This is a genomic window from Alteromonas sp. R7 (assembly GCF_055755235.1).
Genome location: NZ_JBVTQX010000014.1, coordinates 57,672 through 101,105, shown reverse-complemented (window position 1 = coordinate 101,105; position 43,434 = coordinate 57,672). Strand labels below are relative to the sequence as shown.

The following is a 43,434-nucleotide window of genomic DNA, read 5'->3' as shown; positions in this document are numbered from 1 at the left end:
GGTGGAATTGGTAGACACGCTGGATTTAGGTTCCAGTGCTTCACGGCGTGAGAGTTCAAGTCTCTCCTTCCGCACCAATATTGGGGTATAGCCAAGTTGGTAAGGCAGCGGGTTTTGATCCCGCCATTCATAGGTTCGAGTCCTGTTACCCCAGCCATATTCTTGAAAAAGCCGCTCTTTTGAGCGGTTTTTTTGTTTGTACTCTCGTTTTGTTCAGCAAATGTGTTCTTCTCCCCCATGAATGAATAAATTTGCTATATGCGAGCATAAAACGTCATAGTTTCAGTACGTTTTCATTGTCCAATCATTTAATTGTCGTGCTAGTATTGGTTTTTTATCGATATAGCTCGGCTCATTCCAAGGTTTAGCAAATATAAGTTTGCTTAAGCCGAAGCGTTTGTTCTGACAACGCACCTGTCATGTTCAGTTCATTTCTACACGCCGAGCAATAATTAAAACAATAACGAAGGAAAGTGCGTGATAAACGAATTCGTTTCATTAGTTAACAATATTCTTTGGGGAGACGGTCAGGTACTTATCATTATGCTGCTTGCATGTGGTATCTGGTTTACCGTTAAACTTGGTGGTGTGCAGCTTAGGCACTTCGGCCATATGTTCAGCCTACTAAAGGGCAGTAACACTTCTACTAAGGATGGGATAAGTTCATTCCAAGCTTTGTGTACCAGCTTATCGGCTCGTGTAGGCACGGGTAACTTAGCTGGCGTCGCGGTTGCTATATCTCTAGGCGGTGCTGGCGCTATTTTTTGGATGTGGATGATTGCCCTTTTGGGTATGGCCACTGGCTTTGCCGAAAGTGTACTAGGTCAGCTATACAAGGTCCGTGACGAAAACGGCGAGTTCCGTGGCGGCCCCGCTTATTATATCAAGCAGGGTTTGAACAAAACCTGGCTTGCAGTCGCATTTTCTCTATGTTTGTTCTTTGGCTACGGCTTTGTCTTTAGCGCCGTTCAAGCCAATACTATTACCGATGCATTAAACAATGCGTACTCTTTCCCCACAGAATATGTAGGCCTAGCCATTATTGCACTGGCAGCCTTAATCGTCGTGGGAGGCCTTAAAAGCATTGCGCGCTTTGCCGAGTTTGTGGTGCCATTTATGGGAATAGGCTACGTGCTTGTGGCTTTGGCTATAACCTTCATTAATATTTCCGAACTGCCAGCCATGCTGCTCGATATCATTAAATCAGCATTTGGCTTGCAGGAAGCTGGCGCTGGTGCACTCGGTGCGGCCATTAAAAATGGTATTCAGCGCGGACTGTATTCAAACGAAGCGGGCAGCGGCTCTGTACCGCACGCTGCGGCGAGTGCTGTGCCAAACCCTAATCACCCCGTATCACAGGGTTACATTCAGATGCTTGGCGTTTTCTTAGATACACTCGTGCTATGTACGTCTACTGCCTTCATCATTTTACTTGCTGGCGGTTCAAGCTCTGATCAAATGGAAGGCATACGCCTAACCCAAGATGCGATGAGCAGTCACCTAGGCGAAGGCGGTACTGATTTTGTGGCTGCCGCCATCAGCTTATTTGCATTCACGTCTGTAGTGGCAAACTATGCCTATGGCGAGAGTAATCTGCACATGTTCAAGCTAGATAATAAAATAGGCCGTGCAGTTTACACTATTGGTTATTTAGGCATGATTTACTGGGGCGCACAGGCAGCCCTACCTCAGGTATGGGCCATGGCCGACATGGCGTTGGGCCTAATGACGGTGATTAACATCATTGCTATTGTATGGATGACCCCTACCATTGTGTCTATCAGCAAAGACTACTTTAAGAAAAAAGACAGTAGCGCAAACATGGAATACAAAGCGGGCGACTGTGAAATACAGGGTAAGTCAGAAGATGGTATTTGGGATTAAGTCCGGCTTTTACTAAGTTAGTGTTTTAGAGTTAGATGTTACCAGGCTAACTTTGACCAAGTAAGTTCTGGCGTAAGTTTTAGAAAAAGAAAGGCTAACCTCGGGTTAGCCTTTTTCGTTTGTAGCAATTGACCGCAAGTAAAACACTGGTTTTGATTTACCTGCAACAAATGAAATGGCGGCCTACAACGCTACTGGCAAATGCCCTGTCTTCACCCATATTATTGTTTCCTCATCCACGTAAGGATGATGCTGACTCATATGAGGATTGCGCAACCATGTGCCTTTTGGGTATGCACCATGTTCGTCTTTAAATGTACCCGATAGCACAAAAATTTCTTCACCTCCGAAATGCTTGTGAGGCTTGAATATCTCACCCACGGGCCACTTAACTAGCGCCACATGTTCGTGCTCAAAGTTGTGGAGCGGCATCACTTGTAAACCGCCCTGCCCTTGCAGCCATTGTGCTTTATTTGTATTTACCCGTACTTCACTCAAATCGCGCTTATCAAACTGATTCAGCTTAACCAGAATCACACAGCCTTCTTTACTGAAAGGGCTATGTTTACTGCCTGGCGGGTTACGCAAGTAAGTACCTGCAGGGTAATCACCGTGTTCATCGGAAAACACACCTTCAAGCACCAAAATTTCTTCACCATAAGGATGACTATGCTGCTTAAAGCTCGCGCCAGCTTCGTACTTCACGACGCTAGTTGTATGACCAGACTCTTTTGCTTCACGCTCTAAAGGCTTCCGCCATACCGTAGAAGACGGTGACGCCTGCCACTCTTGCATTTGCGTATTAATCGCTAGACGTTCATCAAAGTTCATATTTAGCATTTAGGTCACCGTTTAATATTGACGCGTTGTCACTGTTTTATTAAAGACCGTTACTCTGGTCTTAGCATTTCGAAAAAGTTATCTCGGGAAATAGTGTAATAATCGCCTCGTCCGCCACCACGACTCACTGGCGCACTTTTCAGCGTGCTGTAAACGCCGTTCTCTATGAGTGACTTATCAATGTGTACACCCACTACTTCACCCATGATAAACCAGCTATTCACCTCCTCACCTGAGGCGGTCTTAAGCTGTACCACATCAGTTAGCTTACATTCCATGCTCACCTTACTCGCTTTTACGCGGGGAACGCTTACCACTTCACTTTCTACAGTTTGAAGCCCTGCATGGTCAAATTCACTTTCTTCAGGTGCCAGAGGTTTACTTGTCGTGTTCATTGCATCAATCAAATCTTCTGATACAAGATTCCAGCAAAACTCACCCGTTTCCTGCACGTTTACCAGTGAATCTTTCTTACTGCCTACTACTGAAAAGCCGATAATTGGCGGCGTGTAGTTCAACGCATTGAAAAAACTGTAAGGAGCAAGGTTTAACACTCCCGTTTTTGATTTTGTAGAGATCCATCCGATTGGGCGCGGTGCGATGATCGCGTTAAACGGATCGTGAGCCAAGCCATGACCTTCTTTTGGTTGATAAAAATGCGTTTGTGACAAAACCATTCCTTAAAATTTGTGGTAGGGTAAATCTAATACTGATATGAACGCTTATTCGGCGCTTTTCAAGGGCTTAAGATCAAAGGTTGTTTATGACTGCACGTAATGTCGCTTTTTCAAGAACAAGACTGACTGAATTAATGGTGCCATCTTTTGCTAATTTTGGTGGTAAGGTGCATGGCGGTGTCATTTTATCGTTAATGGATAAAGTCGCCTATGCCTGCGCAAGTAAACACGCAGGGGCCTATTGTGTAACCGTTACCGTTGATGGCGTCGAGTTTTTACAGCCTGTTGAAGTGGGTGACTTACTTCACCTCGACGCTACCGTTCATTATGTCGGAAACACATCCTTGGTAGTAGGGATAAAAGTCACTACGGAAAATATCAAAACCAACGAGGTCAAACATACCAACAACAGCTTTTTTACCATGGTTGCCAAAGATGACAGCGGCACACCTGTTTCAGTCCCTGAGCTAGAGTTATCTACTCACCATGAAATGCGCAATTTCGTAACGGCTATACGCCGCAGTAAAATTCGAAAAGAGGCACAAGTTAAGCTGCAACGTGATTACGACGCCTTTATTCCCAAAGAAGACTTTGCGCTTTTAAATGAACATCGCTGTGCAGTTACCTTTGAGAAAAATGACTAAGTAACAGGTACAAAAAAAGCCAGTTGCGTATTAATCAACTGGCTTTCAGCACTCAAGAACCGGTGCTATTTAGAAGCTATACGAAACTTTTCCGTAAACAAAACGGCCTGTAAAACCGTAAGGCGAAAAGCCTGAATACGGGAATAAACGCGAGAACGTAGTTACATCATCCACAAGTTCACGGGTTGTTTCTGGATACACATCAAATAAATTGTTAGCACCAACAGAAACGGTAAGTCCTTCTGTTAACGCAATGCGAACGTCTAGGTCTGTGATCCACTCTGATGGAATGATTTCATTGCGTGCTTCAACTGACGATGGGTCTTCCACTTCACCATAACGAGTAGTGCGTAAGGTTGTTGTGTAGCGGTCATAATTCCACGTAACACCTAAGTTAAGTTTGCTGTCAGGCGAAGCCGTTTCGAAGCGACGTAGTTCAACATCATCGAACAAGTTAGCCTGGTCGAAGCCTGCATTTTGCAACACATCAGGTGCATCGATAACATTTGTTACCTCGTTATCGTTAAAGTTAGCACCTGCGTTAAAGTTAAACGCACCATAATCTGACGTATTAAGCGTATAGGTAGAAACGATATCAACACCTTCCGTACGCGAATCTATCGCATTTAAGAAGAATCGAGCCTGATTAGCTCCCGTACCCGCAAGTAGTGCTTCTATACCCTCACCTGATAGGTTGTTAGACAGCACGATACGATCGTCGATATCAATGCGATAAAAGTCTACTGTCAGGTTGAAATCAGCAGTTGGCGAGTAGGTAAAACCTGCACTGTAGTTATTCGATTCTTCTGCATCAAGACCTGGGCTGCCCAGCGCTTGCGCAACATCACTTGACGGCGCAAATGTGCCTGTCTCTGTTGGCTCGCCATCAACAAATACCGTCGCGATTGAAGTGAAGAATTGCTGTTGTAGCGATGGTGCTCTAAAGCCGGTTGATACTGACGCTCGAAGTGCAAATGCATCACTCAGGGTTACACGGTGAGACATTTTCCAATTAAACGTGCTGCCGAAGTCAGAATAATCTTCATAGCGCCCTGCCACCGCTACGTTCCAGTTTTCTACAACGTCAGCTTCTACATCCACATAAAAGCTATAGTTATGACGGCTGTTTTCACCTGCAGATTCTGGTGTAAAGCCAGGGAATACTTGCGAACCAGCAGCACCAAACGGGCCGTCTACCGGGTCAGTCACCACGCCGCCAGGTCCAAACGAACCTTGTATGTAAGACCCTTCTTCACCTGCGGTTATTTCATAGCTCTCATGACGATATTCTGCGCCCATGGCGAAGTTCATTTCGCTGTAGAAATACCCGGTATCTACCAAACGTGACGCGTCAGCATTCACAATTGTGGTGTTGTATTCTAGCGTACCCGCGTCAAACTCAGTTTGACTCGTTGGACCTAAAGACGTGTTTAGGGTGTTGATAACACCATACTCAAGCTCATTACCACCATGTGTTACGGACAAGTCGTAATTCCACACATCGCCATAGCCCTTAATACCAGCAAGCAGCGACATATCGGTTATGTCAGTTTGAATAGAAGGTAGGAATCCGTCTGGATAAATTTCAACTACGTTTCGTGAATCTTGAGCACGACGGTAAAAGCCTCCGCCTACCGAATCACGAGTGCTGTAGCCTGCGGTAGTATAAAACTCAACGCTATCAGTAAGGGCTTTGCCCGCGTTTATGAACAAGGCGTAATCTTCCACCTCACCATTTCCGTAAACGTGATTGTAGCGGTTGACCGTAAGCTCACGAGGGTCTAAGTTGCCGTCCGCGTCTCGCGCATAGTTTTCTCGCTGGTCGTAGTCCGAACGGTTCGCCTGTCCACGGTCGCGGTATTCACCTGATACGTTAACAAAGCCGTCATCTCCCCATTCGAAGCCTACGTTTCCGCGAAGGGTAAAGGTTTGTCCATCGGTTACGTCTCTGTCGCTTCCTTCAGCGAATGCTAAATTACCGTCAGCGCCAACACTCACACCTTCAAGGTTAGGCACACCGTCCATTGTTGTAACGTTAGCACCATACGTTGCCGACACTTCACCGCCTTCGGCAGCATCTTTCAAAACAATATTTATAACACCGGCAATGGCGTCTGAGCCGTACTGAGCCGCAGCACCGTCACGCAACACCTCAATACGCTTAATAGCATTAGCCGGGATAGCGTTTAAATCTACCGCTGAAGAGCCACGCCCCACCGAACCATTTAAATTAAGAAGCGCAGAGGTATGACGACGCTTACCATTAACTAATACCAGCGTGTGGTCTGGTGCTAAACCACGCAGCTGCGCTGGTCGTACGTGGTCGGTGCCATCGGTAATAGATGGCTGAGGGAAGTTAAAGCTAGGCAGTAACTGGTTTAAGATCATGTTGGTTTCAGTGAGCCCCGTTGCTTCTATAGATGAAGCATCGATAATGTCGATAGGTACAGGGGAGTCATTGATGGTGCGACCAACGCGACGTGAACCTACAATTTGGATTTGCTCAACATCTTGCTCATCAACAGAAGCTTGCTCCTGTGCAAGCACTGACGAAGAAGAAAAAGCCATTCCTGCAATTGCAGAAGCAATGAGGGAAAGCTTGAAAGCAGAAGCGTTAAATTTTGCCTGTTGCATTGTGTTGTTCCTGAATTCTTTTAAATTTTACTTTTCGAAGTGTGTAGTTTTGTATTTCGTGAATCAAAAACGCGTTGAAATACAATATCTTCTTTCTGTTGTTGGGGTACTGCTAAACGCCAGGTTGTCTGATCAGACTTATTATTATTAGAGATGAAAAGCACGCGGTGCTTGAAGGCTGAGTAAATCACAAAAAGATTCGCTCGCACAATACTAAAGTTGTAATAAATCCTTAATATCGACGACAGGCGGAATTTTGAAGATGAAGCGACGGAATCATCTATTGCACTGGTGGTAAGAGGCGGTAGGAAGGTGCCACCTTCACAAAAGGTAATTTGGACTAGAGTACGTGAAACCGAAAAAGCGCCCCGTTCAGAGCGCTTTTCATACTAAATTTGCACTAATGAGTGCCAAATAGGCGCTTATGCTTTTTTAAGCTTCTTCTTAAGCTTTTTCAGCTTTCCTTCTTGCTTAGAAATTTTCGCCTTAGTTGCTTTAATCGCTTTTTTTAACTCTTTTTTCTTAGCCATGATGTAAATCCTTATCTTTATTTGTAGTGTTCGCTTCACTCACATAACGTTTAGCAAAGCCGCTATTGATCGCCGTGTTTGGCAATAAATTCTCGAATAAAGTGTCTAACTTCACGAGCAGCAGAAGTGTCTAGGTCTTCGCATAACGCGATAAACTGGGCACGCTCTTCGTCATTGATTCGAATAATCATCTGACTATTCTTTTTCTTCTTTTTATTGTTTTTTTCAGACACCTTAAATCCTTGCAAATATCAATACGTGCAGTATGTCGTTCAATGAGAATCTGCAAGTACTACCACATTATTCGAATACAAAATGTATAGCCTATGTATATACATTTCAAGGTATTTTGAACTTTTCACCCTTATTTTTCATAAAAGCGTAATGCTAGCGTCACATTAGTGACTTCAGGCTAAGCCAAAGTAATTCCAATAAAAATGGAAATAACGAACTTACGTAAAATCAAAAGTGAAGTAGACCATGACACAAGCACAATCTATAACTCACCTATCATGTTTCATCGAAGCAGTGGCTATCGCTAAACAAAATAAATGCAGTAATTGCGACGATTTGAAAACACTGTTGCAGCAAAAGGGATACGAAGAGTTAGTTGCAATGGAAACCGTAGAAGAATTAAGCCCGCAGCTGCCCTTAGCGTCTTAATAGTCGTATTTTGAATAGGAAAAGAAAAATGCTGTTTGCGCTTTTTATCTACACACTGTGTAGCCTACTGCTATTCAGTTTTTGCGAGATTGCTCGCAAGCGTTTAAGCCAGAAACAAAAAACGGAAGCCTTGCTTCCGTTTTAAAAGCGCTATCAAATGATTATTTAGGCGACCAATCAAATTTTTTGAAAGGTTCGTCTACAGGCGTATCGGCCAAATGATTGGTATAATTACTCATCACTTTTTGCGCCAATATAAGTATGATTTCTAACAATTGCTGATGCTTGTATCCAGCGCTGTAAAATGCGTCAAGCTGCGCATTATCAACATTACCTCGCCCGCGAGTTACAGCCAGCACAGTTTCTTTAAGCGTATTCAATTTGCTGTCAGACAGTGTTTCATCGTTTCGCAACTCTTCAATTAGGTCATCGCGCACTTTCATACTCTTAGCAATACCCGTATGCGCTGGAACGCAGTAATGACACGCGTGCTCTACATTCACTGCCTGCCAAACCACCGTTAACTCTTCTGCATTGAACGATGTTTCTTGCGCTAGTTTATGCAGCACTTGATAGCCTTCAAGCAAAGTCGGCGCTTCTGCCATTACTGCATGTAGATTTGGAATCATTCCAAATGCTGCTTGCGAATTATCAAGTAAAGGCTTCGCTGCTTCTGGCGCACTCTCTTTCGTGTGTAAAGTAAAATCGCTCATGTCACTCTCCTATTGATGTGATCAAAAACTGCAAGCAACGCTTTGCGCTACTCACAACTCGTATGCCAATAATAATAGGTTTACTTGAACGATCGTTCAAGCGATAATTGAACATATGTTCAAAATATTCACGTATAAGGTATGCAGCGATGAAATATGACCACGATGAGATTATAGAAAAAGCCACTACGCTTTTTTGGCAACGAGGCTTTCAGGCGGCTGGCATGCGTGATATTCAGCAGGCATTGGATATGCGTCCGGGTAGTATTTATGCGCGCTTTCAAAGCAAAGAAGGCTTATTCAAACTTGTTGTTGAGCATTATGCTGACAACAGTGCAAAGCGTTTAAAGCAAGTCACAGAAGCTCGATCGCCTTTAGATGCTCTTTACCATTTTTTTGAAACAGCATTAACTGGCCCCGACGAGCAACGCTACATGCGCCAGTGCTTGCTGGTTAAGTCTATTGCAGAATTAGAACTCATTGGCGATATTGCCAAAAAAGCTGTACTTGAGAGCATGCAAACCCTCAAGGCTGGTTTTAGAAATATTATTGAAGCCTGTATCGAAAAAGGTGAGCTGCCTGAACATACGCCAACGTCAACAGCCGCAGAGTGGCTTCAAAATCAGTTCGTTGGCTTACGAGCGTTTGCCTTACTGCAAGACGATAATCAAACAACTATTAAGATGATAGACAAAGTCATTATCGATTTGAAAGGACAATGGCCACAACAAACACATTAATGTAGATGAAGGCTTACAAAAACTGACGCAGTGCATTTCATGAAAATTGCCGTGAAACCAGTTGGATGAGCCCTGATTTACTTAAACAAGCGGTCCGGAATGAACCGTTTAAACCAAGTGGAAAAACCATTTTTGTCCGTTTTCACATTAACGTAGGCTCGCTTTACCTCAACCCACTGTTCCTGGTCAACAGTCACTCTACCATCAGCAAACGGTACATATAGCTGATCGCCTTCAAAGTGGGTTCTAAATTCTAAGTAAAAGTCGCCGTGTAACTCCTCAAGTAAGGCATCGGACTCCCCTAACCCGTTGGGGAGGAAGTAATGAAACCGAGTGAGAATAAGGCTTCCTTCAGCACTTAACTGGTAACTGCCTGCATAGCCATCCCAGCAGGCAGACATCACCTCAACCTTTTCAGGGTCAGGTTTACTCTTCAACTGATAAAAGTGTTTTTCGCCTACGTCTGCTGGATGCCCTTACCAAATATAATAAAGGCTATAGCCTTTTAGATTAACCCACGGACATTGATTGGAGAACCCTTGCGAAAATTGTACGGTCATTCCTTTGAACCTTTGAAAAAGTGAATTGATTTGAGTTCGGCAAGTGGCTAGATTTTGTGACTTTTTAAACCTAAGCAGCAGCTAAGAGAACAGTAACCGCAACAACTGGGCGATAAGCAAAATCCCCATTAAGGGCCAAATCCACTTTGCCCATTTCGCAGCATCCTCATTACTGATTCGCATTTTAGAGCGTTCTATTAGCGGTATAATCAATGCTAGCGCACCAAATAACACCGCCAGTAAAATTAACACTTCCATTATCGTAACCCTATCGCATATTTGAGCACTTCTTGTTTAGCAGGCTCTATGCGCTGCGCCACAGAAAGAAGCTGGTTTCTTATCCATTTTATGGGGGCAACGTCATTGCTAAACAAGGTATAAAACCCATCCATTGCCGTCATCATCACCAAATTATCTCGCTTTCGTGGCTTTTCATAATTGCTGATAAGCCTTTGAGAAAATACTTTATCGGTTAGCGACAATGCGTTGTCGCTACCGAATGGCTTGAATTCAGCACACACAGAAAGAAAGGTTTCTACATCTTTAAAACCTAAATTAACACCCTGTCCGGCAAGCGGATTAATAGTGTGTGCTGCATCACCAACTAACGCACAACAGCCTTTCACATAGTGATTGGCATGAGCACGCGTGAGTGGAAAAATCGCTTTATCAATAACTGAAAAGCTATTGCCATTTCTGGTCAATTCATCTGGAAACGTTTTCAGAATTTCACTTTCAAGTTGGTTCGCTTTTAAACTTTTAATCCGTTTGAGTTCGTCAGGCGAGTCGTACCAAACTAGCGAAGCGAAGTTATCAAACATAGGTAAAAAGGCTTTAGGGCCGCTCGATGTAAACTGCTGCCAGGTTACATGTTCAACGGCGTTCTCCATCTTTATAGTGATCCCCATCGCCTGCTGCGCATATTGCCAACCTGTAGTGCCAATGCCCGCCGCCTTTCTCACCTGAGAGTTTGCGCCATCTGCGCCAACAAGCCAGCTCGCTTCAATGGTTCTGCCATTCGAAAGGCTGACCTTAGCCGTATTCGTTAATTGAATATCTTGCACCGTTTGTCCGGTAATGAGCTCAACATTGTCAAACTTCTTTAATACGTGGTGGCATCCTAGCTGCAACAATCGGTTTTCCACAAAAAAGCCTAGTTGGGGCATGTCAATACTATGTGCGGTAAAGTCTGTTCGATGGGCAGGGTCGTCCCACACGCTAAGGCCAGTGTAAGGTTTTACGCGCATAGCGGCTATGTGGTCCCAAGCGCCAAGGGCTTTTAAAAGCGTAACCGATGCTTCGCTGATAGCGGAAACCCTTAAGTCAGGCCCATCCTCGGGGTTAAAAGGTACCGGTAGATACGGCTCTATCACTGCTACTTTAAACTGCTGTTGAGCAAGCCCCAACGCTAGCGCAGCGCCGACCATACCGCCGCCATTTATACAAAAATCGACCATTAATTCTCCTTAAAACACGCAGTTGCATTATGTCTTAAAACACAAAGCGCTGTGAAGTAAAACGTAGAACCGGCTTGCCCCAGATCAATTCTTAACGAATCGTCTCAAGATACTGGGAATATGCTTGCATAACAGGTAAAATATGCGGCTATTTTGAACATCTTCCTGTAACTGACTCTATCACTGTTTTTTGCGTGGCGATTTAAGCGCTGCTCGTAAAACAACATTCTGGCAGACACCTTTGCTAGAAAAGGGTGAAACTGCTTTCACTTACAGGAACACTAACAGGTTATCGAATAGTTGTTATGACTAAAAAGCTGTATATCAAAACCTGGGGCTGCCAAATGAACGAGTATGACTCGGAGAAAATGGCAGACTTACTAGACTCAACACATGGCTACAGCGCTGCTGAAAGTGCTGAAGAAGCCGATGTTATCTTGCTTAACACGTGCTCTATTCGTGAAAAAGCACAGGAAAAAGTGTTTCACCAGTTGGGCCGTTGGAAAACACTTAAGCAAGATAAACCTGAACTTATTATCGGTGTGGGCGGCTGTGTAGCCTCTCAAGAAGGCGATACCATTCGTCAGCGTGCGCCGTTCGTAGACTTAGTATTCGGTCCACAAACACTGCATCGTTTGCCTGAAATGATCAACGAACTTCAGGGCGGCGCAAAGTCAGTCATTGACGTTAGCTTCCCGGAAATTGAAAAATTTGACCGTTTACCTGAACCACGTGCTGAAGGTCCAACGGCGTTCGTTTCAATCATGGAAGGCTGTTCAAAATACTGCACATTCTGTGTTGTGCCTTACACCCGCGGTGAAGAAGTAAGCCGTCCTGTTGACGACGTGTTGCTTGAAATTGCTCAGCTTGCAGGTCAAGGCGTGCGTGAAGTAAATCTTCTAGGTCAAAACGTTAACGCGTATCGCGGTGAAAATTACGACGGTACAATTTGTCGTTTCTCTGAGCTGCTTGAATTGGTAGCGGCCATAGACGGTATCGACAGAATTCGTTACACCACCTCACACCCGGTTGAATTTACTGATGACATTATAGAAGCATACGCGTCTATTCCGGAGTTAGTAGACCACCTACACTTGCCTGTTCAAAGCGGCTCTGACCGTATATTGAACTTGATGAAGCGTGGCCATACAGCAATCGAATACAAGTCTAAAATGCGTAAGCTGAAGAAAATTCGCCCGAACATTAGCTTGTCGAGTGACTTCATTATTGGTTTCCCAGGTGAAACAGATGCCGACTTTGAAGCCACCATGGATTTGATTCAGGCAGTCGATTATGACCTTAGCTTCAGCTTTATTTACAGTGCTCGCCCGGGTACGCCTGCTGCCGACGCAGTAGATGACGTAAGTGAAGAAACTAAGAAGCAACGTCTTCACCTACTACAGCAGCGTATTACGCAACAGGCTCTTCGTATTGCTCGTCACATGGTTGGTACAGAGCAGCGAATATTGGTTGAAGGTCCGTCAAAGAAAAACCCAATGGAGCTTTCGGGACGTACTGAAAATAACCGTGTAGTGAACTTCGAAGGCACACCAGACATGATTGGCGAATTCGTTGATGTAAACATCACTGACGTATTCACTAACTCATTACGTGGTGAAGTTGTGCGCAGAGAGAGCGAAATGGGCTTGCGTGTTGCCGTTTCGCCCCAATCTATCATGGCAAAGCATCAGGCAGATTTGCCCGATGAGCTTGGCGTGGGTCAATTTAACCCAGCCTAAATACATTTTATAGCGAGGAAAAAAGTAGCTTGAGTACATTGGTTAGTAACGAATTTGAATTAGAACCGGCAGATAGCAAACGTTTGTCGAGTTTATGTGGCCCCTTTGATGACAACATTAAACAAATTGAGCGCAGGTTAGGGGTAGAAATTACCTACCGAAATAACGCATTCAAGGTGTTGGGTGAACCGCAGCAAATAAAAAGTGCCAGCGAATTACTTAAGCTTCTTTATATAGAAACTCAGCCTATTAAGGGCCGTATTCCCGAGCTAGAAGCAGAACAAGTTCATCTTGCCATTCAAGAAGCCCGCGTTATTGAAAAAGACGCAACAGGCGGCTATGGAAAAGAAGTCAATATTAAGACCAAGCGCGGTGTGATTAAGCCGCGTAACCCTAACCAAGCGCAATATGTGGCGAACATTGTAAACCACGATATTACTTTTGGTATTGGACCTGCCGGTACGGGTAAAACCTACCTAGCGGTCGCTGCTGCTGTGGACGCGCTTGAGCGACAAGAAATTCGCCGTATCTTGCTTACCCGCCCGGCGGTAGAAGCGGGTGAAAAACTCGGCTTCTTGCCCGGCGACCTTTCACAAAAAGTTGACCCGTACCTTCGTCCTCTTTACGACGCCCTATTTGAAATGTTGGGCTTCGAGAAAGTAGAAAAGCTTATGGAGCGCAACGTGATTGAGGTTGCACCGCTGGCCTATATGCGTGGTCGAACACTGAACGATGCCTTTATTATTTTGGATGAAAGTCAAAACACCACGGTAGAGCAAATGAAAATGTTCTTAACCCGTATTGGCTTCAATTCAAAAGCGGTGATCACCGGTGACATCACGCAGGTAGACTTACCTCGCGGTGCAAAATCAGGTCTTCGTCATGCTATTGAAGTGTTAAGTGAAGTGGATGACATTTCATTTAACTTCTTTAACGCTGAAGACGTGGTTCGTCACCCTGTGGTTGCGCGTATCGTTAGAGCCTATGAAGTGCACGATGCTGAACAAGAGCGTCTTCGCAAAGCACGTAAAGAAGAAGCGTTGCGACTTCAACGTGAACAGGCTTCTCAAGACGATAATGCCACGCAAACGAAAGACGACAACGCATCGTGAGTGCCATTATTGATGTACAGCAAGCGTTTGAAGGTGACGAGGCCATTTTGTCGGCCATTCCCTCACCTTCGGAACTTGAGCTTTGGGCTAACGCCGTGCTCAATTACGAAGGGTTAGCTGAGCAAGAAGTGACCATTCGCTTTACTGACGAAGCCGAAAGTCAAAGCCTTAACCATGAATACCGAGGAAAAGATAAACCCACAAATGTTTTATCTTTTCCGTTTGAAGCGCCTCCAGGTATAGAAATAAACCTTTTAGGCGACTTGGTTATTTGTGCCCCCGTTATTAGTCGAGAAGCCGAAGAACAGCGTAAAGACGTAAGCAACCACTACGCGCACATGACTGTTCACGGGCTATTGCATTTAATGGGTTACGACCATATTGATGATGCGGAAGCTGAGGAAATGGAAAGCAAGGAAATTGATATTCTTGCGCACCTTGGCATTGCTAATCCTTACGAATCTATTGATTAACAATTCAATATAAACCATTGTTAGTTAAGTACTTTAACACTTAATAACAATAAAACATTGACGACCAGCGAGAACCATTTTAACGTTGGCGTTGAACTAACAATTAAACGGACATTATGAGCGACGATAATCCTCACTCTACCAACGGCTCATCAGGCAAGAGTTGGTTAGATAAACTAAAAAATTCAATTTCTGGCGAGCCGAGAAGTAAAGAAGAGTTAGTATCGGTTATTACTGATGCTGAACAGAACGAAATCATAGACCCACAAACCCGCGAAATGATTGAAGGGGTTATTGGGGTAAATGAAATGCGAGTAAGGGATATCATGATCCCTCGCGCTCAAATGACCACCATCGATGTAGAGCAAAAGGTAGAAGAGTTTTTACCTGTAATGCTTGAATCTGCTCACTCCCGTTTCCCTGTTATCAGCGAAGATAAAGACCACATCGAAGGTATCCTGTTAGCAAAAGATCTTTTGGCTTTTGCATTTAACGCGGAAAAAGAATTTAACCTTCGCGATATTCTTCGCCCAGCGGTTATTGTTCCAGAAAGCAAACGCGTGGACGTTCTGCTTAAAGAGTTCCGTCAGCAACGCTACCACATGGCCATTGTTGTAGACGAATATGGCGGTGTGTCTGGTCTAGTCACGATTGAAGATATCCTTGAAATTATCGTGGGTGAAATTGAAGACGAATACGATACGGAAGAAGATGGTACCGATGATATTCGCCCGTTAAATAAATCAACATACTCTGTTAAAGCCTTAACGCCGGTTGACGATTTTAACGAGTTTTTTGAAACCAAGTTTAGCGAAGAAGAAGCCGACACTATTGGCGGTATTGTGCTGAAAGCGTTTGGTCATATGCCTGAAACCAATGACGAAATCACCATTGGCGACATTCAATTTAAAGTGACTAACTCTGATAAGCGCCGACTTATCCAACTTAAGGTTTCAGTGCCTTCGCTCGAATAGTGAAGTAACGCAAACTACGCCTGTTTCAGCATAGGGCAGCATGATTTTATGCGTGCTCACCCTATGTTGACGTAACAACTCTATTAACCACGATCAGATGACTCCTATGCTGAAACGGTTTACTCCCCACCTTCTTCTTTTACTAAGTGGTGCAAGCTTAACCCTTGCTTTCGCTCCCTTTAACATGTGGCTTTTAACTATTCCTGCGCTTGCACTTGCTATACGTCAGGTGATAAAGCTCAAACATCGTCCATTTTTAGCCGGATGGCTGTTCGGTGCGGGATGGTTTGGAGCGGGTATAAGCTGGGTTCATGTGAGTATTGCCGACTTTGGCGGGCTTCCCATTGCGGCATCTATTGGCATTATGGCGTTGCTATGTGGTTACTTATCGCTTTATCCTGCGCTTGCCACCAAGTTAACCGCCAAGTACTTCTCTCCCCACTTGTGGCCAATGGCGTTACCTCTTTTCTGGGTTGCGGCTGAGTGGTTACGAAGCTGGATGCTAACCGGCTTTCCATGGTTATCTTTAGGGTATAGTCAATTAGAGAGCCCTCTTGCAGGCTTTGCGCCAATCATCGGAGAAACGGGAATAAGCGCGCTTATCGTTATCAGCGCTACGCTATTTGCGTTGATACACAATAAGCGAACTTTCGCCAACGCAGTGCTAGTGGCGCTGTGCTTTTTTACCAGTGGCTACCTTCTTAAACAACATACTTGGGTTGCCCCCCAAAAAACCTACTCAGTAGGCATGGCTCAAGGCAACATCGCGCAAAGTCTGCGATGGGTGCCAGAGCAAGATGGTCCAACCATGGACACCTACTGGAAATTAACTGAAAGCTTATGGGATAACGACCTCATCATTTGGCCTGAAGCCGCGGTCCCTAAGTTAGAACCATTAGCCCAACCTTATCTTGCTAAAGTTAACGAAAGAGCCTTTCAAGAGAACACGGCACTTATTACGGGTATTGTTAATTACAACTGGGAAACTGATGAAGCGTGGAACAACCTAATTGTGCTAGGTAAACGTACGCCAGATGCCGCTTATCCCGACTATCAATATTTCCACAACAACCGATTTTCGAAACATCATCTATTGCCCGTAGGCGAATTCGTACCTTTTGAAGACTGGCTTCGCCCGCTCGCTCCCCTATTCGATTTACCTATGTCATCATTCTCTCGAGGTGACTATCAACAGGCAAACCTTGAAGCTAACGGCATTCACCTAGCCCCCGCTATCTGTTTTGAAATTGCGTTTCCTCATCAAGTGATGGCAAATGTATTTGAAAATACCGACATGATCATAACCGTGAGTAATGATGCGTGGTTTGGTCACTCACATGGGCCTGCTCAGCATTTGCAGATAGCGCAAATGCGCGCCCTTGAGTTAGGCCGCCCTGTCGTTAGAGCGACAAATAATGGCATTACGGCTTTTATAGACCACAGAGGCGAAATAACTGCTCGGCTACCTCAATTCATGGCAGGTAATATTTCGGCGCCAGTTGTCGCAACCAGAGGGTTTACACCGTATTACCATCTTCAAGAGCTAGGTGTTTGGTTTATAGTTATTTTGCTATTTGTTAGTGCGTTACTTCTTAGACGAAGACAGAGATGATCTGTACAAGTTAAAGGTACCGACACAATAGTCATTCAATAATAATACTAACTCGATGTAGGACATGTTGAGCTTGTTTTTTTGCAAAGTTCAATGTGTGCTAATTAAGGAAATACTTGTGAACTGGGTTTCTCTTTTTTCAAAAAAACTACTCACCTTTTCTATCACTGCCATTGTTTGCTCTACTGCTGTTTTCGCAGAGACAACGGTAATTACTGCAGATCGCATGATTGACGTTGCTAACGGGAAAGTCGTCAAACAGGCGGCTGTTATTGTAACGGACAATATAATTACTGCATCTGGTCGTCTTAAAGACCTGACAGTTCCAAACGAAGCAACACGTATTGATTTAGGCAATGCCACGCTAATGCCTGGGTTAATGGATATGCACGTACACTTAACCAGTGATGCAACTCGACACGGGTACAAGCGTTTAGAAGTATCACTGCCCCGCGCGGCTATTACTGGCGTTAAACACGCTAAAGCAACGTTAGATGCAGGTTTTACCACTGTGCGTAATGTAGGTGCACCTGGTTTTGCTGATGTTGCGTTAAGAGATGCCATCAACGCGGGCGACGTAGTGGGACCGCGCATGTTTGTAGCTGGGCCAAGCCTAGGCGTAACTGGCGGCCATTGTGACAGCAATCTTTTGCCCTATGAGTATGACAATTATAGCGAAGGTGTAGCCGATGGCCCGTGGGAAGTACGCAAAAAAGTACGTCGAAATATTAAGTACGGCGCTACCGTGATCAAATTCTGCGCTACAGGTGGCGTTTTGTCTAAAGGCACAAAAGTAGGTGCACAGCAATACACATTCGAAGAAATGAAAGCCCTCATTGATGAGGCCCATTTGCGTGGTTTGACAGTAGCGACTCATGCTCATGGCACTAATGGCATTAAAGCAGCCATTAAAGCGGGTGTAGATTCAGTAGAACACGTAAGTTTGCTTGATGACGAAGCGATAGATTTAGCGAAAAAGAACGGTACTTACTTCTCTATGGATATTTACGTAACTGAATATATTCTGGGTGAAGGAGAGAAAGCCGGTATTCTAGAAGAAAGCCTGAATAAAGAGCGTATTGTTGGTAAAACTCAGCGCGAAAACTTTGAGAAGGCAGTTAAAGCTGGTGTAAATATGGTATTTGGTTCCGATGCCGGGGTTTACCCTCACGGTGATAATCCTAAGCAGTTTGCCCGGATGGTGAAGTTCGGTATGACCCCCATTCAGGCTATTCAAGCTGCTACTATTAACCCTGCCCGCTTACTGAAACAAGAAGCTACCCTTGGAAGTTTGGAAAAAGGTAAGCTGGCAGATATCGTCGCAGTGCCCGGCAACCCACTAGATGATATGAGCCTTATGGAAAAAGTGGGCTTTGTTATGAAAGATGGACAAATTGTGAAGCAGTACGCGATGTGATGAATGGCCGCTAAAGGAAAATCTTTAGCTTGTAGTTCATAGATTGCAGCTTGCTGCAAGGAGCATAGCAGAGGATAGTCGCTACGCAAGGTTAATAGCTTAGCAATACATCACACTGCATCAGACTAAGAAATAAAAAACGGCGCTAACTTCATTTGAAGTAGCGCCGTTTTTGTTAGCAGCAACTACCTTACAACAGATAGGTAGTCTACCCTGTTAAACGTTACCTGCCGCCTGAATAGCAGTAAGTGCTATGGTAAATACAATATCGTCAACCAATGCACCGCGACTTAAATCGTTAACGGGCTTTCGCATGCCTTGCAGCATTGGGCCAATACACACTAGATCGAAGCTACGCTGTACCGCTTTGTAAGTGGTATTTCCGGTATTGAGGTCAGGAAAAACAAACACGTTTGCCTTACCAGCAACAGGGCTATTTGGTGCCTTGCTCTTGCCCACACTTTCGATAGCCGCTGCATCGTATTGAAGTGGACCATCAATAAGTAAATCAGGGCGAAGGCTTTGCGCAATTTTGGTCGCTTCTCTCACCTTTTCTACATCGCTTCCTGCACCTGACGAACCAGTGCTGTAGCTAATCATCGCAACCCGCGGCTCAATGCCAAACATTTGTGCAGATTCCGCAGATTGAATAGCAATATCAGCGAGCTGTTGAGCGTTGGGATCTGGGTTAATTGCACAGTCGCCGTAAACCAAAACTTGGTCAGGCAACAGCATAAAAAATACTGACGACACCAAAGACGCGTTTTCAGCGGTCTTTATTAACTGGAGCGCTGGGCGAATAGTGTTCGCAGTTGTATTTACTGCACCTGACACTAATCCATCCACGTCATCTTGCTGAAGCATCATCGTGCCCAGAGTTACGTTATCTTCTAACAACTCTTGGGCAACCACTTCCGTCACACCTTTATGGCCGCGTAGCGCCACTAAGCTCTCAACATAGTCTTTTTTAATGGCCGACGGCGAGAGAATCTCAACGCCTTCGCTCAGTACAACACCTTGCTGTTCTGCTACCCGTCTAATCTCAGTTTCATCGCCTAGCAATACAGGACGAGCAAGACCCCGTTTGGCACAAATAGAGGCCGCCACCACGGTTCTTGGCTCGTTTCCTTCAGGAAGCACAATGCGTTTATTTACCTGCCTTGCACGGTTTGTTAGGTAAAAACGAAACGCTGATGGAGAGAGTTTTTTCTGGCGCGACACTTTTTGGGTAAGTGAATTTACCCAACTTGCGTCTAAACTTTCCGCAGTGTGAACCATCACCTTTTCAATGCGTTTACTGTCATCTACAGGTACTTCCTGATTAAAAGCGTGAAGTGCTTGTGCTGTTTGCCACGTATTGGAATTTACCAGCATAACCGGTAAACCCGTTTCCATGGCCTGGCTACACAACGCCATAATGTTTTCATCCGGCTGATAGCCGCCGGTAAGCAAGAGCGCGCCTAGCTTTGTGCCGTTTAATGCAGCTAAACAGCACGACACAAAAACATCGCCGCGATCACCCGACATTACAAGTAGCGCCCCCGGCTTTAAGGTGTGCGTCATATTGTGAATTTCTCGCGCGCAAAACGTGACACTACTTAAACGCCGCTCAGCCAACTCGCCTTCGTTTAACAAGCTAGCGTTAAGATGCTTCGCTACGTCGGTGGCGCGAGGAGATACTAAATCAGCGCTCCAGTCAATTGTGCCAAGTAGACTCAAGCCCTTTTTGAAAATAGGCAAATCACGTAAGGCTTGGGTTCGCTCTTCGTCGTGCTCAGGGGCTTCTATTGCGCCAATATCAGCGCGTAAGCGACCATGTTCATCAAAAGGCGCGTTAACCTTGTTGAAGATACAGCCCACTACTTTTTGACTTTTGTGACCGCCATAGGTGTCTACAACGATTTCGAGGCGATGATTGATATCCGTGGTCGACTCATTTCCCGGCACAGCCACGAAAACGATGTCGGCATCAAGTGCCCGACTAATTTCTAAATTCAGGCGCTCTGCATAAGGATGATGGCGAGTTGTCACCAGTCCTTCAATAACAGTAACAGCCTCTTGAACACTGCTTTCTTCAAACCGCTCGATGATCTCCTCTAAGAGCTCATCGGTGCTGTCGTTACTGATCATTCGCTCTACGTATTCAAGCTCGAAAGGCGTGATGGGCGACACACTGGCATGGTGCGCAATAATTGCTGTAGAGCGCTCTTCGCCGTTATCGCCTTTACGTGGCTGTGCAACGGGCTTAAAGAAATTGAGCTTTATGCCTTGTTCCTCGATAGCACGAACAAGGCCCATGCTGACCGTAGTTAGGCCAACACTTGTGCCTACGGGGATCAACATAATTCTGCGAGACATAGTTACTCCTGCTTTTGCTAACGCGTTGGCGTTGCTTATATAATTTACGCGAAGGTTGCAGCTTCTGCGGCTATCACCCATTCTTCATTTGTAGGCACAACATAAACTGCCGTTGATGCGGTATCAGCGGTAATCTTTCCACCTTGACCAAATCGCGCGTCGGCATTTCTTTGCTCATCTAAGCTAATTCCAAAGTGGGCGAAATACCCCATAGTTGTCTCACGAATAAGCGATGAGTTCTCCCCTATTCCGCCTGTAAATACAATAGCGTCTAACGTGGGCACGGCTACCATATAACCCGCGATGTATTTAGCTAAGCGATAGCAAAAAATTTCAATGGCCAATAATGCACCTTCGTGACCTTCAAGCGCCGCATCTTCAAGGGTTCGACAGTCGTTACTCAGCTCTGAGATACCAAGTAATCCAGACTGTTTGTTCAGTAAATCACTTATCTCATCTGCGGTTTTGCCAAGCTTCTTCTGCAGCGTTCCCGGTAGACTCGGATCTAAGTCGCCACAGCGAGTGCCCATAACTAAGCCTTCAAGAGGAATAAAGCCCAGGCTTGTGTCTACCGCCACACCTTTTTCTATAGCCGACACACTGCAGCCATTGCCTAGGTGGGCACTGATAATGCTGGTATCTGAAACCGGCTTCTCAAGAATTTTTGCCATGCTATCAAGTATGAACTTGTGACTGGTTCCATGGAATCCGTAGCGTCTTATGCCGTGCTCGCGATAAAGCGACATGGGTAAAGCATAAATAAAGGCTTTTTGGGGTAAGGTTTGAAAGAAAGAAGTATCAAATACGACTACGTGAGGCAGGTCAGGGTAAGCCTCTTGCGCCGTGACGATCCCCTTTAGGTTCGCCATATTATGAAGCGGAGCCATGCTTGCATAATCTTCAATTGCTTTTAGTACGCTATCATCGACAAGTGCAGCCTGCTTAAACTTTTCACCACCATGAACAACACGATGCCCTATTGCGATAGGCTTAACGCCCGTACTAGCGATAACTTCTGAAATTGCGCTTAACGCTTCGGTATGGCCAGCTTTTTCAGGTAGTGCGCGTTTTTCTTTTTTGCCGTTTAACTTGTAAGACAAACTAGCATCACTATTACCTAGTGCTTCAGCAATACCAGACAGTCCAGCCTCTCCAGTGTCAGCGTCAATTATCGCGAACTTTACGGACGAACTGCCGCAATTTAAAACTATAACTTCTTTCTTCATTTTTTAAATTTACAAATAAAAGTGGTAAGACATTTTGCTTAACCAAATTGTAGCATTTATAAACAACCGGATTGGTTAAACAATTGCTAAATGTTTTATAAAAAACATCGCATACACTTATTGTATGTGAGGTTTTTTCTCAATATTTATTGAAAAGCACGCGATTCATTTCATGCCGTAAAAAAAGAAAAAAATAAAACCAATAAATACATACACTTAAAATTAAATCCAAGTTTTTTTGGAAAAAATATGCATTTTCTTTCTTGAAAAGTATTTGGGCCATTCCTATATATGTTTTGTCGGCGCTGAAAGGTCAGGTCGACAAAACCGCCGCCGCAGAGTCGGGGCATTTAAACTTTTAACATATTGCTTAATTTTGAGGATATGACTATGCGTACTATCGATCTATCTCCACTTTACCGTTCATTCATTGGTTCTGATCACCTAGCTTCTTTAATTGATGCAGCATCTCGTGCTGAGAAGCAAAGTACCTACCCGCCGTATAACATAGAGTTACTTGGCGATGACAAGTATCGTGTAACCATGGCTATCGCCGGCTTTAGTAAAGACGACGTTTCTATTCAGGTTGAAGAAAACACGTTGACGATTACGGGCACGAAGAAAACGGAAGCGGACGATAAAGAAAGCAAAGAGCGTAAGTTCTTACACAAGGGCATTTCAGAGCGTAACTTTGAGCGTAAATTCCAACTTGGCGACCATGTAAAAGTGCTTGCTGCAGATATGGAAAACGGTCTGTTACACATCGATATGGAGCGAGTCATTCCTGAAGCCAAGAAGCCTCGTCAAATAGAGATTGGTTCTCGTTTAATTGAAAATTAATAGTTAGTTTCTTGGTTTGTTTCCCAACTTTTAGCGGCGCCTTTCGGCGCCGTTTTTTTTGGGCTTAAAAAATCGCTTTTCGTTGCCACTTACCCATTACTCAAGCGTTGTCGATTTCAATGGCGTAATCAGCTTTACCCGATTCACCAGACTTAAAGTTACCTCGAAGGTTTTTTCCCGTCAGTTCACCTGTAGCAGACCCTTCAATTGATATAAATTCGCTGCTTGCAACTCCATTCTCAAACTTACCGGCATGCTGAAAAGTAACCGTGCCGCGCATACCGTTTACTACGCCAACGAAGGTTTCAAACCCGGTAAATTTGGCAGACATCTGAGATTGATAAGACATCAAAAACTCGACATTAGATTCGCCACTCATTTCACCAGAATACACCTGCTTAATACTAGCGTGAGATACCTTAATTCCCTCTGATCTTTCACTAAGTGTGTCTTCGTCCCATTGAGTAATGGAAAAGCTTCCTTTGAACGCCATAAATATCTCTTTATAAATGGTTTTTAGTTATAAACTGTAAACCCTAGCTTCTCAGAAAGAAAAAAACAGTCAGCAAATTGTAACAGGGTGTTTAGATAATCCCCTTAAGCATGGCTAACCCCACTGCGTTACAGGTGCTTGCATCCTTGATTTCTCCACGTTTTATTTTCTCCTTTAACTCATTTAAGGAGAGTGAAACAACGCGCAAGTCTTCTTCCTCAACATCGAGTTTTTGTGCGCCTTGGGTGAGGCCTTTAGCTACATAAATGTGATAACCCTGATTACAAAAACCGTATGCTAAATATTGAAAACCCACATATTCCATTGAATCTGCAGTTAAGCCAGTCTCTTCTTTAAGTTCACCTTTCGCCAATTCAACAGGGTCGACATCAGGGTTACTTTCCCATGCACCTTGAGGCAACTCAAGCTGGCGCTCTTTTATGGTATAGCGATATTGCTCAACCATGTAAACCGTATCGCCTTCTATCGGCAAAATAATAGCGAAGTCAGGCTTTTCCACCACGCCGTAAATGCCTTCGTTTCCACTGCTGCGTTGTATTTTGTCTTCTCTTACGCGAAGCCATTTGTTTTCGTACACAACTTTTGTATCTAGTGTTTTAATATCAGCCATGCCTCACTCCTCACTCACTGTCTTTTTCGTTTCGAAGAAAACCTGCACTTTCTTCCGTCTCTTTAAGTGTTAGGCGATCGTCAGGGTTTTTATTAAACGCTCGGGTTTGTTGATTAACTTGATGAATGGTACTTGCATTGGCTAAGTCTGATTCATTAGTGATTGAAGCGATGGTCTCTCTACCGCGTAAGAATGCTTTAATTTCGTCGACGATTTCCTTCAATTCTCCGTCGTTTTTGTTCATTCCCATTACAAAGCGCGGGGCTTCCAGATTGTTCATACCGCTAGTGGCGAATATAGAAGTGTTAATTCGGCTAGTAATGATCCACGGTGTGATACTGCTTCTAACTACGACATTTTCAGACCGTGTAGAATCGTGAATTGCCATACCTGTTGAAACTCTAGACTCGGTATACGTGCCTTCGGTTTTCATGTACATCAGCAAAGAGTTAAAGTTCAGCTCGCCCCAAAACATGTGAGACGCGTTATTTAAAATACTTCCTGCCGCTCTGAAAGTAAGCCAAGCGAATATCAGCATGAGCAAATTATTGACCATAGAAAAAGCATTGTTCAACAGTGCGCTGTTATCTACACCGATATTGATAACCAGATGTAGTAGCTCAGCGAGCTGTACGCCAGATGAGTAAAACAATACCGCGGCAACAACGACGGCAACTTGCGCAATGGCGCTCAGCGCTACTTTAGCCCCTTTGGGTAATGCTACCCCCTCACTGAGGGTTGGCTGAGTTTCTATCAGTAATTCCCCTTCAAAACTACCCTTCCCTTCAGCCTGCTCTTTAAGCTTAGGAACAAAATCGGCGTATATTCTGTTTGGGACTTCCTTGTAACGACGGTTGGCAAGCACGATGTTTTCTATATTGATAAAAATCTCATTGGGATGAACAGACTCTTGCATGTTTGCTCGAAATTCGCTGACTTCAGTTTGTGGTGTCACTAAATCCATGCGCTTTTTAAGTAATGGAAATACAAGACCTATCACCACGCCGATACTGATGAAAAGGTATACAAAGTTCAGCCAAGCGCTAAAAAAAGCGTGTTCTTCAGACCAGGTTTTAAGTTCATTGATATTACTTCCCACCACACCATCGAGAAACACACCCGCACCAAGAGGAACGACTAGTGCGAATCCAATGATTACACCAATTGACAACCCTCCCGCTTTAGCAAGTTGCGAGTTTCCTTCGTTATGGATGCCCTTTGCCGTAGAGGTCCAGTTGGCAACAAAATAGATAAGCAATACCAAAGAAAGAACAGGCATAACGACAATTTTTGCGACTTCACCTGCAAAGCCATTACTTACTAAAAAATAGACGATGGCGTAGGTAACTAAGCCCACGATAAGTGTCGCCCCCATGGCTAAAATTTCTTGGGCAAGATGGCGTAGCGGGTAAGGTAAGAAAACAAGCTTAGGAAAAACGCTGTGAACTAGCCGAGCGAGCCAGCCTTTTGGCTCCTCAAAGGTAGTATTTCGTCTTCCCATAAGCATAGAGTGCAGTGATTCTTTTGAGTAAAGCAGGGATTTTTGCTCTGCCTGAGCAGCATCTTGTTCAGATTTTGAGAAGTTGTAGGCCAGTGAAGTGGGAACCGTTCTACCTACAAAAAAGCGCATAAGTTGAAGGATACCAACCGCCGTATGGCGTATTCCCGATACCACTAAAACAAAACCAACCGCTAGCAAGGTATAGCCTTTCACCTTGTTGGCTTCAAATATTGCCGGTACTGTGAAAACAACGTAAACCGCTAACAGTAGCGTTAAGACACCACCCAGTGTTCTAAGCGCTCCTTCTGTCTTAAATGGGTTCTTTATCCCTAGCGTCTGAGAACCAAAATCATAAGCCATGATGCATCCTTTCGAAAACAAAAGGAAAAATCATACTTAGTGTAAGTAGATTGAGCAATGATTTTAAGTAGAGCGCCCGCCAGTCAGAGACTACAATTTTTTAAACTCGGGCTATTTACCGTTCTTAATCTACGTTAAACCCCCGATAGTGCGTTGCAGTAACTGGTTGTTGCGCTGCATTTCATCAGACAGGTCAGACAATTGTTGTGCAATGTAAAGTTCGTGCCGCGCGGCTTCCTCAACCGCTACTACATCTTTAGCTACCACTTCCGTGGTCACTGACTGTTGCTCGGCCCCAGACGACATATTACTCGCCATAAGCTCGAGCTCGCACGCTGCTTCTTTCACCTTTTCCGCAGTTTGCCGACCTTCAATAGTTGTATTCATTGACGCTTCTATAGATACAACATTCTTGTTGATATCATCGACAACAATTACGCTGGCGTCCTTTAGGCTCACTAACAGCGTAGATATTTTATCTGACGCTTCCCTGCTACTTTGTGCAAGCTTTCTTACTTCGTCAGCAACGACGGCAAAGCCTCGGCCATGCTCCCCTGCTCTAGCAGCTTCAATTGCTGCATTAAGTGCGAGAAGATTAGTTTGGTCGGAAAGGGTATTGATAGTTTCCAGTATATTTCCTATTTCGCTGACTTTCATTTCCATTTGAGCGGCATTAGATTGAACATTTCGAATATCATCTGAAAGCACTACCATGCTCTTTCGTATATTGTCGTTGGCTAAGAGCGAATGGTCAGCTAAACGATCTAGGCATTGACTCGCATTAAGCGTTGCCGACGAAGAACTGGCAATCTCACGGCTTGTTACCGCCACCTCTTCAACCGCCGATGCAATATTAGTGGTGAGTTGCTGAGTACTCCCAGCGTCACTTAGCATTTCAGCGCACGCCGTTTCTAAATTGTTTGATAATCGAGAGCTTGTGCTTATCGACTGGCCTAACCCCCGAATAAGGTCACGTAAAGCTAAGATGGTTGTGTTAACAGTACGAGATGCATCACTTCTTTCGAAGCAACGGATTAATGAAAAGGTGATAAAACCGATACATCTACAACTGGCTCCAGAGCTAAGTATAGGCCTCTTTGTAAAAGCGGTGGATTTTTATACTAAAAATCGCATGTATTTTGGGATAGGAAAACGCAAGTGAGCTAACGGGACAGCGTCATCACTAAATTTCATACTTAAAGTACTAGCGCAGCAGGAACAGGGCTAACCGTTGAGTTCAATCAATGCTTAATAAACAACAATACACAGGCAAGAAAATTAAAAAACGCTTTGGCTTAACAGATTACAAATCCATGATCGGATTCAGAAGTTTTGTGACGGAAAATATAGCCAGCAGAAGGACTCTGCTGGCTTGCGTAGTTAGATATATTCTACTTCGATGATTTCAACTTCAACTGCGCCGGCTGGCGTTTGAATCGTTACCATGTCATCAAGCTCTTTGCCTATTAGGCCACGAGCGATAGGTGAATTTACCGAAATCAAGTTGTTCTTAATATCAGCTTCGTCATCACCAACAATACGGTAGGTGGTTTCTTCATCGGTATCGACGTTTAGAATGGTTACGGTAGTACCGAAAATAACCTTACCCGTATTTTCCATTTTGGTAACGTCGATAATCTGTGCATTTGATAGCTTGCCTTCAATATCTTGAATGCGGCCTTCACAGAAGCTTTGCTGCTCACGGGCCGCGTGGTACTCAGCATTTTCTTTTAAGTCACCATGTTCACGTGCTTCGGCAATAGATTCGATAATACGTGGGCGTGTTTTGGTTTTTAGCTCATTTAATTCGTCACGCAGCATTTGAGCGCCGCGCGCTGTCATTGGATACTGACTCATGAATACCGTCTCACTTAGCTAGTAATTTAAACAGAAAAGTGCGCCGCGAAGGCGCACTTTTTATTCGTTCACACAAATGTAATATTGCTAGGATACCTCGTATCCTAGCGTATGTCATTAGTGTTTGAGTCTAGCGTGTAGTTCTTGAACTGACGCCACTTTATTGCGGTCATCAGCAGACTTAGCACGGATAGTTGCGAACGCTGCGTTCATTGTCGTGGTGTAAGTTACCTTGTTTAGCAAGGCTTCACGACGAATGTACACTGAGTCGGTGATGGCTTGACGACCTTCTGTTGTATTAATCAAATACGCGTATTCGCCATTTTTGATTGCATCAACAATATTAGGGCGGCCTTCAGACATCTTATTAACCACAGTACTCATGATGCCTGCATCATAAAGCTCGGTAGCCGTACCGCGGGTAGCTTCAATGCTGAAGCCCGCTTCGACTAACGCTTTTGCCAGTGCGATCATACGAGGCTTGTCGTTATCACGTACTGAAATTAACGCTTTACCTTGCTTAGGTAGTGGCGCACCCGCACCTAAGTTAGCTTTAGCATAGGCTTCTTCGAAGGTATCGCCAACGCCCATTACTTCACCCGTTGAGCGCATCTCTGGGCCTAGCAGTGGGTCAACACCTTGGAACTTAGCAAATGGAAGCACCACTTCTTTCACAGAGTAGAAAGGTGGAATCACTTCTTCTGTTACGCCCTGCTCGGCTAGGCTCACGCCAGCCATTACACGTGCTGCAACTTTAGCAAGAGGTACACCCGTTGCCTTAGAAACGAATGGAACGGTACGTGCTGCACGAGGGTTAACCTCGATTAGGTATACTTCACCATCTTTAATCGCAAACTGTGTGTTCATCAGACCGACTACGCCAAGTTCAAGCGCCATGGCTTTAACTTGTTCGCGCATGACATCTTGAATCTCTTTTGAAAGCGAGTGTGGAGGTAATGAACACGCAGAGTCACCAGAGTGAACACCCGCTTGTTCAATGTGTTCCATGATGCCGCCAATCACTACGTCTTTGCCGTCGCAAATAGCATCGATATCAACTTCAATAGCATCATCCAAGAAACGGTCTAGCAATACTGGCGCGTCGTTGGACACTTTAACCGCTTCATTAAGGTAACGCTTAAGATCTTTGAGGTCATACACGATTTCCATCGCACGACCACCTAGCACGTAGCTTGGACGAACCACTAGCGGGAAGCCAATCTCTTCAGCCATAGTTAGCGCTTGCTCAACGTTAGTTACCGTGGCATTCGCCGGCTGCTTGAGGTTAAGCTTGTTCACCATTTGCTGGAAGCGCTCACGGTCTTCGGCACGGTCAATCGCTTCTGGTGAGGTACCGATAACCGGTACACCCGCCGCCTCTAGTGCACGAGCAAGTTTAAGTGGCGTTTGACCACCATATTGCACGATAACGCCTTTCGGCTGCTCTTTAGCAACGATTTCAAGTACATCTTCCAGCGTTACTGGCTCGAAGTACAGACGGTCTGATGTGTCGTAGTCGGTAGATACTGTCTCAGGGTTACAGTTAACCATAATGGTCTCGTAACCGTCTTCACGCATTGAAAGCGCCGCGTGAACACAGCAGTAGTCGAACTCAATACCTTGACCAATTCGGTTTGGACCGCCGCCCAAAACCATGATCTTGTCTTTGTCAGTTGGCGCTGCTTCACACTCTTCGTCATACGTTGAGTACATGTAAGCTGTACTGGTAGAGAATTCTGCTGCACAAGTATCTACACGCTTGTAGACAGGAGAAATACCAAAGTCACGACGGGTTTCACGAATATCGCTTTCTGCCACTTTGGTTAGCTCAGCAAGACGCGCATCAGAGAAGCCTTTACGCTTAAGTGCGCGCATAAAGTCAGCATCAATACCTGGTAAACCAAGCTCTGCTACTTTAGCTTCAAGAAGAATAAGATCTTCAAGCTGTACAAGGTACCAGCGGTCGATATTGGTAAGGTTAAATACCTCTTCAACCGTCATGCCCATACGGAATGCATCACCGATGTACCAAATGCGCTCTGCACCAGGCTGACGAAGTTCATAAACCACTTTATTGCGTGATTCAGGGTCTTGAAGGTCAACCATTGGGTTAAGGCCTGTCGCACCTACTTCAAGACCGCGAAGGGCTTTTTGCAGTGATTCTTGCTGGTTACGGCCAATGGCCATCACTTCACCTACCGACTTCATTTGAGTAGTCAGTCGGTCGTTAGCACCGGCAAACTTCTCAAAGTTAAAGCGTGGGATCTTAGTCACTACGTAGTCGATAGACGGCTCGAAAGATGCTGGCGTTAAGCCACCTGTAATGTCGTTTGCTAATTCATCTAGCGTATAACCTACCGCAAGTTTCGCTGCTACTTTCGCAATTGGGAAACCTGTTGCTTTCGAAGCAAGCGCTGATGAACGAGATACGCGAGGATTCATTTCGATGATTACTACACGACCAGTTTTCGGATCTACACCGAACTGTACGTTTGAACCACCGGTTTCAACACCAATCTCGCGCAGTACAGCCATCGCTGCATTACGCATTAGCTGGAATTCTTTGTCAGTCAGGGTTTGTGCTGGAGCAACTGTGATTGAGTCGCCGGTATGCACGCCCATAGGGTCGAAGTTTTCGATAGTACATACAATAATGCAGTTATCTGCTTTATCGCGTACTACTTCCATTTCGTACTCTTTCCAACCTAGCAACGATTCATCGATAAGCAGCTCGTTGGTAGGAGAAAGGTCTAAGCCACGGTGACAAATTTCATTAAATTCATCAATGTTGTACGCGATGCCGCCGCCGGTTCCACCCATGGTGAAAGACGGACGAATGATACAAGGGAAGCCGATGCGGCTTAGTACATCGTGCGCTTCATCCATGCTGTGCGCGATTTCCGCACGTGGACATTCAAGGCCGATGTTTTTCATTGCTTTGTCAAAGCGCTCGCGGTTTTCTGCTTTATCGATTGCATCTGCCGTTGCACCGATGAGCTCACAACCGAACTCTTCAAGTACGCCGTGCTTGTCTAGCTCTAGCGCACAGTTAAGCGCAGTTTGTCCACCCATTGTAGGTAAGATGGCATCTGGACGTTCTTTTTCAATGATCTTGCGAACTACTTCCCAGTGAATAGGCTCGATATAAGTCGCATCTGCCATTTCTGGGTCGGTCATAATGGTTGCTGGGTTAGAGTTAACCAAAATAACACGGTAGCCTTCTTCTCGAAGGGCTTTACACGCTTGCGCGCCTGAATAATCGAATTCACAAGCCTGGCCGATAACAATAGGGCCAGCACCAATGATAAGAATACTTTGTATGTCGGTACGTTTTGGCATAGCGGGCTAATTCCTACTGCTTGTGTTGTTCAATAAGTTCGATGAAGTGGTCGAATAACGGTGCCGCTTCATGAGGACCTGGGCTGGCTTCAGGGTGACCCTGGAAGCTGAACGCAGGCTTGTCGGTGCGGTGAATACCCTGCAGCGACTTGTCGAACAACGAAATGTGAGTTACTTCTAGGTTATCTGGCAAGCTAGACTCATCAACTGCAAAACCGTGGTTTTGGCTAGTGATCATAACTACATTGCGCTTAAGGTCTTTAACCGGGTGGTTTGCACCGTGGTGACCAAACTTCATCTTCACTGTCTTCGCACCACTTGCGATAGCAAGTAGCTGGTGACCAAGACAAATACCAAATACAGGCGTACCGGTTTCGACGATAGTTTTGATTGCGGTTACTGCGTAGTCACATGGCTCTGGGTCGCCTGGGCCATTTGACAAAAATACACCATCAGGATTCATGGCTAGTACGTCTTCAGCAGGCGTTTGCGCTGGTACTAACGTAACTTTACAACCGCGGTCAGCTAGCATGCGAAGAATATTATTTTTAACACCGTAGTCAAAAGCAACAACGTGATATTTGAACTCGCTTGGTGTTACATAACCTTTACCAAGTTCCCAACTGCCCTCTGTCCATGTTTTTGGCTCAGTAATACTTACTACCTTTGCCAAATCCATGCCTTTAAGGCCAGGGAAAGCTTTTGCTTGCGCTAGTGCGCTAGACTCGTCTAATTCATCAGAGCAAATAATGCAGCCGTTTTGTGCACCTTTGTCTCGCAAGATACGCGTTAAGCGACGTGTATCAATGTCGGCAATACCCACAACGCCTTTCGCTTTAAGGTATTCAGACAAAGTTTGCTGTTGACGAAAGTTACTAGCAACAAGAGGTAGGTCACGGATGATTAGACCTTTCGACCAGATTTTATCTGCTTCGACGTCTTCTTCGTTAGTGCCGGTGTTGCCAATGTGTGGATAAGTAAGGGTGATGAGTTGTTCAGCGTAGGATGGGTCGGTGAGAATTTCTTGATAGCCGGTCATGGAAGTATTAAAAACGACTTCCCCAACGGCGGAGCCTGTAGCGCCTATCGCCGTACCTTTAAAAACAGAACCATCCTCTAACACCAAAAGGGCAGAATTAGCCAAGTCAACCTCCAGATTAAGGATAACTATGTGTTTGTGCAGTTTTCTGCACAAACCCCACAAAAAACGGGAGTTATTGATAACAATACATCCCGTTTTACGATCTTTGCAGCTAATAAAACCGCACTCTTCAGCCATTTTGGCGGCCTCAGAATACGAAATTCTGGCAAATTCCGGCGAGTATACATCACTGACCGAAAATGGCAAATTTATTTGTAATAATTTACTAAAATACCGCTTATACCACCATTTTTACGCAGAACCACCGAAAGTACGGCTTATTGCTCATTTAAAGTGCAACTTTAGTTTAACACTTTGATAACGCCCTCAAGCTCGCCTGCTAATTTAGCTACAGCATGCTGGCATAAAAACGCCTATAGCTTTAAATCCAGTACATCAACCATGGAGTATAGACCAGGTTCTTTTCCATACAACCACTTTGCTGCATGCACTGCACCTTTCGCAAAAGTAAGTCGACTTGATGCCTTGTGCGTAATCTCCAGGCGCTCACCAATATCTGCAAATAAGGCTGTGTGTTCACCGACAATGTCTCCGGCTCGAATTGTTGCGAAGCCAATAGTACCTTGGTCGCGTTCAGGCTCTTTTCCTTCTCTACCGTATACAGCGCAGGTTTTTAAATCACGGCCCAATTCGTCAGCAATGGCTTCACCAATGGCCATGGCTGTACCAGAAGGCGCGTCTTGTTTAAATCTGTGATGTGCTTCTGTTATTTCGATGTCAGCCGTTTCACCCAGCACACTTGCAGCTTGTCGAACCAGGGAAAGCATTAAATTTACGCCCACACTGTAATTAGCCGCAAATACGATAGGTATATGCTTTGCTGCTTCGTCGAGTGCCGCTAACTGTGAATCGTTTAATCCAGTAGTTCCAATAACAACAGGCATTTTATTTTTAACGCACCACGTAAGATTACTTTCAATAACCGAAGGCAGGGTGAAATCGATCATTACATCTGCATCATTACCACTTAAATCTGATAGCGCAGTACAATCAACGTCTTTTTTGCCAATGCCCGCAAGTTCGCCCACATTTAGTCCAACCCAAGGTGAATCATCGCGTACCGTTGCCACGCTAAGTTGTGCATCGTCACTTAAATCTAGCGCTTCAACTAAAACCCGTCCCATACGCCCGTTGGCGCCAAATAATCCTACTTTCATTTTTTCGTTTTACACTTTTTTAAACCTTCAACTGTGAGGCATTTTGCCAAATGCCGTCACTATTGCAATGTGAGATTCATATTAAATAGGCATAACAAGGAATCGGTAAGATTTAACCACTACCAATCTGCATAGTTCTTTGCCAAAACTTCAGGCTCGGATGTAAAAAAATTCAGTACACGATGCTTAGGACATGTTGAGCTTTACTGCGCATTTTTGATGCAAAGATCAACATGTCCTAATTGCAACACTAAGACAAACAGAGGTTTTCTGCCGTTGGGCCTACTTGTTTTATAGAGTAAGTTAAGCGACGCTATGGCAATTAACAGATGACCGAGTACTTATTCGTCACCGCTGAACGGCAAGTGTGGATAAGTCAGAATACAACCCAACTAAATTTACTATGCAAAAAACTCTTATATGGGATATTCCCACCCGGCTTTTTCACTGGCTTATTGTAGCGAGCTTTTTAGCGCAATATGCAACAGTAGAATGGCTTGAAAACAAAGTGCAATGGCACTTTTACATTGGGTACTTCACCTTATTCCTTATCGTTTTCCGCATAATCTGGGGATTTGTTGGTACGCAACACGCCAAGTTCAGTAGCTTTATTACTGGCCCCAGAAAGGTTTTCAATTATATAAAAACCTTATTTAACAGGCAGTCAGAACCCGCTATTGGCCACAACCCTCTAGGCGGATGGTTTGTCGTCGTTATGCTAGTGTTGCTTGCCATACAAGCGGTATCGGGATTGTTCATGACCGATGATATTTTCTTAGACGGTCCCTATCGCCAGCTAGCCGGAGAAGAAACACTAGCGCTAATGAACACTCTGCATCACCTTGCCTTTGATGTGTTACTTTACATTATCGCACTTCATATAGGCGCGGTAATATTTTACAGCGTGTATAAGAAGCAAAAATTGGTTCCCGCCATGGTGCATGGCAATAAGGAGTCAGCAACAGCAGGTATTACTGACTCGCGAATTCTACGTGCTTTTGTTGTGGCGCTCATCGCCGCAGCAGCTGTATATGTGGCTATTGAAGTATACCCGCCAGCTCCACAGGCAGATGAATATTACTACTAGCTAAACAGCCGTGGGCTTGTTGACCAAGCCCTTCTCTCGCATGAGCGTCTCAATCTCACTTACGCTTGACGGATCATCGATGGTTGAGGGTACGGCAACAGATTCATTGGCTGCAATTTGACGCAGCAGTTTTCGGAGTATTTTACCTGACCGGGTTTTGGGTAAACGATTGACGACGATGGCTCGCTTAAAGCACGCCACTGGCCCGATTTTATCTCGAACCCGTTGAACCAAATCTTGCTCAAGTGCCTGTTCATCAACGGTAACGCCGTCTTTTAGCAGTACCAAGCCAACTGGCAATTGCCCTTTCAGTGCATCATTGATGCCTATTACACTACATTCAGCAATGGCAGGATGTCCTGCAAGCACTTCTTCCATTTCACCGGTAGATAACCGGTGCCCGGCAACGTTTATGACATCGTCGGTGCGACCCATTATAAATACGTAGCCATCTTCATCTACGTACCCGTTATCTCCGGTACTGTAATACCCTTCAAATTCTCGTAAATAGCCATCAACAAACCGTTGATGGTCTTGCCAAATCGTTGTCAAACAACCTGGGGGAAGCGGTAACTTGATAGCAATAGCGCCTTTTTCACCGGTTATTTGCTGTTCATCAGCTCCTTGCAATACCTTTACGTTAAACCCAGGTGTAGGCACGCTTGATGAACCGGGTTTCGTAGCCATTGGCTCAAGCCCCATCGGGTTTGAACAAATTGGCCAGCCAGTTTCGGTTTGCCACCAATGGTCGATAACAGGAACACCTACTTTCTCGCTCGCCCAGAAATATGTTGGCGGATCTAGACGTTCACCCGCCATAAATAAGGTACGCAAGCTCGACATATTGTATTTAGATAAAAACTCAGCATCAGGGTCCGCTTTTCGTATCGCTCTAAATGCTGTTGGAGCTGCAAAAAGCACATTCACTTTGTGAGACTCTATCATACGCCAAAATGCACCGGCATCAGGAGTGCCAATGGGCTTTCCTTCGAACAGTACCGTCGTTGCGCCTTTTATGAGCGGGCCATAGACAATATATGAATGACCGACCACCCAACCAACATCCGATGCAGCCCAAAAAATATCGTCCTCACTAATACCGTAAATCGCGCCCATTGAATAATGAAGAGCAACCGCGTGCCCGCCATTATCTCGAACGACCCCCTTGGGTTTACCGGTTGTACCTGAAGTATAAAGAACATAAAGCGGGTCAGTTGCATCGACGGCAACAGGAGAAGCTGGCACGCTAGCTTCAACCAGAGAGAGCCAATCGTGGTCAGTTGCTTCATTTAACTCAGCAATTAGCTGAGGGCGTTGATACAACACGCATGCCTGTGGTTTGTGCTCTGCCAATGATATTGCTTCATCAACAAGAGGTTTGTACGGTAGAACTTTATTGCCTTCAATGCCACATGACGCAGTAACAATAACTACCGGTTTTGCGTCATCTATTCGTACTGCAAGCTCATTTGCGGCAAAGCCACCAAACACCACAGAGTGCACAGCTCCCAAACGAGCGCAAGCAAGCATCGCGATCACTGCTTGCGGGATCATGGGCATGTAGATAATCACGCGGTCGCCTTTCGTCACACCCAAGCGAGATAAGCCGCCTGCGAACTCGGCAACACGGTTTAATAGCTCTTTGTAAGTAAAGTGCTGAGTGGTTTGTGTAACAGGTGAGTCATAAATAAGCGCGGTTTTATCGCCACGACCATTTTTTACGTGATGATCAAGCGCTAAATAGCTAGTGTTAAGCTGCCCTCCCCTAAACCAGTCGAAGTAACCATTATCTGTAGGTTGGCATCCTTTTTGAGGAGGTTGAAACCACGCTAGCTTTTGTGCTTGTTCTAACCAAAACTCATCGGGGTGCTGGGTCGAGGCAATATATTCATCTTTATAAGTCATAACCATGTCCTGAGTAGGGTTTATCTTCACCCTACGATAGTTACATGACATCTACTAATAAGACTTCAGGCGTAGATCGACTAACAAGTTGATTTACATAAATTTAAACTTTATCTATCCGTTTGATAACAAGAGGTATCGAAGCGGTTGTTTCAACGCATACTTGAATAAGCCCTCGACTGCGTAGGGTCAAATACCTTCTTTATATTGCTTCTCACTAATTTTACTTTTCCAATCACCTACACTCATGGGTTTATCTAAGTAATATCCCTGAAATGCTCCGCAACCACATGCCTTAGCTTGATCTAATTGACCCGTTGTCTCTATTCCCTCAGCTACGGTATTTATGTGTAACGCTTTGGCCATGTTGCAAATACTTGTAACTAATAATGTTTTTTGCTGCGAGCCTTCCATCGCTTCGACAAATACCCTGTCTACTTTCAGTTCGGTAATTGGCAAATCTTGAAGATAATTTAAATTTGAGTCACCAAGACCAAAATCGTCGATAGACAAACTAAACCCTTGTTCCGCTAATTCTCTAACGCGACGTTGAATAACGCTCACCCCTCTTATCAATGCACCTTCAGTGAGCTCTAGAGTTAAATTTTTGTGTGACACGCGCCACTTATTTACTATTGCGACAAACTTACTCACAAAATCAGCTCGCGCTAAGTGCTTTGCACTGATATTAACAGACAACTTAGTGTTAATTTTATTTGACTGGCATTCACTAAGTAACCCGCAGGCTTCGTTACACACCCACAGCCCGAGTTCAGCAATAAAATCATTCTCTTCGGCAATAGGAATGAATTCAGAAGGGCTTACTGTACCCATATGAGGATGCTTCCACCTTAACAACACCTCTGAGCTTATAACGTTCTTCGTTGCATCGTATTGAGGTTGTAGCTCAATATATAACTCGTTGTTAGAAATAGCCCTGCTCAGAGAGTGTTTAATGTAATTGTACCGCTCGATATCAATTGCATTAACATGAAAATACTCGTGCTCCGACTTAAAAGTAGAAGTATTTTTTACCTCTCTTAAAGGTTTTCTCGACAATAGTTCTTTTATCTTTTTAAACGAAAAATGCTTCGTTGGAACCGTGCAACTTATGGTTTGCGTATCAATATTTAAGAGGCTGTTGTGCAGGGTTATTGGCGCTAGCACGTGATCGTGGATAAGAATAGCGCAATCGTGTGCAGCATTTAGAGACTGTGCTTCTTCACTAAAATATTGATGAAGATGAATATAAAAAGCGCCTCTCTCACATTTGAATATACTGGCTGAATTGCGCTTGTTAATTTCGAATATGCGAATGAAGCGACTAGCCAAAATTCTCAGAATATAGTCTATCGTTGGCTCTCCAAACGCATTTTCGTATTCTTTTATGTTACAGATAGCAACGCGCATAAACGTGGCAAATGGTTTAGATGACTTGTCGTCATGAGCTTTATCGCCAAGGTATCGCTCAAATTGGTGTAAGTTCGGAAGACCTGTCACCGTATCGATTAAAGCGAGTTGTTTGTAATGCTCAATTTCGTGGTTTTGATTAGTGATATCGCGCACTGAGGCGATAATTAATTGTTGATTATGTACAGAGCATTTCGACAAATTAACTTCACAGGCAATACGTTTACCATTTTTATGGCGAAGACATTCGTTTACCGAGCCATTTTCGCTACACCATGCTAAACCCGCTGGTATGTTTATGAAACAAGAAGGCGCATCGGTATTTTGCACCTTGGTTGATATTAATTTTATATCTTGCCCAATCAGCTCTTCGGGCTCAAAGCCTAATACAGAATAAACGCGTTCATTTGCAGTTAGAATAGTGCCATGTTCATCTATGCTTAACACCACGCTATCCACATTATTCAATAAACTGGTCAGATAATCTGTGTAGTTATGTTGTGAATCCGATAGACGCTGTATTTCCGTTTCATCCTGCACTGCGCCATAAAGCCGGGTTAATTTAATTCCGCTAGCATTTCCTCGCTGAACCTGTAAGAACACGGTTAGTTTTATACTTTTTCTGCGACCTTGCTTGTCGTGAAATTCAAAGTGCTTTACGAACTCTCTATCTTCTTTAAGCGCTTTAAAAACGCGCTGCTTTAAGTCTCTTCTATCACTCGAGGTAAGCATATCGAGCACTTCATTAAGGCCGACGCTTTTTACACGAGGTAAGCCTAATAAGGCTTTCATCACCTCAGTCAGAGAAAGTACGCCTGTGAATCTGTCAATCTCCCACGCGCCCACTTTAGAAATTGAACTCACCTCTTCTAACAAGGCAAGCTGTTCGGATAACTTGTCTGAATAGGGATGACGCGCCAGCTCATATTGGTAACTAAGCTCTACTTTTTGGCGCGTAATATCTATCAATGTATGTTGTAGAGGGCTCAATACACTGTGGCGTACAAAAGTGAGAACAACACCCATTACTTCATTTTGCATATCTCGCACGGTAGCAACTACTACATAGCTATCAGCATAATGTTCGAGTGAAGGGGGAAAGATAAAATCTTTGCAAGGTATTGGAGCGCTCAAAGGTGTAAGCGGGAGCATGAGCAATACATGTGAAGGAAAAACAACACTCTCGGCTTCTAATGATAGGTGGTTTACGTCGCAAGATAATACCGTTGCTCTTCCATTGCTAGGGTTTACCGAGGCAAGTAATATACACAGAGCCTCTGTTTTCGTTCGACTTTCATTGAGCAACACAGAAATGTTTTGCTGTGTTGTGCGCATGGTTGACAACATGCGTTCACTGCGTAAATCCATCTAAGCAAACCTTTTGATATCTCTTCGAATTCAGCACAAACGATAGCAGCACGACAATAAAAGGATGAAAAGTTGTGTCGTGGTTTTAAGCGCTTTACAAGTTTTGCTGTTTCAGTTGTCTACGAGCTGTTTTATATTTTTTAAAAGCAGGACCTGCGAAGATTGGGTACCTAAACGCGTACCTTCAGTCGAAGAAAATTATCGCCAAGCCTGAGTGTTTAACATAGCCAAGAATTGTACAAATTTCCAGCAAAAACCCGTTGAAACGTTTCGAACCCGTGGAAAGTTCTTATTATTACGAATTAACTATTTGAAATCCGGGATAGTACTTGCGAGCTCTTTTATCTGAACAGGATCTAACACTACTGAGCTTAGCGCGCTAGAAACAGTTTGCGTGGGAAGGGCTGTATTCTTGCTAAAAAATTCACGGTCACGCAACTTGAATTTACGCGTTATTGTCGGATACAAGTAATTTTCTGTCAGCCAAAGGACTGCCGCTACTTCTGGGCCCGCCGCCATAAGCCCCGCAGCGAAAAAGCCTACGCCAATAGCGACCCTCGCGACTGCAGATTCCGATTGCTTTTCACCAAACAACGATGACAACTGCTTCGAATAGGCACGAGCCTCAGCAGTTAAACACTCTTCTGTACCTTGCCCAGAAAAATAGTCATCTTGAGCTTGACGGTACGCTCTCAACTGTTTGCCGACATCGCTAAACGGAGATACTAGTTCCGCCCATTTTGGCCCGCTATTCATTGATATATTTTGCGGTACACGCAATCCGGGTATTGAAACATGCTGCATTTGTAACTCTTGATCTACTTTGGATAAATCAGCAAACGCTGAGCTAAACCGTGTTTCGACCAAAATTTGCTGTTTCGACAAAGATGGCTGGCTACCCAAGCAAACACCGAAATTATAGTGATACGCCTCACAGGCCAGGTGCATCATAGCTAGACGCCCTTGATGGTTATCAGCTAAGCACTCAGTGACCGCAGACTCCCAACGGGTTCGGGTAGCCTCTTTGTCGTATCGATTTGATTGTTCATACAAATCAAACACTCGTCGCCACTGGTCATGACTGACACTGCCAATTGATAAGTCTTCTGGTGTGCGTTCAGCCAACCGCATGATCATTTGATCAAAGCCATGACTGATGTGTTTTTCTGGCCAAGGTATAAAATTATCCGTTTCTTCTAACAGTGGCTGCCACTTACGTAATTCTCGCTTCAAACTTGGCCATTCGGCAGAATTTTTCAAAACGTTGAAACTGGCAACACCTTGATCCGCCATTTTCTCTGGTAAGGAGACTAAATCGGCGTTCCGCGATAAGATCCTTACAAAACCTTGCTCAATTAGTGACGTGAGCGGAGAACAACTGGGGTTTAGAATAGCTTGCCTTGCCGCACTATTATTAAGTAAATACCCATCATTGATAAGTATCTTCTCTCCTAATATAGCCTTCCTCACTAGCAATTGATTAAAGTAGTTTATATCAGCGTCGAATTGCCAAGGAAAACGCTCTACAACATCGTCCAGTGTACCTACATACGTTAGCGAGGGTCGCATCTTATCTCCATATTAAAAATCTGTTGTTAAGCACTTACGAATATACCACAGCGTATGGGTCTTAACGATGTACTCTCGTAGACACGTTCTACAAGGCTATAATGAAGTCAATTTCTGAGGTGGCTAAGTGTGTGGCGATGCCTGATGCTTATTACCTACAAAGCCCTGGACGAAAAAGTACACTGCTGTTTGAGGAAGGTTGCGAGTCTGCACTTCAGCGCCACTCTCAATTTATCTGTATGATTGAATTATAAAATACTAATTAACACATCGAAGTACTAATCGAGGTTTTGGGTCAGTAAAATGCAATAGTACATTCTTACTGACCCGATATTAGAGCGCTTTCACGTGTTGAAAAACAAGCTTGGGCTAGTCCTTCTTATAGTCGTCATGGCATGATTTACAACTTGCACCAATTTTACCGATTGCACCTCTGTACGCGCTTTCATCACCCGCTTTAACAGCTGCTTGAAGCCCTTGCGCTGCCGTTTTAAGTGCCATCACTTTCTTTTCTACATCTGAGAAATTTTCCCAAATTTCATCTTTTGCGCCAGTTTCAACGTCAAACTTACGGGTATCAACTGATAAATAATTGCCCATCATGTCAGCAAGTTGTTCTAGACGTACGGCATTTGTTTCCATAACGCTTTCGTCAAATGGTAGAGCACCTTTTGCCATGCCACCTAACGGTCCCATGTTACTGCGTACTAACTGAAAAACGGCCTGGCGATATTGTGTTGCAGCTCCCGCGTGTTTTTCTGACGTTGCTTCTGTCACGTCAGCAGCTAATACCGAGCCTGATAAGATTGCGCCTGCCGTGGCAGCGCTCAGTAGCAATTTACTTGAAAATTTCATGCCTGTTCCCTTGTTAGGTAAATATTATTCATTGGTCTCAAACGGGCTTTTAAGCCTTGTGATCTGCAAGCTAAAAGTCCCGATACTTGGGTTATCGTGACGAATAGTCGGATGATGCGCAAGATTTTTAGCGGTAAAAGTAAGTAAAGAAAAGACTAACTCCCCCTTTCCTTCTTAAAGTGAGCACTTTCTATTACAAATACCAATCTGCATGGATAATTGGCCACTCATAAGAGCGCGTTTAAGTGCCTTTCAAAAATAAAAAAGCCCTCAACTGAGGGCTTTCAAATGAAGTATGTACTACTAAGCAATTAGTTCGTTAAGTCGTCAAAGAACTTTTTAACGCCGTCAAAGAAGCCTTGCGCTTTCGGGCTATGCTTACTTGACGCTTTACCCATCGACTCTTCAAGCTCTTGAAGTAGTTCTTTTTGGCGAGATGATAAGTTTACTGGTGTTTCGACCACAACCTTACACATTAAGTCGCCCATGGCACCGCTTCGCACTGATTTAACACCTTTACCACGTAGACGGAACATTCGGCCAGTCTGCGTTTCAGGGCTGATTTTCAGTTTTACTTTCCCATCTAGCGTTGGCACTTCTAGCTCGCCGCCAAGGGCTGCCGTAGTGAAGCTCAACGGTACTTCACAGTACAAATTGTTGCCATCGCGCTTAAAGATATCGTGCTCACGTACGTGGACCTGAACGTATAAATCACCTGGAGGTGCACCGTTCTCTCCAGCTTCACCTTCGCCTGATAGACGAATACGATCACCGGTATCTACGCCAGCTGGAATTTTAACGTTAAGGGTCTTAGTCTTTTCTTTACGACCGTGGCCATGACAGCTGTTACAAGGATCTTCAATGATCTTGCCTTTGCCCGAACACGTTGGGCAAGTCTGCTGAACAGCAAAGAAACCTTGGCGCATTTGAACTTGGCCATTGCCGTGACAGGTTGGACAGGTCTTAGGTGAAGAGCCTTTCTTCGCACCAGAACCATCACAGACTTCACACTCGACCAAAGTTGGTACGCGAATATCTACGCTCTTGCCACGAACCGCTTCTTCAAGCGTTAGCTCTAAGTTGTAGCGAAGGTCTGAACCTTGACGTGCGCGAGATTGACGACCTCCTCGGCCACCGCCGAAGATATCACCAAATACATCACCAAAAATATCGCCGAAATCGGCACCACCACCGAAGCCACCGCCACCACGGTTAGGATCTACTCCCGCGTGGCCATATTGGTCGTATGCTGCACGTTTCTGCGAATCTGACAGAATTTCGTAGGCTTCCTGGATTTCTTTAAATTTATCTTCCAGGCCTTTATCGCCTTGCGTACGGTCAGGGTGATATTTCATCGCCAGCTTCTTATACGCCTTTTTAATTTCGCGTTCGCCTGCGCTTTTATCTACCCCGAGTACTTCGTAGTAGTCTCGTTTCGACATATCGTTTACATATCCTACTTTTTGTCGATAAGCATTTTATGCTCATCGAATCTACATCTGACTGTTGTGAAAATAACCTGAACACACATTCAATAAAGCCAAGTCATTTACACAACAAAGGCGCAACAAGAAATTCCTGCTGCGCCTGAACTGCTTACACGGCCCGCTAACATGCTAGGTAACGGGCCTGACACAACAGTTTACT

Annotated in this window: 37 protein-coding genes and 1 tRNA gene (1 of these 38 cut by a window edge); 14 read left to right on the top strand and 24 right to left on the bottom strand. The window is 44.6% G+C overall.

What is annotated here, in order from left to right; genetic code table 11:
• The first annotated feature begins 81 nt into the window (after positions 1 to 81).
• Positions 82 to 157, top strand: a tRNA-Gln gene (locus tag AC0J2X_RS18670).
• A gap of 320 nt (positions 158 to 477) precedes the next feature.
• Entirely contained in the window at positions 478 to 1,884 is a 1,407-nt protein-coding gene (locus tag AC0J2X_RS18665) for an alanine/glycine:cation symporter family protein (RefSeq protein ID WP_156078173.1), read from the top strand.
• A 183-nt stretch (positions 1,885 to 2,067) separates the two neighbouring features.
• Here AC0J2X_RS18665 and AC0J2X_RS18660 read toward each other — a convergent pair whose 3' ends face one another.
• Positions 2,068 to 2,724, bottom strand: a complete 657-nt coding sequence (locus AC0J2X_RS18660) for a cupin domain-containing protein (protein WP_014978884.1) — start codon at positions 2,722 to 2,724, stop codon at positions 2,068 to 2,070.
• A 50-nt stretch (positions 2,725 to 2,774) separates the two neighbouring features.
• The gene (locus tag AC0J2X_RS18655; RefSeq protein WP_342285017.1) at positions 2,775 to 3,395 is read right to left on the bottom strand and encodes a flavin reductase family protein; all 621 of its coding nucleotides are present in this window, start codon (positions 3,393 to 3,395) and stop codon (positions 2,775 to 2,777) included.
• Positions 3,396 to 3,487: 92 nt separating this feature from the next.
• Between AC0J2X_RS18655 and AC0J2X_RS18650 the strand changes: the two genes are divergently transcribed.
• Positions 3,488 to 4,045, top strand: a complete 558-nt coding sequence (locus AC0J2X_RS18650) for an acyl-CoA thioesterase (protein ID WP_069944046.1) — start codon at positions 3,488 to 3,490, stop codon at positions 4,043 to 4,045.
• A 69-nt stretch (positions 4,046 to 4,114) separates the two neighbouring features.
• Here AC0J2X_RS18650 and AC0J2X_RS18645 read toward each other — a convergent pair whose 3' ends face one another.
• Together AC0J2X_RS18645 and AC0J2X_RS18640 are read right to left on the bottom strand one after the other, a co-directional pair.
• Complete coding sequence (locus AC0J2X_RS18645) at positions 4,115 to 6,679, bottom strand: TonB-dependent receptor plug domain-containing protein (RefSeq protein WP_014949003.1); 2,565 nt, start codon at positions 6,677 to 6,679, stop codon at positions 4,115 to 4,117.
• A 592-nt stretch (positions 6,680 to 7,271) separates the two neighbouring features.
• Positions 7,272 to 7,442, bottom strand: a complete 171-nt coding sequence (locus AC0J2X_RS18640; protein WP_014949001.1) for a hypothetical protein — start codon at positions 7,440 to 7,442, stop codon at positions 7,272 to 7,274.
• Positions 7,443 to 7,689: 247 nt separating this feature from the next.
• Here AC0J2X_RS18640 and AC0J2X_RS18635 point away from each other — a divergent pair, with 247 nt between their 5' ends.
• Positions 7,690 to 7,872, top strand: a complete 183-nt coding sequence (locus AC0J2X_RS18635; protein ID WP_039216244.1) for a hypothetical protein — start codon at positions 7,690 to 7,692, stop codon at positions 7,870 to 7,872.
• A gap of 161 nt (positions 7,873 to 8,033) precedes the next feature.
• Here the strand turns inward: AC0J2X_RS18635 and AC0J2X_RS18630 are convergent, their stop codons facing one another.
• On the bottom strand, positions 8,034 to 8,585 hold the full coding sequence (locus AC0J2X_RS18630) for a carboxymuconolactone decarboxylase family protein (protein ID WP_014948999.1): 552 nt from the start codon (positions 8,583 to 8,585) through the stop codon (positions 8,034 to 8,036).
• Positions 8,586 to 8,734: 149 nt separating this feature from the next.
• On the opposite strand from AC0J2X_RS18630, the gene AC0J2X_RS18625 reads away from it, so the two are divergent.
• Complete coding sequence (locus AC0J2X_RS18625; RefSeq protein ID WP_156078171.1) at positions 8,735 to 9,325, top strand: TetR/AcrR family transcriptional regulator; 591 nt, start codon at positions 8,735 to 8,737, stop codon at positions 9,323 to 9,325.
• Positions 9,326 to 9,402: 77 nt separating this feature from the next.
• Here the strand turns inward: AC0J2X_RS18625 and AC0J2X_RS18620 are convergent, their stop codons facing one another.
• The 3 genes from AC0J2X_RS18620 to AC0J2X_RS18610 all read right to left on the bottom strand — a co-directional run bounded on the left by AC0J2X_RS18620 (position 9,403) and on the right by AC0J2X_RS18610 (position 11,342).
• Complete coding sequence (locus tag AC0J2X_RS18620; protein WP_231513057.1) at positions 9,403 to 9,726, bottom strand: hypothetical protein; 324 nt, start codon at positions 9,724 to 9,726, stop codon at positions 9,403 to 9,405.
• A gap of 240 nt (positions 9,727 to 9,966) precedes the next feature.
• Entirely contained in the window at positions 9,967 to 10,143 is a 177-nt protein-coding gene (locus tag AC0J2X_RS18615; protein WP_014948996.1) for a hypothetical protein, read from the bottom strand.
• On the bottom strand, positions 10,143 to 11,342 hold the full coding sequence (locus tag AC0J2X_RS18610; protein ID WP_472996295.1) for an FAD-dependent monooxygenase: 1,200 nt from the start codon (positions 11,340 to 11,342) through the stop codon (positions 10,143 to 10,145). Before AC0J2X_RS18610 ends, AC0J2X_RS18615 begins: the two co-directional genes overlap by 1 nt.
• A gap of 305 nt (positions 11,343 to 11,647) precedes the next feature.
• Here AC0J2X_RS18610 and miaB point away from each other — a divergent pair, with 305 nt between their 5' ends.
• From miaB to AC0J2X_RS18580, 6 genes are all read left to right on the top strand, one after another.
• Positions 11,648 to 13,081 carry a tRNA (N6-isopentenyl adenosine(37)-C2)-methylthiotransferase MiaB gene (gene miaB, locus AC0J2X_RS18605; RefSeq protein WP_156078169.1) on the top strand — a complete coding sequence of 478 codons (1,434 nt, stop codon included), beginning with the start codon at positions 11,648 to 11,650 and terminating at the stop codon, positions 13,079 to 13,081.
• Positions 13,082 to 13,110: 29 nt separating this feature from the next.
• A complete protein-coding gene (locus tag AC0J2X_RS18600) occupies positions 13,111 to 14,193 on the top strand; it encodes a PhoH family protein (RefSeq protein WP_039216249.1) in 1,083 nt (360 codons plus the stop codon).
• Positions 14,190 to 14,666 (top strand): rRNA maturation RNase YbeY, encoded by a 477-nt coding sequence (ybeY, locus tag AC0J2X_RS18595; protein WP_069944043.1) that lies wholly within the window; start codon positions 14,190 to 14,192, stop codon positions 14,664 to 14,666. Before AC0J2X_RS18600 ends, ybeY begins: the two co-directional genes overlap by 4 nt.
• Before the next feature lie 116 nt (positions 14,667 to 14,782).
• The gene (gene corC / locus AC0J2X_RS18590) at positions 14,783 to 15,640 is read left to right on the top strand and encodes a CNNM family magnesium/cobalt transport protein CorC (RefSeq protein WP_014948991.1); all 858 of its coding nucleotides are present in this window, start codon (positions 14,783 to 14,785) and stop codon (positions 15,638 to 15,640) included.
• Positions 15,641 to 15,746: 106 nt separating this feature from the next.
• On the top strand, positions 15,747 to 17,252 hold the full coding sequence (gene lnt, locus AC0J2X_RS18585; RefSeq protein WP_069944240.1) for an apolipoprotein N-acyltransferase: 1,506 nt from the start codon (positions 15,747 to 15,749) through the stop codon (positions 17,250 to 17,252).
• A 118-nt stretch (positions 17,253 to 17,370) separates the two neighbouring features.
• Positions 17,371 to 18,669, top strand: coding sequence for a Xaa-Pro dipeptidase (locus AC0J2X_RS18580; RefSeq protein WP_039230292.1), 1,299 nt, complete (start codon positions 17,371 to 17,373; stop codon positions 18,667 to 18,669).
• 216 nt (positions 18,670 to 18,885) lie between these two features.
• On the opposite strand, the gene pta is transcribed toward AC0J2X_RS18580, so the two are convergent.
• Positions 18,886 to 21,027 carry a phosphate acetyltransferase gene (gene pta, locus AC0J2X_RS18575; protein ID WP_075176291.1) on the bottom strand — a complete coding sequence of 714 codons (2,142 nt, stop codon included), beginning with the start codon at positions 21,025 to 21,027 and terminating at the stop codon, positions 18,886 to 18,888.
• Positions 21,028 to 21,071: 44 nt separating this feature from the next.
• A complete protein-coding gene (locus tag AC0J2X_RS18570) occupies positions 21,072 to 22,253 on the bottom strand; it encodes an acetate kinase (protein ID WP_321825272.1) in 1,182 nt (393 codons plus the stop codon).
• A 390-nt stretch (positions 22,254 to 22,643) separates the two neighbouring features.
• Here AC0J2X_RS18570 and AC0J2X_RS18565 point away from each other — a divergent pair, with 390 nt between their 5' ends.
• Entirely contained in the window at positions 22,644 to 23,093 is a 450-nt protein-coding gene (locus AC0J2X_RS18565) for an Hsp20 family protein (protein ID WP_014976128.1), read from the top strand.
• Positions 23,094 to 23,193: 100 nt separating this feature from the next.
• Here the strand turns inward: AC0J2X_RS18565 and AC0J2X_RS18560 are convergent, their stop codons facing one another.
• The 8 genes from AC0J2X_RS18560 to dapB all read right to left on the bottom strand — a co-directional run bounded on the left by AC0J2X_RS18560 (position 23,194) and on the right by dapB (position 33,593).
• Positions 23,194 to 23,586, bottom strand: a complete 393-nt coding sequence (locus tag AC0J2X_RS18560) for a DUF3224 domain-containing protein (protein ID WP_014948986.1) — start codon at positions 23,584 to 23,586, stop codon at positions 23,194 to 23,196.
• Between the two features lie 91 nt (positions 23,587 to 23,677).
• Positions 23,678 to 24,217, bottom strand: coding sequence for an NUDIX domain-containing protein (locus tag AC0J2X_RS18555; protein ID WP_014976126.1), 540 nt, complete (start codon positions 24,215 to 24,217; stop codon positions 23,678 to 23,680).
• 10 nt (positions 24,218 to 24,227) lie between these two features.
• Positions 24,228 to 26,078 carry a hypothetical protein gene (locus AC0J2X_RS18550; RefSeq protein ID WP_472996294.1) on the bottom strand — a complete coding sequence of 617 codons (1,851 nt, stop codon included), beginning with the start codon at positions 26,076 to 26,078 and terminating at the stop codon, positions 24,228 to 24,230.
• 129 nt (positions 26,079 to 26,207) lie between these two features.
• Positions 26,208 to 26,972 carry a methyl-accepting chemotaxis protein gene (locus AC0J2X_RS18545; protein ID WP_472996293.1) on the bottom strand — a complete coding sequence of 255 codons (765 nt, stop codon included), beginning with the start codon at positions 26,970 to 26,972 and terminating at the stop codon, positions 26,208 to 26,210.
• A 486-nt stretch (positions 26,973 to 27,458) separates the two neighbouring features.
• Complete coding sequence (greA, locus tag AC0J2X_RS18540) at positions 27,459 to 27,935, bottom strand: transcription elongation factor GreA (protein ID WP_014948981.1); 477 nt, start codon at positions 27,933 to 27,935, stop codon at positions 27,459 to 27,461.
• Positions 27,936 to 28,052: 117 nt separating this feature from the next.
• Positions 28,053 to 31,274, bottom strand: a complete 3,222-nt coding sequence (gene carB, locus AC0J2X_RS18535; protein ID WP_321825268.1) for a carbamoyl-phosphate synthase large subunit — start codon at positions 31,272 to 31,274, stop codon at positions 28,053 to 28,055.
• Positions 31,275 to 31,287: 13 nt separating this feature from the next.
• Positions 31,288 to 32,418, bottom strand: coding sequence for a glutamine-hydrolyzing carbamoyl-phosphate synthase small subunit (gene carA, locus AC0J2X_RS18530; RefSeq protein WP_014948979.1), 1,131 nt, complete (start codon positions 32,416 to 32,418; stop codon positions 31,288 to 31,290).
• A 371-nt stretch (positions 32,419 to 32,789) separates the two neighbouring features.
• Positions 32,790 to 33,593, bottom strand: a complete 804-nt coding sequence (gene dapB, locus AC0J2X_RS18525) for a 4-hydroxy-tetrahydrodipicolinate reductase (protein WP_014976121.1) — start codon at positions 33,591 to 33,593, stop codon at positions 32,790 to 32,792.
• Between the two features lie 403 nt (positions 33,594 to 33,996).
• On the opposite strand from dapB, the gene AC0J2X_RS18520 reads away from it, so the two are divergent.
• On the top strand, positions 33,997 to 34,680 hold the full coding sequence (locus AC0J2X_RS18520) for a cytochrome b/b6 domain-containing protein (RefSeq protein WP_069944239.1): 684 nt from the start codon (positions 33,997 to 33,999) through the stop codon (positions 34,678 to 34,680).
• Here AC0J2X_RS18520 and AC0J2X_RS18515 read toward each other — a convergent pair whose 3' ends face one another.
• The 3 genes from AC0J2X_RS18515 to AC0J2X_RS18505 form a co-directional block, all read right to left on the bottom strand.
• Positions 34,681 to 36,585 (bottom strand): propionyl-CoA synthetase, encoded by a 1,905-nt coding sequence (locus AC0J2X_RS18515; protein ID WP_472996292.1) that lies wholly within the window; start codon positions 36,583 to 36,585, stop codon positions 34,681 to 34,683. It lies immediately after the preceding gene.
• A gap of 189 nt (positions 36,586 to 36,774) precedes the next feature.
• Complete coding sequence (locus AC0J2X_RS18510; RefSeq protein ID WP_472996291.1) at positions 36,775 to 39,363, bottom strand: bifunctional diguanylate cyclase/phosphodiesterase; 2,589 nt, start codon at positions 39,361 to 39,363, stop codon at positions 36,775 to 36,777.
• 306 nt (positions 39,364 to 39,669) lie between these two features.
• Complete coding sequence (locus tag AC0J2X_RS18505; protein ID WP_472996290.1) at positions 39,670 to 40,932, bottom strand: hypothetical protein; 1,263 nt, start codon at positions 40,930 to 40,932, stop codon at positions 39,670 to 39,672.
• Between the two features lie 101 nt (positions 40,933 to 41,033).
• On the opposite strand from AC0J2X_RS18505, the gene AC0J2X_RS18500 reads away from it, so the two are divergent.
• Positions 41,034 to 41,186, top strand: a complete 153-nt coding sequence (locus AC0J2X_RS18500) for a hypothetical protein (RefSeq protein WP_155279855.1) — start codon at positions 41,034 to 41,036, stop codon at positions 41,184 to 41,186.
• A 115-nt stretch (positions 41,187 to 41,301) separates the two neighbouring features.
• Here AC0J2X_RS18500 and AC0J2X_RS18495 read toward each other — a convergent pair whose 3' ends face one another.
• The 3 genes from AC0J2X_RS18495 to dnaK form a co-directional block, all read right to left on the bottom strand.
• A complete protein-coding gene (locus AC0J2X_RS18495; RefSeq protein WP_472996289.1) occupies positions 41,302 to 41,787 on the bottom strand; it encodes a c-type cytochrome in 486 nt (161 codons plus the stop codon).
• Positions 41,788 to 42,098: 311 nt separating this feature from the next.
• Positions 42,099 to 43,229: a molecular chaperone DnaJ gene (dnaJ, locus tag AC0J2X_RS18490; RefSeq protein WP_014948973.1), complete on the bottom strand. Its 1,131-nt coding sequence runs from the start codon at positions 43,227 to 43,229 to the stop codon at positions 42,099 to 42,101.
• 200 nt (positions 43,230 to 43,429) lie between these two features.
• A protein-coding gene (gene dnaK / locus AC0J2X_RS18485; RefSeq protein WP_014948972.1) for a molecular chaperone DnaK crosses the window boundary here: on the bottom strand, positions 43,430 to 43,434 show its end. 1,924 nt of this gene lie beyond the right edge of the window; only the last 5 of its 1,929 coding nucleotides appear in the window; its start codon lies beyond the right edge, outside the window; its stop codon occupies positions 43,430 to 43,432.

What these genes read in the sequence shown, in the direction of transcription:
- AC0J2X_RS18660 (WP_014978884.1), bottom strand. Translation starts at nt 2,724, where the DNA reads ATGCTAAATATGAACTTTGATGAACGTCTAGCGATTAATACGCAAATG.
- AC0J2X_RS18650 (WP_069944046.1), top strand. Translation starts at nt 3,488, where the DNA reads ATGACTGCACGTAATGTCGCTTTTTCAAGAACAAGACTGACTGAATTA.
- AC0J2X_RS18645 (WP_014949003.1), bottom strand. Translation starts at nt 6,679, where the DNA reads ATGCAACAGGCAAAATTTAACGCTTCTGCTTTCAAGCTTTCCCTCATT.
- AC0J2X_RS18635 (WP_039216244.1), top strand. Translation starts at nt 7,690, where the DNA reads ATGACACAAGCACAATCTATAACTCACCTATCATGTTTCATCGAAGCA.
- AC0J2X_RS18630 (WP_014948999.1), bottom strand. Translation starts at nt 8,585, where the DNA reads ATGAGCGATTTTACTTTACACACGAAAGAGAGTGCGCCAGAAGCAGCG.
- AC0J2X_RS18625 (WP_156078171.1), top strand. Translation starts at nt 8,735, where the DNA reads ATGAAATATGACCACGATGAGATTATAGAAAAAGCCACTACGCTTTTT.
- AC0J2X_RS18620 (WP_231513057.1), bottom strand. Translation starts at nt 9,726, where the DNA reads ATGTCTGCCTGCTGGGATGGCTATGCAGGCAGTTACCAGTTAAGTGCT.
- AC0J2X_RS18615 (WP_014948996.1), bottom strand. Translation starts at nt 10,143, where the DNA reads ATGGAAGTGTTAATTTTACTGGCGGTGTTATTTGGTGCGCTAGCATTG.
- AC0J2X_RS18610 (WP_472996295.1), bottom strand. Translation starts at nt 11,342, where the DNA reads ATGGTCGATTTTTGTATAAATGGCGGCGGTATGGTCGGCGCTGCGCTA.
- miaB (WP_156078169.1), top strand. Translation starts at nt 11,648, where the DNA reads ATGACTAAAAAGCTGTATATCAAAACCTGGGGCTGCCAAATGAACGAG.
- corC (WP_014948991.1), top strand. Translation starts at nt 14,783, where the DNA reads ATGAGCGACGATAATCCTCACTCTACCAACGGCTCATCAGGCAAGAGT.
- lnt (WP_069944240.1), top strand. Translation starts at nt 15,747, where the DNA reads ATGCTGAAACGGTTTACTCCCCACCTTCTTCTTTTACTAAGTGGTGCA.
- pta (WP_075176291.1), bottom strand. Translation starts at nt 21,027, where the DNA reads ATGTCTCGCAGAATTATGTTGATCCCCGTAGGCACAAGTGTTGGCCTA.
- AC0J2X_RS18570 (WP_321825272.1), bottom strand. Translation starts at nt 22,253, where the DNA reads ATGAAGAAAGAAGTTATAGTTTTAAATTGCGGCAGTTCGTCCGTAAAG.
- AC0J2X_RS18565 (WP_014976128.1), top strand. Translation starts at nt 22,644, where the DNA reads ATGCGTACTATCGATCTATCTCCACTTTACCGTTCATTCATTGGTTCT.
- AC0J2X_RS18560 (WP_014948986.1), bottom strand. Translation starts at nt 23,586, where the DNA reads ATGGCGTTCAAAGGAAGCTTTTCCATTACTCAATGGGACGAAGACACA.
- AC0J2X_RS18555 (WP_014976126.1), bottom strand. Translation starts at nt 24,217, where the DNA reads ATGGCTGATATTAAAACACTAGATACAAAAGTTGTGTACGAAAACAAA.
- AC0J2X_RS18550 (WP_472996294.1), bottom strand. Translation starts at nt 26,078, where the DNA reads ATGGCTTATGATTTTGGTTCTCAGACGCTAGGGATAAAGAACCCATTT.
- AC0J2X_RS18545 (WP_472996293.1), bottom strand. Translation starts at nt 26,972, where the DNA reads ATGCTAAGTGACGCTGGGAGTACTCAGCAACTCACCACTAATATTGCA.
- greA (WP_014948981.1), bottom strand. Translation starts at nt 27,935, where the DNA reads ATGAGTCAGTATCCAATGACAGCGCGCGGCGCTCAAATGCTGCGTGAC.
- carB (WP_321825268.1), bottom strand. Translation starts at nt 31,274, where the DNA reads ATGCCAAAACGTACCGACATACAAAGTATTCTTATCATTGGTGCTGGC.
- dapB (WP_014976121.1), bottom strand. Translation starts at nt 33,593, where the DNA reads ATGAAAGTAGGATTATTTGGCGCCAACGGGCGTATGGGACGGGTTTTA.
- AC0J2X_RS18520 (WP_069944239.1), top strand. Translation starts at nt 33,997, where the DNA reads ATGCAAAAAACTCTTATATGGGATATTCCCACCCGGCTTTTTCACTGG.
- AC0J2X_RS18515 (WP_472996292.1), bottom strand. Translation starts at nt 36,585, where the DNA reads ATGACTTATAAAGATGAATATATTGCCTCGACCCAGCACCCCGATGAG.
- AC0J2X_RS18510 (WP_472996291.1), bottom strand. Translation starts at nt 39,363, where the DNA reads ATGGATTTACGCAGTGAACGCATGTTGTCAACCATGCGCACAACACAG.
- AC0J2X_RS18505 (WP_472996290.1), bottom strand. Translation starts at nt 40,932, where the DNA reads ATGCGACCCTCGCTAACGTATGTAGGTACACTGGACGATGTTGTAGAG.
- AC0J2X_RS18500 (WP_155279855.1), top strand. Translation starts at nt 41,034, where the DNA reads ATGAAGTCAATTTCTGAGGTGGCTAAGTGTGTGGCGATGCCTGATGCT.
- AC0J2X_RS18495 (WP_472996289.1), bottom strand. Translation starts at nt 41,787, where the DNA reads ATGAAATTTTCAAGTAAATTGCTACTGAGCGCTGCCACGGCAGGCGCA.
- dnaJ (WP_014948973.1), bottom strand. Translation starts at nt 43,229, where the DNA reads ATGTCGAAACGAGACTACTACGAAGTACTCGGGGTAGATAAAAGCGCA.